This window comes from Bradyrhizobium sp. 141, from assembly GCF_023074055.1.
Lineage (GTDB): Bacteria > Pseudomonadota > Alphaproteobacteria > Rhizobiales > Xanthobacteraceae > Bradyrhizobium.
The window spans coordinates 1-57,671 of the sequence record NZ_JADPKR010000029.1 but is presented as its reverse complement, the minus strand read 5'-3'; the positions used below and the strand labels follow the sequence as shown (position 1 = coordinate 57,671).

46 protein-coding genes and 5 pseudogenes (1 of these 51 running past the window's edge) are annotated in these 57,671 nt (G+C 58.3%); 28 read left to right on the top strand and 23 right to left on the bottom strand.

Features of this window, described 5'->3' with window-relative positions; all coding sequences use genetic code 11:
- Positions 1-29 carry the 5' portion of a hypothetical protein gene (locus IVA81_RS10835; RefSeq protein WP_247316026.1) on the bottom strand. Its footprint begins 283 nt before the window's first position, so the window shows 29 of its 312 coding nt (coding positions 1-29); the start codon lies at positions 27-29; its stop codon lies beyond the left edge, outside the window.
- Positions 30-788: 759 nt separating this feature from the next.
- Here IVA81_RS10835 and IVA81_RS10830 point away from each other — a divergent pair.
- Positions 789-1,040, top strand: a pseudogene (locus IVA81_RS10830) (transposase); the annotation flags it as partial.
- 2 nt (positions 1,041-1,042) lie between these two features.
- On the opposite strand, the pseudogene IVA81_RS10825 reads toward IVA81_RS10830, so the two are convergent.
- A pseudogene (locus IVA81_RS10825) lies at positions 1,043-1,696 on the bottom strand (transposase); the annotation flags it as partial.
- 575 nt (positions 1,697-2,271) lie between these two features.
- Here IVA81_RS10825 and IVA81_RS10820 point away from each other — a divergent pair.
- The 4 genes from IVA81_RS10820 to IVA81_RS10805 all read left to right on the top strand — a co-directional run bounded on the left by IVA81_RS10820 (position 2,272) and on the right by IVA81_RS10805 (position 9,681).
- Positions 2,272-3,549, top strand: coding sequence for an aminotransferase class I/II-fold pyridoxal phosphate-dependent enzyme (locus tag IVA81_RS10820; protein WP_256469326.1), 1,278 nt, complete (start codon positions 2,272-2,274; stop codon positions 3,547-3,549).
- 189 nt (positions 3,550-3,738) lie between these two features.
- Positions 3,739-4,527 (top strand): SDR family NAD(P)-dependent oxidoreductase, encoded by a 789-nt coding sequence (locus IVA81_RS10815; protein ID WP_247316014.1) that lies wholly within the window; start codon positions 3,739-3,741, stop codon positions 4,525-4,527.
- A gap of 539 nt (positions 4,528-5,066) precedes the next feature.
- A complete protein-coding gene (locus tag IVA81_RS10810) occupies positions 5,067-7,517 on the top strand; it encodes a CoA transferase (RefSeq protein ID WP_247316013.1) in 2,451 nt (816 codons plus the stop codon).
- Positions 7,518-8,304: 787 nt separating this feature from the next.
- The gene (locus IVA81_RS10805; protein WP_247316011.1) at positions 8,305-9,681 is read left to right on the top strand and encodes an aspartate aminotransferase family protein; all 1,377 of its coding nucleotides are present in this window, start codon (positions 8,305-8,307) and stop codon (positions 9,679-9,681) included.
- A 60-nt stretch (positions 9,682-9,741) separates the two neighbouring features.
- Here the strand turns inward: IVA81_RS10805 and IVA81_RS10800 are convergent, their stop codons facing one another.
- The 4 genes from IVA81_RS10800 to IVA81_RS10785 all read right to left on the bottom strand — a co-directional run bounded on the left by IVA81_RS10800 (position 9,742) and on the right by IVA81_RS10785 (position 11,980).
- Positions 9,742-10,296, bottom strand: coding sequence for a hypothetical protein (locus IVA81_RS10800; protein WP_247316003.1), 555 nt, complete (start codon positions 10,294-10,296; stop codon positions 9,742-9,744).
- 109 nt (positions 10,297-10,405) lie between these two features.
- The gene (locus IVA81_RS10795) at positions 10,406-10,648 is read right to left on the bottom strand and encodes a hypothetical protein (protein WP_247316001.1); all 243 of its coding nucleotides are present in this window, start codon (positions 10,646-10,648) and stop codon (positions 10,406-10,408) included.
- Positions 10,649-11,531: 883 nt separating this feature from the next.
- Positions 11,532-11,675: a hypothetical protein gene (locus tag IVA81_RS10790; RefSeq protein WP_247315999.1), complete on the bottom strand. Its 144-nt coding sequence runs from the start codon at positions 11,673-11,675 to the stop codon at positions 11,532-11,534.
- 23 nt (positions 11,676-11,698) lie between these two features.
- Positions 11,699-11,980, bottom strand: coding sequence for a helix-turn-helix transcriptional regulator (locus tag IVA81_RS10785; protein WP_247315998.1), 282 nt, complete (start codon positions 11,978-11,980; stop codon positions 11,699-11,701).
- A 462-nt stretch (positions 11,981-12,442) separates the two neighbouring features.
- On the opposite strand from IVA81_RS10785, the gene IVA81_RS10780 reads away from it, so the two are divergent.
- From IVA81_RS10780 to IVA81_RS10770, 3 genes are all read left to right on the top strand, one after another.
- A complete protein-coding gene (locus tag IVA81_RS10780) occupies positions 12,443-12,721 on the top strand; it encodes a DUF2285 domain-containing protein (protein WP_247315996.1) in 279 nt (92 codons plus the stop codon).
- A 173-nt stretch (positions 12,722-12,894) separates the two neighbouring features.
- Positions 12,895-13,089 (top strand): DUF6499 domain-containing protein, encoded by a 195-nt coding sequence (locus tag IVA81_RS10775; RefSeq protein ID WP_247315993.1) that lies wholly within the window; start codon positions 12,895-12,897, stop codon positions 13,087-13,089.
- 46 nt (positions 13,090-13,135) lie between these two features.
- A complete protein-coding gene (locus tag IVA81_RS10770; protein WP_346659385.1) occupies positions 13,136-13,681 on the top strand; it encodes a DUF2285 domain-containing protein in 546 nt (181 codons plus the stop codon).
- 228 nt (positions 13,682-13,909) lie between these two features.
- On the opposite strand, the gene IVA81_RS10765 is transcribed toward IVA81_RS10770, so the two are convergent.
- The 4 genes from IVA81_RS10765 to IVA81_RS10750 all read right to left on the bottom strand — a co-directional run bounded on the left by IVA81_RS10765 (position 13,910) and on the right by IVA81_RS10750 (position 17,263).
- On the bottom strand, positions 13,910-14,818 hold the full coding sequence (locus IVA81_RS10765; protein WP_247315991.1) for a LysR family transcriptional regulator: 909 nt from the start codon (positions 14,816-14,818) through the stop codon (positions 13,910-13,912).
- Positions 14,819-15,178: 360 nt separating this feature from the next.
- Positions 15,179-15,361, bottom strand: coding sequence for a hypothetical protein (locus tag IVA81_RS10760; RefSeq protein ID WP_247315989.1), 183 nt, complete (start codon positions 15,359-15,361; stop codon positions 15,179-15,181).
- Positions 15,362-15,401: 40 nt separating this feature from the next.
- Positions 15,402-16,052: an isocitrate lyase/phosphoenolpyruvate mutase family protein gene (locus IVA81_RS10755; RefSeq protein WP_247315988.1), complete on the bottom strand. Its 651-nt coding sequence runs from the start codon at positions 16,050-16,052 to the stop codon at positions 15,402-15,404.
- 11 nt (positions 16,053-16,063) lie between these two features.
- Positions 16,064-17,263 carry a pyridoxal phosphate-dependent aminotransferase gene (locus tag IVA81_RS10750; protein ID WP_247315986.1) on the bottom strand — a complete coding sequence of 400 codons (1,200 nt, stop codon included), beginning with the start codon at positions 17,261-17,263 and terminating at the stop codon, positions 16,064-16,066.
- A gap of 23 nt (positions 17,264-17,286) precedes the next feature.
- On the opposite strand from IVA81_RS10750, the gene IVA81_RS10745 reads away from it, so the two are divergent.
- The 9 genes and pseudogenes from IVA81_RS10745 to IVA81_RS10705 all read left to right on the top strand — a co-directional run bounded on the left by IVA81_RS10745 (position 17,287) and on the right by IVA81_RS10705 (position 27,709).
- Entirely contained in the window at positions 17,287-17,571 is a 285-nt protein-coding gene (locus tag IVA81_RS10745) for a hypothetical protein (protein WP_247315984.1), read from the top strand.
- 101 nt (positions 17,572-17,672) lie between these two features.
- Positions 17,673-19,253: an ABC transporter substrate-binding protein gene (locus IVA81_RS10740; RefSeq protein ID WP_247315982.1), complete on the top strand. Its 1,581-nt coding sequence runs from the start codon at positions 17,673-17,675 to the stop codon at positions 19,251-19,253.
- Positions 19,254-19,332: 79 nt separating this feature from the next.
- Entirely contained in the window at positions 19,333-19,833 is a 501-nt protein-coding gene (locus IVA81_RS10735; RefSeq protein ID WP_247315980.1) for a hypothetical protein, read from the top strand.
- Between the two features lie 23 nt (positions 19,834-19,856).
- A complete protein-coding gene (locus IVA81_RS10730) occupies positions 19,857-20,843 on the top strand; it encodes an ABC transporter ATP-binding protein (protein WP_247315977.1) in 987 nt (328 codons plus the stop codon).
- Positions 20,840-21,838 (top strand): oligopeptide/dipeptide ABC transporter ATP-binding protein, encoded by a 999-nt coding sequence (locus tag IVA81_RS10725; protein WP_247315975.1) that lies wholly within the window; start codon positions 20,840-20,842, stop codon positions 21,836-21,838. Before IVA81_RS10730 ends, IVA81_RS10725 begins: the two co-directional genes overlap by 4 nt.
- Entirely contained in the window at positions 21,838-22,770 is a 933-nt protein-coding gene (locus tag IVA81_RS10720; RefSeq protein ID WP_247315973.1) for an ABC transporter permease, read from the top strand. The genes IVA81_RS10725 and IVA81_RS10720 overlap by 1 nt, the downstream gene beginning before the upstream one ends.
- 42 nt (positions 22,771-22,812) lie before the next feature.
- Complete coding sequence (locus tag IVA81_RS10715) at positions 22,813-23,649, top strand: ABC transporter permease (protein ID WP_247316053.1); 837 nt, start codon at positions 22,813-22,815, stop codon at positions 23,647-23,649.
- A 1,089-nt stretch (positions 23,650-24,738) separates the two neighbouring features.
- Positions 24,739-26,306 (top strand): annotated as a pseudogene (locus tag IVA81_RS10710) (porin).
- Positions 26,307-26,998: 692 nt separating this feature from the next.
- Positions 26,999-27,709 (top strand): DUF2971 domain-containing protein, encoded by a 711-nt coding sequence (locus IVA81_RS10705; RefSeq protein ID WP_346659386.1) that lies wholly within the window; start codon positions 26,999-27,001, stop codon positions 27,707-27,709.
- Positions 27,710-28,443: 734 nt separating this feature from the next.
- On the opposite strand, the gene IVA81_RS10700 is transcribed toward IVA81_RS10705, so the two are convergent.
- On the bottom strand, positions 28,444-28,650 hold the full coding sequence (locus IVA81_RS10700) for a cold-shock protein (RefSeq protein WP_247315969.1): 207 nt from the start codon (positions 28,648-28,650) through the stop codon (positions 28,444-28,446).
- Here IVA81_RS10700 and IVA81_RS10695 point away from each other — a divergent pair.
- The 5 genes from IVA81_RS10695 (at position 28,650) to IVA81_RS10675 (ending at position 37,468) form a co-directional block, all read left to right on the top strand.
- Positions 28,650-29,141: a hypothetical protein gene (locus IVA81_RS10695; protein ID WP_247315955.1), complete on the top strand. Its 492-nt coding sequence runs from the start codon at positions 28,650-28,652 to the stop codon at positions 29,139-29,141. The two genes, IVA81_RS10700 and IVA81_RS10695, sit on opposite strands and share 1 nt — an antisense overlap.
- Before the next feature lie 1,132 nt (positions 29,142-30,273).
- Positions 30,274-31,686 (top strand): MATE family efflux transporter, encoded by a 1,413-nt coding sequence (locus IVA81_RS10690; RefSeq protein WP_247315952.1) that lies wholly within the window; start codon positions 30,274-30,276, stop codon positions 31,684-31,686.
- A gap of 855 nt (positions 31,687-32,541) precedes the next feature.
- Complete coding sequence (locus tag IVA81_RS10685) at positions 32,542-34,038, top strand: alkaline phosphatase family protein (RefSeq protein WP_247315935.1); 1,497 nt, start codon at positions 32,542-32,544, stop codon at positions 34,036-34,038.
- A 774-nt stretch (positions 34,039-34,812) separates the two neighbouring features.
- Positions 34,813-35,013, top strand: coding sequence for a hypothetical protein (locus IVA81_RS10680; RefSeq protein ID WP_247315931.1), 201 nt, complete (start codon positions 34,813-34,815; stop codon positions 35,011-35,013).
- Entirely contained in the window at positions 35,000-37,468 is a 2,469-nt protein-coding gene (locus IVA81_RS10675; protein ID WP_247315928.1) for an ATP-binding protein, read from the top strand. The genes IVA81_RS10680 and IVA81_RS10675 overlap by 14 nt, the downstream gene beginning before the upstream one ends.
- A 657-nt stretch (positions 37,469-38,125) precedes the next feature.
- Here IVA81_RS10675 and IVA81_RS10670 read toward each other — a convergent pair.
- Together IVA81_RS10670 and IVA81_RS10665 are read right to left on the bottom strand one after the other, a co-directional pair.
- Entirely contained in the window at positions 38,126-39,367 is a 1,242-nt protein-coding gene (locus IVA81_RS10670; protein ID WP_247315911.1) for a cytochrome P450, read from the bottom strand.
- The gene (locus tag IVA81_RS10665; protein ID WP_247315900.1) at positions 39,351-39,818 is read right to left on the bottom strand and encodes a hypothetical protein; all 468 of its coding nucleotides are present in this window, start codon (positions 39,816-39,818) and stop codon (positions 39,351-39,353) included. Before IVA81_RS10665 ends, IVA81_RS10670 begins: the two co-directional genes overlap by 17 nt.
- A 1,086-nt stretch (positions 39,819-40,904) precedes the next feature.
- Here IVA81_RS10665 and IVA81_RS10660 point away from each other — a divergent pair.
- Positions 40,905-41,368, top strand: a pseudogene (locus IVA81_RS10660) (IS110 family transposase); the annotation flags it as partial.
- A gap of 409 nt (positions 41,369-41,777) precedes the next feature.
- Here IVA81_RS10660 and IVA81_RS10655 read toward each other — a convergent pair.
- The 5 genes from IVA81_RS10655 to aepX all read right to left on the bottom strand — a co-directional run bounded on the left by IVA81_RS10655 (position 41,778) and on the right by aepX (position 46,007).
- Positions 41,778-41,981, bottom strand: a complete 204-nt coding sequence (locus IVA81_RS10655) for a hypothetical protein (RefSeq protein ID WP_247315886.1) — start codon at positions 41,979-41,981, stop codon at positions 41,778-41,780.
- 29 nt (positions 41,982-42,010) lie between these two features.
- Positions 42,011-43,120: a histidinol-phosphate transaminase gene (locus IVA81_RS10650; RefSeq protein ID WP_247315883.1), complete on the bottom strand. Its 1,110-nt coding sequence runs from the start codon at positions 43,118-43,120 to the stop codon at positions 42,011-42,013.
- A gap of 233 nt (positions 43,121-43,353) precedes the next feature.
- Positions 43,354-43,959, bottom strand: a complete 606-nt coding sequence (locus IVA81_RS10645; RefSeq protein WP_247315880.1) for a CDP-alcohol phosphatidyltransferase family protein — start codon at positions 43,957-43,959, stop codon at positions 43,354-43,356.
- A gap of 7 nt (positions 43,960-43,966) precedes the next feature.
- Entirely contained in the window at positions 43,967-44,767 is an 801-nt protein-coding gene (locus IVA81_RS10640; RefSeq protein WP_247315877.1) for a phosphocholine cytidylyltransferase family protein, read from the bottom strand.
- A 367-nt stretch (positions 44,768-45,134) separates the two neighbouring features.
- Entirely contained in the window at positions 45,135-46,007 is an 873-nt protein-coding gene (gene aepX, locus IVA81_RS10635) for a phosphoenolpyruvate mutase (protein ID WP_247316051.1), read from the bottom strand.
- A gap of 282 nt (positions 46,008-46,289) precedes the next feature.
- On the opposite strand from aepX, the pseudogene IVA81_RS10630 reads away from it, so the two are divergent.
- The 3 genes and pseudogenes from IVA81_RS10630 to IVA81_RS10620 form a co-directional block, all read left to right on the top strand.
- Positions 46,290-47,191: pseudogene (locus IVA81_RS10630) on the top strand (transposase); the annotation flags it as partial.
- Positions 47,192-47,670: 479 nt separating this feature from the next.
- Entirely contained in the window at positions 47,671-48,042 is a 372-nt protein-coding gene (locus tag IVA81_RS10625) for a PilZ domain-containing protein (RefSeq protein ID WP_247315874.1), read from the top strand.
- A 1,483-nt stretch (positions 48,043-49,525) separates the two neighbouring features.
- On the top strand, positions 49,526-50,248 hold the full coding sequence (locus IVA81_RS10620) for a hypothetical protein (protein ID WP_247315871.1): 723 nt from the start codon (positions 49,526-49,528) through the stop codon (positions 50,246-50,248).
- A gap of 153 nt (positions 50,249-50,401) precedes the next feature.
- Here the strand turns inward: IVA81_RS10620 and IVA81_RS10615 are convergent, their stop codons facing one another.
- From IVA81_RS10615 to IVA81_RS10600, 4 genes are read right to left on the bottom strand one after another with little or no spacing between them, the layout of a single operon-like run.
- Positions 50,402-51,004: a plasmid pRiA4b ORF-3 family protein gene (locus IVA81_RS10615; RefSeq protein WP_247315867.1), complete on the bottom strand. Its 603-nt coding sequence runs from the start codon at positions 51,002-51,004 to the stop codon at positions 50,402-50,404.
- Entirely contained in the window at positions 51,001-52,566 is a 1,566-nt protein-coding gene (locus tag IVA81_RS10610; RefSeq protein ID WP_247315864.1) for an IS66 family transposase, read from the bottom strand. The genes IVA81_RS10615 and IVA81_RS10610 overlap by 4 nt, the downstream gene beginning before the upstream one ends.
- 51 nt (positions 52,567-52,617) lie before the next feature.
- A complete protein-coding gene (tnpB, locus tag IVA81_RS10605; protein ID WP_100235505.1) occupies positions 52,618-52,971 on the bottom strand; it encodes an IS66 family insertion sequence element accessory protein TnpB in 354 nt (117 codons plus the stop codon).
- Positions 52,965-53,366 (bottom strand): transposase, encoded by a 402-nt coding sequence (locus IVA81_RS10600; RefSeq protein ID WP_247316049.1) that lies wholly within the window; start codon positions 53,364-53,366, stop codon positions 52,965-52,967. The genes tnpB and IVA81_RS10600 overlap by 7 nt, the downstream gene beginning before the upstream one ends.
- Positions 53,367-54,279: 913 nt before the next feature.
- Between IVA81_RS10600 and IVA81_RS10595 the strand changes: the two genes are divergently transcribed.
- A complete protein-coding gene (locus tag IVA81_RS10595) occupies positions 54,280-55,023 on the top strand; it encodes a LuxR family transcriptional regulator (RefSeq protein ID WP_247316048.1) in 744 nt (247 codons plus the stop codon).
- 867 nt (positions 55,024-55,890) lie between these two features.
- Positions 55,891-56,043, top strand: a complete 153-nt coding sequence (locus IVA81_RS10590; RefSeq protein WP_247315861.1) for a hypothetical protein — start codon at positions 55,891-55,893, stop codon at positions 56,041-56,043.
- A 75-nt stretch (positions 56,044-56,118) separates the two neighbouring features.
- On the opposite strand, the gene IVA81_RS10585 is transcribed toward IVA81_RS10590, so the two are convergent.
- A complete protein-coding gene (locus IVA81_RS10585; RefSeq protein WP_247315858.1) occupies positions 56,119-57,336 on the bottom strand; it encodes an MFS transporter in 1,218 nt (405 codons plus the stop codon).
- Positions 57,337-57,671 lie beyond the last annotated feature (335 nt).

Sequence of the window (57,671 nt, the reverse complement as noted above, 5' to 3'; positions counted from 1 at the left end):
AGGAGTAGGCGCGCGTTTTCATTCGCCAAGCCGTTATCACCGTCTGGGAGTACGGGTAGCGCCCTCCGTTGACATCCGCGCGACTACGTCGACGAGTTAGCTCCCTGAAACTTGGCTGGCATCTCGGTAGCCGAGAGGCGAGGCAATCGACAATTCACGATGTACAGAGCCTGAGCCCTGCGCGTGCAGCGATCACACCGGAGGTTCCATCATGCGCCTCCAAGGAAAGAGGTTTCGTTTGAGCAGACCTGATCGCGCTACAAGTCTAGGGACGAGATTCGGCGCGAGCGATCATGACCGCCAGCGAGAACAGATAATGATTGGTGTTGCATGCCGAACTCTTTGCAAGGGAAATGTAAGCCGCCCATCAATCGTCAATGTGGTTGCCATGCGTCCATCATCTTGATCAGTCACCAACCTTACTGTTGACCGCGGCTAACGCTGCGCGTCCTTATAGAATTGAAGCTGAAATCACGGCTACGCGGCATTCCCGGCGCGATCCATCGTCTGGTCCACCTCGTCGGCGCTAGTCTAATCGTCGGCATAACCCTGACAAGTGCGTGTCGATTGTCGATTTTGTTCATACTGTTATCGTTGCCTGCCAGCCATGGTCGGCGAGCCGATAGGCGGCATATTGGACATCAGTGCGGCTGTTATGGCGTGCTGTTCAAGTTGGGATGAAGCGGAGGCGGCCATGCCTCAGAGCCGGGTCCGCAAATTTGAACGGGCGCTAAGTGGAGTTTCTGCCTGAGAGCGGGCACGCTGGTGCCTGCGAATCAGGAGCGACGATGAGCAGACGAGCACGCCGGAACCACACACCGGCCTTCAAGGCGAAGGTGGCGCTTGCCGAGGGCGACCGGACGATAGCTCAGCTTGCCGAGCAGTTCGACGTCCACCCCAATCAGATTACGGCGTGAAAGGCGCAGCTGGAGGGTGGCTCTTCCGGAGTTTCTGGTCCTAGCAGCGCTGCGCCGGCCACGCCTGCGGTCGATGTGAAGTCGCTGCATGCCAAGATCGGAGAGCTGACGCTGGAGAACGATTCCTAAGAAACGGCACCAGCTCCTGGTTCCAAGGGCTGCAGAACAAAGCCGAATGTCTTGGCACGTCGGTGCAAATTGTTGATCACTCGCGTACGGTAGCATGTCTCGTAGGACGAGGCGCCGGGATCGACGTAGTCCATTCCGTGACGGACAGCGTTGTAGAACAGGACTGCGATCTTGCGGGCCGTCGCGGTGACTGCCTTGGCCTTGCCGATGCGGGACGACAGTCTTCTATAGAAGGCGCCGAGCGCGGTGTCGGTGCGTCCGACGGTTACGGCAGCAAGGCGCAGAAGAGCCGCGGCCCGACCGCCGGACCGGCGCGTTCGTGACGAGAGCATTGTGCCCCCGGAGATCTTATTGCTCGTCGCCAACTCCAGCCAGGAAGTAAAATGCTTTGCACTTGGCCATGAGGTAAGGTCGTCGCCGCATTCCGCGATCAGCTTCAGCGAGAGGTAAGGACCGACGCCGTCGATGGTGGTGACGTCCTTTCCGAGCAGCCCAAACAACGACGCGCGGACGTCGAACGCCAGAGCGTTCGCTTGATCGGTTCGGTTCCGACGCCGCGAGACCGGCGGCGCTGATCCATGATCATGACCCCTATGGATAATGAGTTCCTTCAACACGGCTTCGATCTTGGCGTCGCAAGCAGATGCCTTCTCGTGGGATGTCGCTTCCTTCGCGAAGAAGGCTGCGGCCTTCCTAAGGTCGCGGCCGGCTTGCGCCACCGACACCACACGCTCCTTGACCAGCTTGACCGCGTCTGTCTTGAACTCGCGACTGAACTTCCATCTCTTCATCGCCCATCTCCGGCTTCATGAAACACCTAATCTCGGTGTCCATCAAACCGGCAGCAGCTCAGGAAATTTAATGCAATTCGCGAATGGAGCGTACCGCCGCGTGCGCGTGCTTAGGGCGGATGAAGAGCGAACCGAACGCGTCGGTGTGCGGAATTGGACCAGGCCCTACCGAAGGAGACTCAATCAAGCCACACAATACCGGCCTTGGCTGGTTCCGTAAGGCCCCACAAAGCTGTTTTGCGATAGTTGTTGTGCTCTAACTAGCCTATCGGACTTGGTAGCTGCCCAAGCAATCTCGCCAATGGTTAAGTCGTTTTTGAAGTAAGGAAGCGGTTGAGCTGCGCTAAAGATTCCAGTGCGAGCTGTCGTCAAAGCGCCTGCCACTCAGCTAAGCCATCGGCTCTGCATGCTTGGCAAGTAGAACGGAGAACCAAATGCCACAGCGGAGCCCAATCTGTGAGGATGGTCGGCCTGCCGGACATTTTCGGAACACCGCTTACATGATCGATAAGAGCCGTCCGTATTTCGATGCAGCCCATGATGCTGGTCTCATGGCCGTCCATGGACGTTCTACGACCGGACGTGCATTTGTTTTGGGGGCGGGTTCACTTGAGGGGCGACCGGAAAAAATTGATTTCGTGCGATGTTCCTACCTTGGCTTGGATAATCATCCCGTGATCGTCGCTGGCGCGATCGACGCGATCGAGGCGCATCGGTCTTTGCACTGGTCATGCGCACGAACGCGGCTCAATTTCGATCTCCTGGCAGAACTTGAAACAATCCTGTCGGAGATGTTCTGCGCACGCGTGATCGCCTTCTCCACTGTCATGCTCGCCAATCTAGGTGCGATGCCCCTTCTTGCTTCAGGCCAATTGACAGGCGGAAGAAAACCGCTTGTCGTGTTCGACCGCCTTGCGCACATATCCCTGGCCTATCACAAGCCGGTGGTTGCTGATGAAACGCGTCTGGAAACGATCGCGCACAACGACATCGACGCTCTCGAACGCTTGTGCCGCGAACATCCAGTGGTCGCTTACGTATGCGATGGTATTTACTCCATGGGAGGGAACGCGCCCATCAAGGAACTGCGCCAACTACAGGAGCGGTACGGGCTCTTTCTCTATATCGACGATGCTCACGGCATATCGATCTTCGGACGCCAAGGCGAAGGATTTGCTCGCTCTCAGTTTCCGCAAGTGCTGGGTGACCGCACGATCATAGTAGCGTCGCTGGCTAAGGGCTTCGGCGCATCGGGCGGCATGGTGATGCTCGGAACGGCTGACCAAGAAGCTCTGTTTCGACGGTACTCAGTTCCCTATGCGTTTTCGGTGCCGCCCAATCTGGCGGCGGTTGGTGCGGCGCTTGGCTCGTGCAAGATTCACCGCTCGGCAGAACTCGTCGATCGGCAGATGCGGCTAGCGCAAGGTATCAAGGTCTTTGATAGTCATATTGCAACCGCTCAGCAGGGAAATTCGTTTCCCATCAGAATGATTGCAATAGGATCGGAAACCAAGGCGATTGCAATCGCCAAAGACCTTCTCGATTCCGGCTTCTACACTTCGGTGACGTTCTTCCCGACGGTCGCGCAAGGAAAGGCAGGGATTCGAGTGTGCATTACGGCCGATCATGAAGAAAACGATATAGAGCGATTGTGCCACTGCATCTTGGAAGCAGTGGCGGAAACGACCGGAAAGCCATACCCTCTGCGGTGATGTGATGAGTCAGCCGAACAATTCATGGGGCTGCCCGGTGCGGTTGGTATCCCCTTATGCCGAGAAGGATAATGAAAGCTTGTCAAGTCGCGATCCATTGTTCGACGCGGAAGGCGTCTCTGGACCGTTTAGGCCGATGTTCTCGACGGGCCGGTACTCGCTCGTTACGCCGTTTGCGACTGTCTGATTATGCCGAAGTCAGGAGAACTCAACGGCCAAAGCGACCGGCGCGTTGCGCTTGTGACCGGAGGAGCGCGCGGGATTGGACTGGAGATCGTGCGCCGGTTCTTGGCCGATGGCTATCGCGTCGCTTTTGTGGCGACTAAAGCAGAACATGTGGCGCGGGCGCTTGATCTTCTCGGCTGCCCGGAAGATCGGCTCTATGCTGAGAGGATTGACGTAACTCGACACAACGATGTGCAGGGATTTGTTGACCATATCCGGCAACGTTGGGGCGAAATAGCGATTTTGGTGAACAATGCTGGTATCTCTCCCAAGCGCGTGAACCAAAATGCACCTTGGCTTTCACAGACGTCCCTCGATGAATGGGCGCGGGTCATCGATGTCAATCTCAGCGGACCCTTCATTCTCATACGGCTCTTGGCACCAGCAATGATCGCGAAAGGCTATGGACGCATCATCAATGTTGGATCACTCGCGGGGCGTGCCATGCCGATGATCGCAGGGCCACACTACGCGGCGTCGAAGGCGGGACTGGTGGGATTAACCCGCGCTGCTGCGCGGGATCTCGCTCCACACGGCATTACGGTCAACTGTATCGCTCCTGGAAGGGTTCTCAGCGATTTGACTGGACCACCCGAGGCCGAGGTCAACCGCTCGGCTCTCAGCAGGATTCCGGTCGGCCGTTTTGGAACTGCTGAAGAGCTGGCGCACGCCGTAAGCTTTCTGGCCTCGCCGATGGCGGGCTTTATCACCGGAGCAACAATCGATATCACAGGCGGCGAGTTCGCCGCGTAAGCCGATGCATATCGCATTCGATGGCCGACAGCGGAATGCCGGCCTCGCTTCGGCTCACAGGCTCGTCGAGTTTCACGCCGCGCAAATGCGGCATACAGTCGAGCGTGAATACGGATGCGACCGGAGCGTATAGGCGAATGGGCGGCGGGGTTCTCCCGTAGTTGGGCTTTCATGCCCCTCCTTTGCCGCGGGGGCGCCGAGCAGCGAATTCGGCGGCGTTGGGGGAGACTTCCGTGCGGCTTGCCTTCAGGGAGGAGACGGAGGAAGTCACTAATCTGTCCGCTAAGTCTATTTCGAGGTGAGAAGTTGCGGGGGTTCTATGCTGACCGCACGTCAGTATCGCCGGTCGCGAAAGATCAACGAGGTCATCGGTTCCAGGAAGATGCCAGCGTTCGATCAATGCCTATGTGCGCTGGATCGCAGTGCCGGCCCCTCCGCCAATCGCCTGGGAAGTCGCGCCGCGGTGCCGCGTCTGCAGGCTCCCGTCGCGAGCAAGTGACATTGTGGAGTATCGGATGGTAGGAAAAATGGAGCCCTCGATGGAAGTGCTTTCGCATCTGCGAGTCGTCGAGATCGGAAGCTCGGCCGCGACCAGCTATTGCGCACGGTTGTTTGCCGACTTCGGCGCCGATGTTCAGAAGGTCGAGCCGCCAGGTGGAGATCCGCTCCGCGGTAGCGGGCCACTCACGCCTTCTGGCCAGAGCGCGTGGTTTGCATTCCTGAACTTCAACAAGTCAAGTGTGGTCATCGACGCGACCGACCCGGACGGGATTCCGCAGCTGACCGCACTGATCGAAGAGTGCAATATTGTGATCGATGGCCGCGACATTGATCCCGCAGATTGCCCTTCCATTGATCTTGCCGCGATTCGGCAGAAACGTCCCAGGTTGATTTACCTCGAAGCAAGCTGGTTTGGCCGCGAGGGACCCTATGCTGACTTCGCCGCAACCGATTCGACGGTCCGCGCGCTCGCCGGCCTCATCAAGCTGGCTGGAGCGGTCCAGGGCCCGCCATTGCACGCACCGGATTTCCAGACTGGTATCATGGCCGGTCTGTGGGGCTTCATCGCCGCGGCTTCTTCGACGATTCTGGAAGAAAAAGCCGGTGGGGGAAGATGGTCGTGGTCTCTCAGCGTTTTTGAATCGAGCCTCGCTCTGAGCGAGTATCAGGTGTTCGAAGCGTATGAGCGCGGCGACGTGATGCGCCGGATTGGCGTCAATCGCTTCTGGCCGAACTTTCCGGTCGGCATTTACGAGACCAAAAATGGTTGGCTCGGCGTCACAACGATCACTCCGGCACAATGGCGCGCGTTCTGCGAAATGCTCGATCTGCCCGAATTGCGTGACGATCCGACTCTCATGCTCGGTGCGGATCGTCTGCAACACATCGAACAGATCGAGCAACAGTTTATCCCGAGGCTGAAAACGCAGACAGCGCACGAGTGGTTTGCGGAAGGACTGAGACGCAAGATCCCGATCGTGCCGGTGCCCGAAATATCCGATCTGCTGCAGGATGCGGAGAAGAGGGAGCGCGGCGCAATCGTGCCTGTCCTGCTTGGCGAAGAAGAGGGCCAGACAGCTGGCTCGATGCAGAGGCTGACATTGACGCCGCCGCGCCGGGGCGGCAAGGTTCCAGCTCCAGGCGAGCAGCAGAGTTTCGCAAATACAGGAAGACGCCTCACCGGCACAGCGTCGGTATCGTCCGGCTGCATCGATGCAGGCGGGCCGCCATTGCAGGGGATTCGCGTCATCGACTTCTCGATGGGGTGGGCCGGTCCGTTGTGCACGCGCACATTGGCTGATCTCGGTGCGGACGTCATCAAGGTTGAAGCCATCCAGTATCCGGACTGGTGGCGCGGCGTTGACCGCCGCCCTGCTTACATCGAGGACCAGATGTATGAAAAGACGGCGCGCTTCTGCATGGCGAACCGTAACAAGCGCGGCATCACACTCGATCTGACGCGGCGGCAGGGCCGCACTCTTGCGAAGCGGCTTGCGGCGGGAGCCGACATTGTCGTCGACAACTATTCGGCCGATGTGCTGCCGAAGTTCGGGCTTGGCTACGACGTGCTCAGAACGCTCAACCCCCGCCTTGTCATGATGTCGATGTCAGCCTTTGGCACGAGCAGCATCCGTCGCACTTGCCGGGCCTATGGTTCGACTCTCGAGCAGGGCTCGGGGTTGCCGAGTGTGATCGGCAAGACCGACGGGCCACCTGTGATGAGCCACGTCGCCTTTGGAGATGCCGTTGGTGGGTTGAACGGCTGCGCTGCAGTTCTGGCTGCACTTATTCACGCCCGCACCACCGGGCAGGGGCAGTTCATTGATCTTGCGCAGATCGAATGCATGATGCCCTTTGCGGCGCCATGGATCATTGTCCATTCGATCGATGGTACGTCGCCGATAAGATTCGGCAATCGACATCCGCAGCTCGTGCCGCATGGCTGTTTCCGGTGTGCGGGTGAGGACAATTGGATCGTGGTAGCCGCCACCGACGAGGACATGTGGCAGAGGCTTGCCAGACTTATTGGCCGGCCAGACTGGGCCACGGACGCTTCGCTGAAATCAGCGGAAGCTCGCCGCGATATCGAGGAGTTGGTCGAGAGAGCGATCCAAGCTTGGACGATCACCCGCGACGCGGACCAGGCGATGTCCGAGTTGCAGGCCGCAAGAATTGCTGCCGGCGTGGCGCGCCTGCCGATTGATCTGCTCAGCGATCGACATCTCAGGTCGCGCGGGTATCTGCAAGAAGTCGAGCGCGCTTTCATTGGCTCGCATCCACAGCCGTCCATGCCGATTCGGGAAGGTGAAGGGCCCTATGCAATCCGGTCAGCGGCACCGACGCTTGGACAACACAACAGAGAGGTTCTATCAGGCCTTCTTGGGCTTTCCGACACAGAGATCGCGGACTTGGCCAGGGAGGGTATCATCGGTTCGGTGATGCTTTCGGAGGGCGAGCTCACAAAAACAAAAACGGTATCGCAATGCTGAAAAATCCGCACTAGATCAGATTAACGAACTCTCAGGCTTGGAAGCCCGCTGGTTAGACTTCATCGTGGCGCTCTTGTTCAGTGTTCCGCAGCAGGATACCCCAGAACTACTCCACTGCATGGAGTTGATCGGAGCGAACAAGGCTCATCATAGGCTGTCCCTTGGCCGATATCGCCCGATCCGCCTGATGTCATCAAACCGTGCACACTTAAGCAACATTGCGAGCCGTGCGCCGAGCTGCGTCCGGAACAACTACACCAAGCGTCAGAGCGCGCGTGCGCGTAGCGCGAGCGCTCAGTCAAAGGTACTATTTTCACCAGAGTAGGTAGTATTTCGGTCCATTGTTAGTACGTACGATCAATTAGCAGCTCGCCGTACAGGTTGTTCGCGAACGGGCTGTATTGCAGCTAATCTGAGGGCGCCAGCAGAGCCCGCCGCAGACGCGGTCGACAAGGGATGACACCCCGCAATTCCGAAGCGGCAATCGCGGCCCACGCGCGAGGCGCGCCTGCTGGCAATCTCCCTACCATCAGCGAGGATACAAGGGATGTATCGGAGCCAAATGTCGAGAGTCGACGGCATACGCCGAATGTGGGCGGTTCGGCACGGGACCAGCTAATCCAGTTTAAGTTACTTTCAGGTCGCCGCGACGCTCAAATTGGCTACATGTTAGACCGTCTGGTAGGTCCGATTACTCGCCGGTCAACAGGAGCCGAAAGTCGTGCCACTGAGACAGGTGTCGGTCGGCCCACTCAGAAAAAACGTCCAAGAAGGCGAGGAGGATATTGTGAGCAAGGAGATTGCAAGTTCCAATATTGCGGCTGGATTTTCGCGCGCTGGACGGCGGTCCAACGAAAGCTTTGCCCGGGGGATAATGGTGTTCCCAGACGGCACCTCACGAGTCACGATTGAGCGAGATCCAACTCCGCTCTACATCGAGCGCGGGATGGGCAGCTATCTGTTCGATGTCGATGGCCGCCGGTTTCTCGACCTTAATTGCAACTTCACGACGTTGATCCATGGACACACCTTCGGCCCCGTTGTGGAAGCACTAACCCATCAACTCCAGCGCGGCAGCTGCTTCGCAAATCCGACCGAGAGCGAGATCGAACTCGCCGAACTACTTTGCGGACGTATTCCGCGGATTGATCGTATCCGCTTCGTCAATACGGGGACTGAGGCCGTGCTGTTTGCTATCAAAGCTGCGCGGGCCTTCACCGGACGTTCGAAGATTGCCAAGCTCGAGGGCGCCTATCATGGTGCCTATGACTGGGTCGAGGTCAGTCAAGCGGCGACGCCGGACAATTGGGGTGACGCATTCGAGCCCAAGTCCACGGCGTTCTATCGCGGGATGCCTGCGAGCGTGCTCGATGAAGTGGTTGTACTCCGCTTCAATGATATCGAAGGTACACGCCGCTTGATCTCATCGAATGCGCACGATCTGGCCGCCGTCATTCTGGATCCGATGCCGAGCCGCGGTGGCCTCGTCGCGCCGAAGCCTGAATTCTTGGCTGCGGTGCAAGAAGCGACCCGCAAGAAGGGAATCCTTGTGATCGCTGATGAGGTCCTCAATCTTAGGCAGAGTTTCCAGGGTGCTTGCGCACGTTACGGCCTTGTTCCGGACGTCATCACGATGGGCAAGATCATCGGCGGCGGTTTGCCGATTGGGGCAATCGGCGGTCGCGAGGATGTAATGAAGGTATTCGATGCCTCAGCGGGTCGGCCACTGCTTCCGCAAGGCGGTACGTTTTCCGCCAATCCTCTATCCATGACAGCGGGGCTGGCCGCAATGCGGCATCTAGATCATGCCGCTTTTGCACATCTGGAGATGCTTGGGGACATTGTCCGGAACGGGATTGGCCGGGCCATCTCGAACCAGAGCGCGCCTCTGTGTGTGACCGGAGCCGCCTCACTCTTCCGCATCCACCCGTGGGCAGAAGCCCCGAATGACTATCGCGAGATCTATCCCACGCCTGGCGGAACAACTGTAATGAAGGAGCTCACACGCTTCTTTGCGGAGAACGGCATCGTTCTACCGTATGGTGCTGCCGCATCGATCTCGACACCGATGACGCGCGTCGACGCTGAGTTCATCGTGGATGTGTTCGCAGGCTTTCTCGAGAGCCATCAAGACATGTTGGGTGCGATAAAGGTACGCAAATGAACGCACTATGCCGGCAGTGCTTTTCGGTATCATACCTTTAAGATGATCTTAGGCCACAGTCTACCATTCGCCGTGATCCCGGCTAGCGAAGCGAATGCTTCGCGACCTGGCAAGGCAAAAAACATCGGCGATGCGGTGTCGCTGGTTGTGCGCGTCTCCACGCGCATACGAACCAGCGAGCGTTTCATGAATACCCGATTTCAGGCGACTGGCGATCTGGTACTCCCGCCATGTGGAGCTGCCCTGTTCGCTGCCGTGCAAGAACGGTGATTGAACAAAAAGCTCCTCTGGTCGGCGGGCGGGCTCCCATTTTGCATGCGTCGGTTCCCCGAACACATCGCCCGGATCGAGCCGCTCGAAGAACAAGCCCACGCGCTTCCTGCATTGCCTTAACCTCGAATCCATACTCGACGCGGGGAAACCTATACGCGACCGCCGGAGCTGAGATCGTAGACCTCTACTATAGAAGTGCACGCTTTTGGCGATAGCATTGACAATCGTGATGCCATTGTTGTCGAACTCATCGAAGGTTATCTGGTCTTCCGCCGCGGCGCAGCAAGCGGCGGGCACGGTCAGATTTGGTTCCCGTCCTTTTGGCGCAAGATCGACGCCCATATTGTCGCTGCTCGTGATCGTCCTATAGCCAACCTGCGCTCACATAAGGGCGTGGCGGACCGTTTTGGCGCAGCTGCAGCAAGCTAACCTATCTCAGTTGGGCCAGTTATCAGGCCCGCGCCTCTTGCGCACGGTGGGGAATAACGAGTTCGATCTCGCCAGCTACCTCGAGGATAGCTTCTGGATGTTGGCCATTCTCGCAGAGTGCGTATTTCAGCGCTTGCGCGCGGCTCGCAAACAGGCCACCAAAGATACCATTCTGTTCGCCGACGACCCAGTTTCCAAAACGATTCTTGCCAACAAAGACGGTCGGCCCAGTGGAGCTTCGGGAAGGATATTGGACGAGCTTCATGACTGTAATCCCAGGACCATTTCATAAAATCGATTGCTGCACAGCACGAGCGGACAGATCGCGCTACGTGTTCTGGTGCTGCGAGACCATCGCCCTTTTCGGCTGAAAACGGGATTTGCACCTCTTTTTAGAGAGCTCTCACGATTGTGATCATCTCACACGATCGTCGCAGATCGAAGTCACCAATCACGGCGTTCTGGTCACGAACCGATCGTCGCCCTCGAAGGCGAAGACTACAGCAAACACGAAGCGAATCCCGCTACCAATTCTAAGGAAGGGCAGATCGCTCTCGCCTTGCTAGAGCGACGAAATGCGCCCTGACGACTTCAGGAAATCGTTGGTACTCTCTCCAACAGATCCAAGGGAATAAGCGGGCTACAATTGGCGACGCTCGCGAATGCATATGGCAGGGGCTTACAAGAAGGCGTAGATTTTGCGGGCTCGTATTTGCCCGCCGAAGAGGATTGATGGCGCTGCAATTCGGGCTGCCAATTGTGGTAATCACTCGCGATATTGGGTGGCTTCTCATCGTTTCTCTACGGAGTGGCCGAGCGAGCCGAGGACATCATGCTCCGCATGCTATGGAAGCCGGACGCTGCGGAAAGCCGAATGGCGCATGCTATCACCAGTCGTACTGAGATCCGTTGTTTGGGCCGCGACGTCTGCCAAGAACGAGATGGTTCCGGTTCCAATTTATCCGCGGGTGCATGGAAAGCGAACGAGATGTCTCCGTTCGCGCAGTTCGTACTCTGCCATACAGCTCAAGCATGCCGATCGTGGATGTGATGCGGGGTCCGGAAAGCACGAGATATTCTGAACCACTTTCCATGAGGGGAAGTTGAGGTGGGAGGAACACCTGAACGGCGCAGCTGGGGTGATCCGATCATAAAACAGTCCGCTTGCGACCGGAGCCCATCGCGGCTTCGCGGCCGGATCTCTGTTTAAAATCTGCGGCAATCTTCTTGTCGGGTCCGGTGAAGTCTGCGGCAATTGCCACATTGATGTTTGCGGCTTGGGCAGCAAGCATAAACCCTCGTTCGGCGAAGAGTGCTATTTCTTTTTGCGATGTGGGCGCGCCGGCTTGCGACCCTTACGCAAGGTCTTTGGAGGTGCCGCACCTTTGGGTGGTTGGATGAAAAATTCAGACACGTGAACGTCAAGCGCTGCCGCGACACGGTCGAGAAGATCAATCGTCGGGTTCTCCGATTGCTGCTCAATACCGCCCATATAGGAGCGATCAATCCGGGCATCGTACGCCAACCGCTCTTGCGGAACACCGCGATCTACGCGGATCCGGCGCACATTCCAGGCGACAAGCGCACGAGCTTTCATGCGCTAAAGCAGCCATTCTGACGGCCATCAAACCACTGGTTATAGCCGTGCTATTGCGGTAAGTTCGTCCAGAATGCAGATGAGCAGAGTCCGCGCGTAAGCTAAATGAAAGAGCTGGTACTGGATCCGGATATCGCCATGTCGCGCGGAATGAGACAGTGCTGACGAGTTATGACGAGCAGCATCCGATGTCGGCCTCTTGATTCGGGCCGACGGCGCCGCACGCTGAACGGCAGTTCTGCTGATCGCGCTCTGAGCGTAACGGACTGCGATCAAATGGATTCTGGCGATCGTCGGCGCGAACGAACGAAGGGACGACGGGAATAACCGCTGCCGGCCATCAATTGAACTCGGCAAGGAATGTCCCTGCAGACCGCGACAATCGGTGCTCTACGAAGAGGCTCTGAATACGGCTACCCTCGTTTAAATCGATGCTTCTCAATCTGGTAGGACTTTCAGGCAGTGCCGCCCGATCCCAAGATCGCAGATTCCGCGCCTAACGCGCCCCAGCTCACGCCGTATGACGAGCAACATGCCGTCACCTATATGCGTCTGCTGGATGCCGAGGCCGATAACGCTGATTGGCGCGAAGTTGCGCGGATTGTGCTTGGTATTGATCCCACCCTGGATCTGGATCGCGCCCGCCGTACTTTTGAAAGTCATCTGGCTCGCGCCAAATGGGCGGCGCGTCACGGCTTTCGGCATCTCCTGCAGCGCGGTTGGCCGAATAGCGAGGAATGAATGCGTTCGAAACGGACGTCACTTCTGCTGATGTCCGATCGCAAAATGTGATCGTCCCATCGCGTAACTGCATTTAACAGCGACTATCTGCGTTTGTGCAACCATAAACCGTCACATTTGTCGGGCTGCAATTCCTTGCATGTGCGTTAAGAACATACGGGGAAAGTGGTGCGATGCCAGGTGCTGACTGGAAATCAGAGGAAGCCTATCCTGACGCCAAGAAAGCAGAAGCTGTGGACATAGCCTGGGAATGGCTGCGCCGCAATTGCGAGTACCAGCGGGACTATATGGCCCTGGCCGCCAGCCAACGATCCAGCGCGACGACGGATCACTTCCGACAGCGATGGGGGCTGTCTTTTCGCAGCTGATCCGCAAAAGACGTTCGACCAACAAGCCATTTTCTGGGCGCCTGAAGTGCTGTCGACCGTGCTGCCCGTGCGCGCAGCTGTCCGCTCGGCGGCGTCCAAACGGTATGACCTGGATTTCAGCAAACTAGCGGATAGCGAGCTTCGTTGCGCGCCGGATGGATGGCATGCCGTCGTGGCGCTCGGAGGAGCGAAGCATCGCCTTTGGCTAGCAGAACTGCCACCGGAGGGCTCATCGGTTGCTGTCGACCTGCCGCTCGATCGCAATTTCGAGGTTCGTGTGCGGGCAGCTCGTCGACTTTGGCTGGCGCTCGAACGGCGGCCCATCGGACCATCCCCTCTGACGCTGCCAATCTTGACCCGTCATCGGCTTATCCTCGCCATGCGTGCAGTCGATGGGTCCTTGGAAGGAAACAGCTATCGCGAAATCGCGCAAGGCCTATTCGGCAAGCATCGTATTCCCGATCGCGGCTGGAAAACAGACCATCTCCGCAGCCGGACCATTCGCCTGGTCCGGGCGGGGCTGCGTCTCATGCGAGGCGGCTATCGCGCATTGCTCCGTCGCAACCGCAAAGACAAGGGCGCGGGGTCCTGAGCTTTTGGTTGATGGTGCGGCCCTGATACCTCACAAGACGATTGTAGTCGGCCGGTTTGAAGGCGGAAAGGTTTCTGGCGGGGCGCGGTTAGCGTTTTGGACTGCGGGTTGGCCGCGGTACTCGCCTAAAAATGAGCCTCGCCGTCCATCGGGAACGGTCTGCACGTGCAAATGGACGCTAGCATTATTCAAAGCATCGATCGAACTTCTGCTAACACCGATACGCGGTTAGGCGGCTTCCGGAGTTGCGGCCTTTTTACAGAGCCGAGCGACCCATCGGCAAAAGGCACGAGCGATCTCGGGATTGTCACTTCGGTCCACCGCATAGGCCCGATACTGCATGCCGCTTGAAGTGCGCGATCCTGGTATCACATGGAGCGCCCCTGTCCGCACGAGATCGCTGACAATAATTTCAGGCGCCACCAGCAGGCATTTTCCGGTCATGACGGCCGGCAAAGCAAGGTAATTATGATCGTATCGCGCCCCCGACTTGATGTCCTTTGCGGAAAGGTTCATGGCTCTAAGCCATGTTGGCAGTATGTCGGGCCGCGATGTGATGTTCAGAATTGGCATCGAACGGACAGTTGAGAGCGTTTTTCCCATGACGTGATTTGGAGAACCTACGCATACGAGCGTCTCATTGTAGATCGCCCAATCGTCGGCCGGTTCAGCGATACAAAGATCGCGAGTGAGCAAGATGTCGAAATTGTCGGAGGATCTCGGCGGAGACAATGAACTGATCACGTCGACGACTACGCCGCCCATCTCGGCAGAGAACGCCTGGAGATTCGGAATCAGAAAGGAGTATGCGAAGGTGGAAAGAGACGTGTGGACCACGATTCGATTAGCGTCCGTTCGGCTCCTACGCCGCATCCTCTTCGCGGTGAAACACACTGTGTCAAGCGGTTCTGCAACGGCGTTCGCGAAGAGCCTTCCGAATTCTGTCAATTCGCTCCGTCGGCCTCGCCGTTGAACAAGATCCGTGCCAAAGTAGTCTTGTAACACAGACAAATAACGGCTGACCGAGCTCTGTGTCGTTCCCAATGTGCTCGCTGCACGCGTCACGCTTCCCTCACGCGCAATGGTCACAAACACCCGGATAGCATTGAGGGGCACTTCATCGTGTTCGGCAGCCATTTTCTGCTCCGGTAGCTCCTGGAATGTCCGCTGATTGTCACGGCGGGGCATTGCCGGAAATAAATGCTCCATCACATTATTCGATGTGTATATCCGGATCGCTGCTTATAAACGATATCTCACGCACAAAATCCGCCTTCTCGGTATGGTTCGTGCGGTCTAGCCCGCAACTACGATTGCTGTCGACGGTTCTTTAAGAGGTGATCTCCAGGCGTCGGCAAGGCGGCTAACCGTTGATCCCAGTCGACATCGAGGGCCGTCTAAACGACAGGCCCGCATCTTAAGAGCGTTTAGAATTGCGCCCTACAGAGCGCGGTGCTGAGTGCCGTCTCAAAATCTCGACAGCAGTATCAGCAGCGTTCAGCGAAGGAAGCGAGCTTCAGCCGCCTTAACCTCGTGCATATTCTGGATTCTGAAGATCTCATCCACCGGCAGAATATCCTTGTAGACGTTCTGGACGCCGCCGTCGGCGATGATCCGGCGGAAGGTCTCCTGCATGGCGGTCGCAGCAGCACGGATGCCGTAATTGCCATAGATCATCATGCAAATATTGCCCAACGTTTTGACCCGCTTGGCGTCGAGGTCAGGGTAGGCGTTTGGGTACGATCACCAGCGGCACCGATCCGGTCCAGGCGCGCGAAAAGCTTTCGATCTCGGAAGGATTTGCCCTTTTCGAATGGATCAGGATCATGTCCGCGCCAGCCTCCGCATAAGCGTGCGCCCGATGCAGGGCCTCCGCTTCGCCGAGGCTGGCAATCAAGGCTTCGGTGCGGGCGATGACGAGGAAATCCGGGTCCGATCTGGCCGTGATGGCGGCCTCGATCTTCCCCTGGAACTCTTCAACGCGCAATAGGTGCTGACGGCCGTCGGCAACAAGGCTCGTTAGTTTTGGAAAAGTCTTGTCCTCGATCACAACGGCGCTGGCGCCGGCCCGCTCATATTCCGTGATAGCGTGAATGACGTTAATGGCATTGCCATAGCCCGTATCAATGTCCGCGACGATCGGCAGCCTCGTGCGTCCGGCGATCGCCCGCAGCATGTCGAGATGCTGTGTCATTGAGATCAGGCTCATGTCCGGCAGCCCATAAAGCGCAGACAGCTCAAAGCCGGACGCCCACAGTCCGTCAAATCCGGCTTCTTCCGCGAGAATTGCCGAAAATGGGCTGTGGGCGGCCATGATGTGGACCAGGCCAGTCTCGGCCATGCGGGCGCGCAGGCTTTTGGCAGGGGACATCAGAATATCTTTCAGGACAGGGTCGCGCAGGCGGCGATGATTCGGTCGCAGGCGCGGTTGAGGTCCTCGAGCGAGGAAGCATAGGAAATCCGGATATAGGGCGAGACCATGAAGCCGCTGCCGGGCACGACAGCTACGGCGAAAGCGTCGAGCAAATACATCGCAAAGTCACTGTCTGTTTCGATCAGCTTGGCGTCCGGCGTGCGCTTGCCGACAACCCCCTTGCAAGAGGGGAAAACATAAAAGGCACCGTCCGGCACACGGCAAGCAAGCCCCTTGGCCTGGTTCAGTTTGGCGACGACAAGGTCGCGGCGCTCCAAAAACGCGCGCACGAACTCTTTGATATGGTCTCGCCTCCCTGACAGCGCCTCGAGCGCGGCATGTTGAGAAATCGAGCTGGTGTGCGATGAGGTCTGGCCCTGGATGAGGTTCATGGCCTTGATTAGCGCCACAGGCCCGGCACCATACCCGACGCGCCAACCGGTCATCGCGTCAGCTTTGGACACGCCATTGACTGTTAAGGTGCGCTCGTAGAGATCCGGCGCGACTACGGCCATTGTTGCGAAGCCGGCGTCGTAGGTGAGCTTTTCATAGATGTCGTCGGATAGCACATGCACATGGGCATGCTCGCGCAACACCGCTGCGAGCGCGAGCAAATCACCTCGGCTGTAGACTGCGCCGGTCGGATTGCATGGCGAATTCAACATCAACCATTTGGTGCGCGGCGTGATCGCCTTCTTCAATGCCTGGGGGCGCAGCTTGAAGCCATCGAGTTCGCTGCAGGCGACGAGCACCGGCTTGCCGCCGGCCAGCGCCACCATGTCGGGATAGGAGACCCAGCATGGCGTTGGGATCACAACCTCGTCGCCCGGATCGAGGCTGGCAAATAGTGCGTTGAACACGACCTGCTTGGCGCCGCAGCCCACCGTGATCTGGTCAATACCATAATCGAGGCCATGATCGCGACGGAGGCTCTCGCCGATCGCTGCCCGCAGTGGCTTGATTCCGGCGATCGCCGTGTATCTCGTCTTCCCGTCGCGGATGGCTCGGATGCCAGCTTCACAGATAGCGGACGGCGTGTCGAAATCCGGCTCACCCTGGCTGAGCGTAATCACATCGGCGCCCTGATCGCACAGCTCGGCGGCGCGAGCCGTCATGACCTTGGTTTGAGAGGGACGGACGAGCTTGAGCCGTTCTGAAACGAGAGACAAGACACAATATCCTTCGAGTTCGAATGAGCGGTTTCGTGGGGATCTATCCGAACGCGAACGACCAAACTAACCTGGTGATCGCGGCATTGGATAAAATCATCGAAGATTACGATAACTGTATCGCTTCTTCGTGCGGCTCTGTTGGGCCGTTCGCAGTGCGTTGCGTCTTCGCTCTCCCTCTTCATCAGCCTGCGCCAGGAGTACCAACCATCGCATGTTCGCAAGCTTACATCGACTTATTCGATGAATGTCATTCTGCCGTAGCAGTTCAGGTTTTTAAGGTCGCACACAATCGCGAATATGCCTGATGACACAAGCGCCCAATTTCGGTGGTCCGCCAATGTCAGTGCCGATCTAAGAATTCGCGGGCGTGGCATTCGTATGAATGGAAGTGGAATCGGAGGCGGTGATGACCCATATCGATCTGACGCGACGGCAAGCCATCGCAGGCGCCGTTGCCGCAAGCATGTTGGCCAGCACAGGCGCCGGTGCTGCGGAGGGTGAGCCTAAGACATTGACGCGTCGCCGCCTCAAGGTCGGCATGTCCGGATTTCCGCGATCCTTCGACCCGGTCATCGCGACCGATACTGCCATTCGCCGGATCATGCCGCAGCTTTTCGATACGCTGATCACCTTCGACCACGCCCACGACATGGCGCTACGGCCCGGCTTGGCCGAGCGTTGGGAGCGGATCAATGCGCAGTCACTGCGGCTGTTCTTGCGCAAGGGAGTGGCTTTCCATGACGGAACGCCTTTGACGGCCGAAGATGTCGCCTTTAGCCTTGGTCCTGACCACCTGCTGGGACCTGGACGCAGCGGAATGTCCGAGGCGCCTCAGTCGCTTGATCGGCTCGAGAAGGTCGAAATCGTCGATCCTTACACTGTCATTGTGCATGCCAAGGGCGGCGACGCGCTCCTCGAGCAGCGCCTGGCTGCTTGGGGATCGGAGATCGTCAGTCAGCGCGCCTTCGTGGCGGCGGGCTCGTGGGAGCGCTGGACCACAGCCCCTGTTGGAAGCGGTCCTTACAAGCTCGTCGACCACAAGCTCGATATTCTCGTCTCGTTGGCCGCCCACGATGCCTATTGGGGCGGTCGGCCGCCGTTCGATGGCATCGACTATCGCATCATTCCCGAGCTTTCCGCCCGCGTGAACGGCCTGCTCGCCAGCGAGCTTGACATCGCCACTGACATTCCGCCGGACCAGTTCGCGAGCGTCCAGAAGCGTGCTGATCTCGAGGTCGTGGGTGGTGCAGTGCAGAATATCCGCTCGCTCGTCTTCGATCAGACCGATGCCATCTTGAAGGATGCGCGTGTTCGCCGTGCGATGAGCCTTGCGCTCGATCGCAAGCTGATCGTGCAAAGCTTGTGGGAGGACCGGCTCCCGATTCCGAACGGATACCAGCTGCCGAGCTACGGCGAAGGCTACATCCACGAATTTCCCTCGCTTGCCTATGATCCCGGCAAGGCCAAGGAGCTGCTGACCGAAGCGGGCTACAAGGGAGAGCAGATCACCTATCGTTTGCTCAGCAATTACTATCCCAATCAGGTCTCGGGCGCGCAGACCATGATCGAGATGTGGCGTGCGGTTGGCCTGAACGTCAAGATCCAGATGATGGAAAACTTTGCGCAAATTCAGCGCCAGCCGGTGCGTGCCATCTTTGATACGTCCAATACGGCGCTCTTTCTGGATCATCTCGGCCATCCCTGGCGTGAATTCGGTCCGAGCGGCACCCTGCCAAAGTCGATCGGAGTCTGGAGGAACGAGGAATACTTCGCGCTCGGCGCCAAGCTCCAGGACATCGTCCAGGCCGAACAGCGCCGGCCGATCATCCGTCGCATGCTCGAGATCATCAACGAGATCGATCCGCCTTGCGTGATTCTGCACGTCTCGGGCCAGTTCTATGGCAAGCGCCGCGATGTGCCATGGCTGCCGGGACTGACGCTCGACCTCAATTTCGGCCCCTTCAACAGAGCTCTGATCCGGACCTGATCGCGAGATGACGCACACCTTGAATCGACCATTGTCCGACAGCGATCCGCCCTTGGAGCTAGCCCTCGGGCAGAGTGTCTTGGCGATGACCTGGTTTGACGACAATCTTGCCGCTGGCGATCATGCGATCCTGTTCAAGGTCTCGCAGCCGATTCGGGAGGACAGCCGCGTTGCCTGGGAGGCGCGGACGCTGCGCCGCATTCATCAAAGCGTGGCTCAGAACTGCGCCGACGATCTGACAGCGCGCCGGCAAGTAGCGAAGGGCCTTGAGATCGGATGCGAGGTCAATGCTGCTGGAGGTGCCCGGCCCATGCTCGAAAGCTGCACGAACATCGACCATTCCGAAGCGCATGGTAGGATCTCACTTCGGGAGCATTCGTGCTCCTTTGCCGACGTTGTCGATGCCAGCGGTTCCAGGCGCGCGCGCTCACCTGTCGCACAATTGTCCCGCTGGGTAAGCACGCGTGCCGCCGATCGCCGAATGTCGGCGGAGTTGCCATTCGAGGATGCCGCTGTCGCATCGTTGCTCTCCTGCCGTGGCAAGGGCTTCGTTCAAACCGAGCTGATGCGGCCCCTATGATGCGGGAAGGGCAGGGACCTCGCATGGAGGCGCTTCTTCAGATCGCAGGTTTGCGTGTGGCGTTCGACGGTGTGCCGACGCTGCGCGGAATCGATCTCACTCTTAAGCGTGGCGAGTCGCTGGGCATGGTCGGCGAAAGCGGTTGCGGCAAATCCGTGACATGGCTTGCCGCGCTCGGACTGTTGACGCGCCGCGCTAACATAACGGGCAGCGTACGCCTTGCCGGAGAGGAGCTGCTCCATGCGCCGGCCTCTCGCCTCGATAAGGTGCGCGGCGGGCAGATCGCCATGATCTTCCAGGACCCGGCGAGTGCGCTTAATCCTGTGCACACGGTGGGCAATCAGATCATCGAGGCCTTGCGGCTTCATCGCGGCATGGACCACCGCACGGCGCTTGCCGAGGCGCGACGTCTGCTCGACCAGGTCGGTATACCCGATGCCGCGCGCCGGCTTGGCGCCTATCCGCACCAATTATCCGGCGGGCAGAGCCAGCGCGTTGTGATCGCCATGGCGCTTGCAGGGCAACCCGACATCTTGATCGCTGATGAACCCACCACCGCCTTGGATGTCACTATTCAAGCGCAGATCCTTGAGCTTCTGCGGCAGATCCAACGCGAGACAGGGATGGCGCTGGTCCTGATCTCGCATGATCTCGGCATCGTCAGTGAGATCTGTGAACGCGTACTGGTCTTTTACGGGGGGCACATCGTCGAAGAATTGCCCACCGACCGTCTCTTCGACCAACCTGCTCATCCATATACGAGAGGTCTTCTTGCGGCTCTTCCAAGTCTGGATGCGCCGCGGCAACGCCTCTTCCCCATTCCGGGGGCCGTGCCAAACGCAGCTGATTTTCCACCAGGCTGTCCTTTCGCTCCTCGTTGCGATCGGCGGATCGGACACTGCAGTGAATGGGCGATTGAGCTCGCCTCGCTGGATGGCGATATCGGACACAGGGCTGCCTGCTTGCATGTCACGAGCGAACCGCACCAGGGCGAAGTCGTGGCTGCATGACCGAAACTGCTCCGCCGATCCTCCAAGCCGATGGGCTTGTCCGTCGATATCGCTTGCCAAAGGGCCTTTTCCAGCGTCCAGCGATGGTCCACGCGGTCAATGCGCTCTCGCTGCAGCTGGCTCAGGGCGAAACGCTCGGACTGGTTGGCGAATCCGGCTGTGGTAAGTCCACGACGGGCCGGCTCCTGATTGGCCTGGACCGACCAGATGCCGGCTCGGTGACCTTCGACGGAGAAGCTTTGCCTGCTATCGGCGATATTCGATGGCGCCGGCTCAGGATGCGAATCCAAATGGTATTTCAGGATCCGCTAGGTGCGCTCGATCCCCGCCTGACGATCGGCGCGCAAATAGCCGAGCCGCTCGAAATTCATCGGCTTGGCAGCAAATCGGAACGAAAGGGGCGGGTCAATGCGCTTCTTGCCGATGTGGGGCTTAGGACCGATCACCTCAGGCGCTTTCCGCACGAGCTTTCAGGCGGCCAGCGCCAGCGTGCTGTCCTGGCCCGAGCGCTTGCGACCGATCCAGATCTCATTGTCTGCGACGAGCCAGTATCGGCGCTCGACGTCTCGATCCAGGCGCAAGTGATCAATCTTCTGCAGGATCTGCAGGAGCGGCGGCGCATGGCGATGATCTTCATCAGCCATGATTTGCGAGTAGTCCGGCTGATCAGCGACCGGATTGCTGTGATGTATCTCGGCGCCATCGTCGAGGAAGGCGCCTCTGAGGCGGTTCTTCTGGATCCTTTGCATCCCTATTCGCGGGCGCTCGTTTCCGCGGTGCCCAGGCCGGGAAGACATCGGTCTCGCACGATCCTGCAAGGAGATCCGCCCGATCCGGCTGCGCGACCGGGCGGCTGCGCATTCCATCCTCGCTGTCCGGTAGCGCTTCCACTTTGCGCGCGGTTCGTCCCAAAGCTCAGATTCGTTCCCGACGGGCGCCGCGTCGCCTGCCATCTGATCGGCGATCATGGTGCCGTATTCGAGAAGGAGGAATGATGGCTCGCTTCATCGTGGTCCGCTTGGCGCGCGCGTTGCTGACCATCGGAATTGTGGTCACATTCGCATTCGTGGTGCTGCGCGCCGCTGGTGATCCCGCCCGTGCGTTACTGTCGCCGGAAACCCCGGCGGAGGCGGTCGAGGCCTTCCGAAAGGCCTGGGGGCTCGATGCGCCACTCTGGGTGCAATACCTCAGATACCTCTTTGCGGTCGGTCATGGTGATCTCGGCCAATCGATGCGTGACGGGCGTTCCGCGATCACCGTCGTGGCCGAGCGCATTCCCGACACGCTGATGCTGACTGCGCCGGCACTGATCCTCAATCTGTTGATCGGCATTCCGGCTGGCATCTACGCGGCTCTCAAACGAGATAGCATCGCGGATCGATTGGTGATGATGGTAGCGGTCGTGGGCTTCACCGTGCCATCTTTCGTGCTTGGCCTCGTGTTCGTACTGGCGTTCGCAGTCGAGCTCCCCTGGCTCCCCTCGGGCGGCGCCGGCACTTGGCAGCATTTGGTGCTGCCTGTCGTCACCCTCGGTCTGGGCGGCGCAGCCGTTTTGGCCCGCTTCAGCCGCAGCGCCATGCTCGAGGTACTTGGGCAGCCCTATATCCGTGCCGCCAGCGCCAAGGGTGTGCCTTGGGCGAGCGTCGTGACCGGCCACGCTTTGCCCAACGCCGCGATAGCGGTGCTGACCATCGTCGGCTTCATGGTTGGCAATCTCATCGCGGGAACGGTGCTCGTCGAAAGTGTGTTTTCGTGGCCAGGCATTGGCAGCCTGCTGGTCGTCTCAGTTGCGAGTCGTGATTTGGCTGTCGTCCAGTGCATCCTGCTCGTTGTGGCCGCCGCCATGATTACCACCAATGTCGCGATCGATCTGCTCTATGGCGTGCTCGATCCACGTATGCGCGCGTTGCGCTCTGGGAGGCGATAATTGTCGAGCATTTCCGCAGATCGAGTTCTGCCGACTTCGAGGATGCGCAGAGTGTGGTGGTGGCGCGACCGCGGGGTCGCAATAGCGGTTGCGTGGCTAGGTCTCATGCTTCTTGTCGCAATCTTCGCTGATCGCCTCGCCCCTTATGACTATGCAGCTCTCGACCTTCATCATCGCCTCGCTGCACCTCTTGGCCTCGGCGGAACCATCGCGCATTCCTTCGGTTCGGACGAACTCGGCCGGGACGTGCTGGCGCGCCTGATCATATCCATCCGCATCAGCTTACTTATTGCTTTCGGAGCGACGTTGATCGGTGCCGTCCTTGGCATTACGCTTGGAGTTTTGGCCGCTCACTTCCGAGGCTGGGTAGAGCAGGTCATCCTCGGTTGTGTTGATTTCCAGGCGAGCATGCCGTTTCTCGTTTTGGCGCTCGCGGTGCTTGCTTTCTTCGGCAACTCTCTGCTCCTCTTCGTGGGGCTCATTGGTCTGCACGGATGGGAACGCTACGCGCGTGTCACCCTCGCGCTTGCCATGAGTTCCAACGAGCAAGCCTATGTGATCGCCGTACGCCACCTTGGCGCAAGGCCATGGCGCGTCTACCTGCGCCACGTCATGCCGAACATCGCGTCGACCTTGATCGTCACCATGACGCTCGCGTTTCCGGACGTCATCTTGCTCGAGAGCGGCCTTAGCTTTCTTGGACTTGGAGTGCAGCCTCCGCTTACGTCGCTTGGCAATATGGTCGGCTACGGTCGTGACTATCTGACCCGTGCTCCCTGGATCCTTGTGCTCCCTTCGCTGGTCATCTCGCTCACCACTTTGTCGATTTCGCTCGTTGGCGATTGGCTACGCGATCGGATCGATAAGACATTATCATGAGCCGTACCGGCAAGGCCAAGCTGTGTGCCGGGCTTCGCGAGCGTGGCGATATCACCAATCGGCTGCATGAGCTAATCATGCGGTGACGTACACGCGCACCATCATCTTGGGCGTGAAGGCGAAACTTCAGAGCAGGCCATAATCTTCTGTCTTGCTGCATGCGGCCTTGATGATGAGCTCGGTATAAATGTCGGCAGCAGACGACGGCGCTGCGCGCGAGCATCACCTTTGGATTCTTGATCTTGAATCTGCGGCTGGCGGGACAATGGCAGAGGTCTCTCTGGTCGGAAAACGAGAGAGGATACGGATCGCGCGCTGTTCGCGGGATCGGGAAGTCGACCTAACCCGGGAAACCAGGCTTGTGGCGCGACATACGATCGGTGCTGGTGGGCGTGAATTGTATCGAGTCTCGCGCGTGCAGTTTGCACTGAGTCTAGGCCATCTTAAGACCTGGCTACTCAATGACCAAAGAGTCGCGTTTGGCGATCTGATCGAGCACTGCCTGTCTCAAGCTCATACAGGCCGGAAGTCGGCTGGCAGAAAGAGCCGAGGTTCACTTTCGGCCTGTTTTGGCGGGCCGATTCCCGGTGACCGCCACCTGCGACGCTCACTATGCCTCACCTGATCGGCAATGGACTCAACTTTAAGGTCGTTCCTTTGGCATTCAGCGCGACCGGCAATAGTAAAGCTCGTGCGGACCCCATAGTACTCACAATAAGTATCGGCCAACGCAGCCTTAGCTCTGACCAAGCCATCTGGGCGCTGCAGACGCGCTAACCTGACAGAGGCGGCTGAGATTTTAGCTGCAGATGCAATGTGCCCACATTCTATCCGCTGAGGTGCTGCTATCACGAACACGCAATAGGAGGAGCCATAAAGCTCCGTCAAGCTCTCAATGGAATTTCTTGGGTCACTCTGGGCGTCGACCCGCGATTGATATTGCGCCTGGTTTTAAAGCCGATCGCGCTTTCTTGGCACTGCATCATCAAATCAGAACGTCTCATCGCACGAGTAGATGTCTGTCACCGAATGTTTGCGTCCCAACGATACAGCCTCGCCCGCACAAGTTCTGACCCAGAGGATAGGGCAATGACATTCTCAAATTTGAGCTCTCCACATCGAACGATCAAACGGCTTGTTGTGACAACAGCGGCAGGCCTATTCGCGTTGGAAGCGGCACAAGCAGCTGATCTTCCCGTTAAGTCGAAAGCGATCGAGTACGTGAAGGTTTGCTCGCCATATGGCGCCGGCTTCTACTACATTCCGGGCACGGACACCTGCATCAAGCTGGGTGGTTACTTGCGCGCTGACTTGGCGTTGAACAGCAACAGCGACTTTGACCCAGCAGCTAATGGTGTGGCGGGAGCTCGAAACCGCCTCAGTAATTACTACACCTGGCGGTCGCGGGAGAGCTTGAGCATCGACACGCGCACTGCGACCGAGTACGGCGCGGTTCGCACCTTCTTCCAAGGCGTGTTCAGCTGGACCTCGGGTGGCTCTACCGGGGCCGGTACAGGCGAGGTCGGAGGCGCAACCACCTATAACGCGGCTGTGGCCGGAGGACAGGGCAGTGGAGCGATCGCACAGGGATCGCTCGGCGTCTACTCCGCGCTTATCCAGTTCGCCGGCTTTACCGTGGGAAAGGCGGTCTCGCAGTTCTCTGCGCCTTGGACTAACTATCCGGCGAACGAATATGACGATCTACCCGGTGGGGTGGCTGGGTCACTGGCGTGAACCAGTTGACCTATACCGCCGACTTCGGCCAAGGCATCACAGGGTCGCTCTCGGCCCAGGATCAAGTCATTTATGGTACAACCAACATCTGGAACGTGAGCGGCGCCACGGCTGCCGGCCTCGCGACGGGGGCCTACGGCGCCGACGACATCGGCGCTTCGCGCTCGCCTGATCTTATCGCGATGGCCCGCATCGACCAGGCCTGGGGCCTCTTTCAGGCGTCACTTGCTGCGCATGACAACCATGCGGCCTATTACGGCGCTGACGAAACCACTGGCCATCCAGGCGACAAGTGGGGCTGGGCTGCTCAGTTGGCCTTATCACTCAAAAACATCCCGACAGGGGCGGGTGACACGATTAACCTGTCCGCCGCGTATACGAATGGTGCGACCCGCTACAACTTCAACGACCTGATGGTGACCACATACGCGATGTACGGCGGTACGGGCATGGCTAGCGGTTACCAGAGCGTCGGCCTGGCCGGTCTGTCTGACTCCGTGTTCGTTGCGGGCGCCGGTCAGGAGTTGACCACGACCTACGGCTTCCGCGGTGGCTACACCCATAACTGGAATCCGCTTTGGAATACGGCCATTTATGGCGGGTGGGCTGCCGTTCGATATGGAAACACTGCCAAGGGCTATATCTGCAATGCTTTCGTTGCGGGACTTGCACTTTCGAGCGGCATGGCTGGCTGTAATCCCGACTTCAATTACGGGGCTGTTGGCGTCGTCACGCGCTGGACCCCGGTCAGGAATCTAACCTTTACGGCCGACCTCGCCTACACCATGCTCGACCAAAAATACGCGAGCGGAAGCACGGTAACATTGCCGCTGCAGTCGGCTGTCGCCAAACCAGCTGCTACCTACGCGTTAAAGGACCAGAGCACACTGACACTGCTGCTCCGAGCGCAGCGCAACTGGTGAGTCTCGGCCAAATCCCAGCGAAAGGAGAAAAGACAAAGGCTCTATGCATTCCACGTTAACCTCCAAGGAGGCCTCCGGCATGCCCGCCGGGGGCTTCCTACATCTATGGCCAACTTTTGGTCAGAGGGGCGCCCTCGGTCCTTTTGCGCAGATAAAAGCTTCAAGTTGAACAGTGAGACACCGAAGGCTCTTGGGAGATCGAATGCGCCAGTATATGCATTGCAGGCTCAGCTGTTGAATGTTGATTGGGAACGGACCAGGGGGCGTACTGGAACCGAACTCAGGACGTAATTGGAGCGGCAATCCACCAGGTCTATCGCCCGAGTGGGGATCGCCCGATCGCTGTCCTCTCTCCGGGAGAAAGGCCGAGATCAGGGACCTCAAGGCACAAATTGAGAGCATCGAGGTGGATCAGCTCATTCCTGTCACTGCGTGCTGGAGCATGGCCCGGCACCGCCCATTCTCTCGAGGCTCAGTCTCGATGAAGATCAGTGTTCGAGACATTCGCGATCTCCTTGTCGAAGCGGGCGCAAGCAGCCCGGCATCGCGTTTGTTTGAAATCCATCGCTCGGCCATGGAGGAAATGAATGATTCTGTACCACTACACATCCGCCGCAGGTCTCCATGGAATCGTGGTCAGCCGCTCGCTATGGACGTAACACTATCGCTTTCTCAACGATACATCGGAGTTTCTGCACGGCTGGAAGATCGTCCTCGACGCAATCGACCGTCGTGGCGCCGAGATCAAAGATATCTCATCGCTTGCCTGGGAGACGGTCGCACTCTTTCGTCAACATAGCAGCGAAATTCATGGCTTCGTCGGATCTCTGACGTCTGAAGGCGATCTGCTCTCGCAATGGCGAGGCTACAATCGTGGACAAGGATTCTCAATCGGCTTCAGTGCAGACTGGCTTTTGCAGAACGCTGCAGCCCAGGATTTTGATATCACGCCGGTCCTCTATGACACAGAGCAACAGCGAGCGGCGGCTGATAGGGCGGTGACGCTGCTCATCGGACGCCTGGTGGAAGGAACGGATGAGCCGGAGGGCGCCCGCGCGCAAGTCAGGACCTGGTGGCCGCATGCGTTGAAGACAGCTCTTGTTCTCAAGAACCAACACTTCCAAGAGGAGCGGGAGTCGCGCCTGATTTGGGTTGGAGTTTCCTGGCCTGGCGACCTGAAGACACGTGTCTCACCAGCCGGACTTGTTCCTTACCGGGCTTGTCTGTTCGACAAAGTCGTCATCAACAATGCTGCTCTTCATCCCAATAATTGCGGCATCGAAGAAATCATCATCGGGCCCGCGTTGGGACGACAGCAAATAATCGCCGCAGAAGCCCTACTGGCCACACGTCGTATGCGCTTGACGATCAAGCGCTCGGAGATCCCTTATATTGCGGACTGAGCGGCTTGCGCTTCCCGGTCCGGGCGGCTTTCAAATGATCTGTAGTCTCCTGTCTCGCGCTCTTGAAGGCGTTCGATCTTTGCGCGATAAGAAGCAAACAAACAACTTGCGACCGATTTCCAGATGGCTTTCCGATTTCGCCGTAGTTTTAAGATTATCCCGGGCGTCCGCTTAAATCTAAGCGGCAGTGGAGCGAGCGTCTCGCTTGGCCCGCGCGGACTGCATTACACCATCGGGCCGCACGGCACGAGAACGACGTCGGCCTGCCAGGCTCGGGGGTTTCGTGGACGTCCTATCAGCCATACGCATCGGTCGGCGCATCGCCGCCCCCTCTGCCGGAAGCGCCCAATTCCCCAACCCGTGAACCAATCGGCACTGTCATCGACAGTGCTTCGATCGATGAACTCGTCGCCAACTCGACCATCGAGATTGCACAGACCTTGGCAGCCGGCCGATCCCGCTGGCGCCGATACAAGCTACTCATCGCGCTATTGTCGGTGCTCTTCGCGTTCGGTGCCCTCAAGCTCGCGGCTTCAGCTTCGGCCGCTCCTCCTGTTGCAGCCTTTGTCCTGACTGCTGGGGTGGTTCGCGCTCCGATGCGCAGCGCTGATCGTGCGTCGGACAGGAAACGGCCTCAGCGGTGCCGGGAGATTTGCTGAGTCGATGACTTCTCGCGCAAGCCAGAAGCTAATTCAGAAACGCCAAAGCTTGGCAGATTCCTCAGGGCAAGTCGATCAGCCGATGCGCAGAGTTTCGGCGCTCATCTTGCCCGAACGACCAGCCATCAGCTCGTAGCTGACCCGAACGCCTTCCGCGAGATTGGTGTAGCCGGCCTTCTCGACCGCGCTGATGTGAACGAAGACGTCAGCTCCCCCGTCTTCTGGCTGGATGAAGCCGTATCCCTTGGTCGCGTTGAACCACTTCACAGTCCCCATTGCCATTGCATTATTTCAAACTGAAGTTCCGCGATCTAATCGAAGAGCTGCCTGACCCACAACCGTTTACGCTGAGGACGGTTCCTGCTGGCGATCGGTCGTGGCGGCGCAGCCGGCAATGGCGGTCGCTCATCGCCAGCTGGCTCATCGGCCTGTGCCTCGGGCTGGCCTTGCGCCACACATCGATCGAGCTTCTCAAGGGCCTCAAGGACCTTCCGTCCCTCCTCAGTGATGGTCCAGTATCCCACCTCCCGGTCGATGAGCTTTTGTCCGAAGATATCGAGGTTCGGCTCGCGGCTTGCGATGCGCTTCATGCGCGCCGGCCACTCGGGCCCGCTGGTGTAAAAGATGGCCAAGTGCTGTTTGACGAGTTCAAGTCTGGCTCGGCCGCCCGGCTGCCCGGCAAGTATCTTCAGTATGGACAGCTGAAAGCTCACATGCGCACGCAAAGGTTCAATGAAAGCCCGACAATACCGGCGCTACCTAAGGCCGGGTAGCGCACATCATCGCTTTTCAAACGGAAACATTGCTGGGTAAGGCTAACAAAGGGGGCAGAGTACCGGATTCCATATGCAGCCTTCGGACTCGCCACTTTCATGTGCCCTCGCAGCTCGGGTCGTGCTGCTTGTCTCGGCCGAGCCGCTCGCCGCCCACAAAACTGCCGAGTCGGGACACGACTCGGTGTTCTTGTTATATTCTCATGGCGTCCATGAGCGGTCGACCCCCAAGCTGGCGCATGCCGTCACCCAAACAGATGAAAAAGGGGCTGCAGCCGCCGAGCGGAATGTGTCCGGTGTGAACGAACTAGATCAGCGTGCGCGAGGCCAAAGAAAGGGGAAGTCACCATCGACGTCTATGGCTTGCTGACTTCTGACCCCACTGCCGAGAGCACTTCATTTTCCAAGGCGCCAAGAGCGGGATCGAGGCCGCGCAGCTCATCAATGTGATTGCATATCGATATCTGTGATCCAGTCGAGCAGGCGCGAGCTTACAGAGCTCGTGACGAATCAATCCCGCTAGGTCTTCCTAACCGATGAAATTGCGACCCACCGTGTAGTCGCATCGCCGCCCTCTCGGGCTGAGCGCGTGCGATGCCGGTTGTCTTGTTTGCGACGTGCTGTCGATCCCGCGACAGGTCGGCTTGGATGAGAGGAAGCATTAGTCAAGCTGTCGCAGTTGGCATGGGCTTTGAACAGTGAGATCCCATCGATTGCTCAGAAGTGCAGGGATGGGTTGCGGGATGATAAGTCTTCAGTTCATGGCATGGATCGGGTCCGAGTTCGGGCCTCCAATCTTTGGCATCAACCCAGTGGCCTGCGCATGAATCGCCTCCGCAATCGACCTCGCTCGATCCCGATGCGCGCGGTCACCATTGCGCGATTGCGGTGATTGGCCAATTCTGGCGCGGCATTTGCAACCTCTCCTTCGCGCTTATCGCATGCGAAAATCGGGGCCGCGCTAGTCGAAGCCCAGCGTCCAAGCCGTGGTCCGTTTTTGCGTCTAAACGTGCGGTCGCACGAGGCTGCCCGCGAGCAGCATCGCGGGCTGACCGCGAATTTACGTCAGAACGTAATACTCCCGTGAAAAAAGCGGTATTTCGTTCGCCCACGCAAACGGCGACATGATTATATGGACAAGATAGCCAAGACAAAGCCGGCATTAATCTCGCGACCAGAAGGGACGAGACGGGCGGCTATCCGTCGCTTCTCTATCGAGCTCGGCGAAACCGCGAAACTCGCGTTGCCAATGGTGCTGACGCAGGTTGGGCAGATCGCGATGATGACGACCGACCTTGCCTTCATCGGGCGCATCAGCGCTGAGGCGCTCGCCGCGGCAGCGCTGGCGGGCCGGATCTATTTCATTAGCGTCACCTTCGGCGTGGGACTACTAAGTGCCATCGCGCCTTTGGCGGCGCGAGCGTTTGGGGAAAATAATCTAGGCGCGGTACGGCGTACGCTGCGCATGGGCTTATGGGCGGCCCTGATCCTATCATTCCCGATCATTGTTGTGGCGCTGCGAGCAGAGAAAATACTGCTTGCGATGGGCCAGGCCCCAGATGTGGCGCAGCTCGCCCAGCAATACCTCTTCGGATTAGCCTTCGGCGGGGCTCCGGCACTGGCGTTTTTTGCTATCCGCAGTTTCATGGGCGGGGTCAATCGGCCACAGCCAGTCTTCTGGATTACGTTATCAGCCATCCCCCTCAATGCCTTGCTGGTCTATATGCTGGCCTATGGCAAGCTTGGGCTGCCCCGGCTCGAGCTGTTCGGGGCAGGTCTTGCGACCACGCTCGTCAACTGCAGCATTTTTTTGGCCGGGTTGTGGTTCGCTGCACTGCGCCGGCCGTTCCGTGACTACCATGTCTTTGCGCATCTCTGGCGTTTCGATTGGCGCGCAATGCGGCAGCTCATCGCAATCGGGACGCCGATCTCCATCGCTTCATTGATCGAGTCGGGACTATTTTTGGCCACGTCGCTCCTTGCGGGCTTGATCAGCACCAGTGCACTGGTCGCTCATCAGATTGTTGTTCAGATTGCCGCGATCATGTTTATGATTTATCTCGGCGTTGGCACGGCCGCGGCCGTACGCGTCGGCCATGCCGCCGGCCGCGACGACCGTGCAGGCGTCAAGCGGGCAAATCTGGCAGCGATGTTGCTTGGTATTGTCATAGCCGCAACGCTAACGCTTACGCTGATCGCCGCACGTTTTGAGATCGTCGAGCTGTTTCTGGGCAGATCGGCCGGCGATTCCGAGGCAACGATTGGCGTTGCTGCAAAGCTCATCGTGGTCGGCGCAACCCTCTTTATCACTGACGCGGCCCAGTGCATTGCGGCAGGCGGCCTGCGCGGACTGAGGGACACGCGGGTGCCGCTTCTGCTTGCTGCCTTTGCTTGGTGGCTGATCGGCTTTTCGCTCAGCTATTGGCTCGGTCTGAAGATGGGTCTGGGCGCCATTGGTATATGGATTGGCTTGTCGATCGGAACGACTATCTATGCGGCGCTCCTTGTCTTGCGGTTCCGCCACTTGACAAGCCGCGCTCACTGAGGGTTAGAAGGGACAGTTACAAGCATCTTATTTTTCGATCATTTCATTTCAAAAAGCGATAACCAAAGTGGTTAGCTCGCTTGAGAGCGAGTAGGAATCCTCAAGGCGTCTTCTGGCGATTTGCAGGAGTTCCAACTTGTCACCCTTGGCAGAATGGCTCTGCGTCCCTCCCTTCGATAGCAAAGCCGACAAATCGTGCGGCCCAGCGGCGCGCACGGGGATCGATGCGATCACGCTTCGTCAGGGCACATCAATTTTCGACAGGTCGACCGGTGTCTCCGAGCTCCACAACTGCGGAATTCCTGTCAAGCACACGAGATGCATCGCAATCGCCGGAATCGAACCGCCGCGCGAAACGAGCCGAAGGCAGCATCAGCCCTCGATTTCAGGCTCAATCGCGACTACGGCGCCGAGAAAGTTCGCTTGGACGCGGCATTTGCCATTCTTGCTTGCGAGCCGATGCTACCCTCGGCTTGTTCGATGTCCTACCTAACGTCCTCGCCGCGGTTGGACTGTCCTTGAGGTCTGTGGGGAATTCCGTGGCTTGGCGCTGCGCCCGGAGGCGTGCGGCAGGCGATCATACACAGACCAAACCGCTGACGTCGCAGCCGCCGTCCAATCCAAGCCGGCCCATTCTAAGGCTGGGGAGATATGCTGGCTCGCACCCCTCTAATCCCGGCTCGGGACCGGTCGACACGCTGGCCGGGCTTTGGCCAGCATGGCTGGGAGCGCCATACCCGCATTGCGCTCGCGCTAGCGATCAGCCTCGGCTCCAAGTCGATGGCGCTGGGCTGCGCCAGCCAAGTCCTGGTCGCTCCCGGTCCGCTACGTTCCAGCTAGACGAAAGCTTTACGCATGTTCGACCGACCGAACCGGAATCGGGTTCTCGTCGTGCTGTTCGATGGACTTCGACCCGATCTCGTCAAACCATCATTGACGCCGAATCTGGTCAGGCTCCAGCGCCGCGGTGCGGTGCTGGCCAGGCAGCGCACTGTCTATCCCAGTGAAACACGAATAGCGCTCACGAGCCTCGTCACTGGCGCGACGCCGGATCGCCACGGCATCATTGGAAATCAATATCTCGACAGGCAGTCGCCGATACCGCGCTCTGTCGACACGAGCGACGCGCGCCTGATCGAGCACCTTGATGCCGCGAGCGAGGGCCATCTACTCGGTGTGCCATCACTTGGTGAGATCCTCGCGGCGAACGGCAGGACCTTCTCAGTCCTCGCTTCCAACTCGGCGGGGGCAACGCGCCTGCTGAACCATAAAGCTCGAAAGTTCAGACAAGTGACGCTCTCCGGCCACTTCCCTTGCATCGCGACCTCCGCCGAGATGCTCAGACAGGTGGAGACCCTGCTGGGGCCGACGCCTACCCCGCCGCCCCTGGGCACCCCAGATCTTGCCTCTCAAGCCTTTCTGACTTCAGCGTTCCTCGACGTAATCTGGCCTCAAATTCGGCCCGACGTCGCAATCCTCTCCTTCGGCGAGCCCGATATTTCCTCGCACGATTGTGGGACTGGCGCGCCAAAGACGCTGGAAGCGATCAGCTTTGTCGATCAGCAGTTGGGCCGCGTGCTCGATTGGTGGGAGGCTGAGGGCGTCTCCCTTGGCGTGCACCTGATCGCCGCCTCCGATCATGGACATGTGACGGTGCATGCGCGGGCCGATCTATTTGAGACGCTCGAGGCTGCCGGGCTGCGCTGCGGCCCGGCACCGGCGGCCGGGATCGATGCCATCGTCATACCTGGCCAAGTCGGAGCAATTTACCTCGCCGAGCCATCGGACGCCGTTATCCGCCGCACAGTAGGATCGATGATCGAGCGGCCCTGGTGTGGTCCGGTGTTTACCGCGGGTGGCGCGGTCGATGGCATTGCACCGGGCAGCTTTGCCCGCCATTTGGTGTTCGCCGACCATGCCCGATCGGCGGACATTCTGTTCTCGTTCCGGTCGGATGACAGTCTCGATCCATTTGGCCTTATGGGCCGCACCTGGAGTGCGGATGGGGCGGTCGGCTTCGGAGTGCACGGCGGGTTGCATGCCAAGGAGATGTCGTCGGTCGGCATTTTGGCGGGACCGCTGATCAAAAACGGCTTCGTCTCGCAAGTTCCCTCAGACATTTGCGATATTGCGCCGACAGTGCTCGGTCTTCTGGGCCTTTCGCGACCGGCAACGATGACCGGTCGTGCGCTCGCAGAGGTCTTTATCGATGATGGACAGGACGTGCCTCGTACGATTGAAAAGATATACGAGACCAGCAGCGGTGCATACCGGCAGCACCTTCGTCGTGTGCAGGTCGGTGAGGCAGTCTATCTTGATTTTGCTGGCGTCGTGGGGCGTCCCAATAACTGACATAACTCAAGCTCGATCTGCGTCCCGCAAGGGCCGGTCTGCTGTCATCGATGGTGGAATTCGTCGAAAAATTCGATGGAGCGCCAAATTTAAGCGCTGGCTCGGGAGTCATTGCATCAATTCAACCCTCATGTTTGTTACCATATACGAACAAATACACCCATCTCCGTCGGGGACCGATTTATGTCGAAAGTTTCACCATTTCATTCAACGAAACCTGGTGCCCGAAACGTCTATCACGACAACGACAAGTGTACCGAGGGCAATAACATCGAACGGCAGTATCTCGCCTCCGGCACCGGAGGGCGGCCGCGCTGCGAACATTGCGGCCGCCTAGCCTAGTTCGCAGCTGCCGTGGCGGGTAAAATGAGCCCCGCCACGGGTCTGGGGCAGGAAAATATGTCAAGCCTGAGAGGGCAGCGTTCTTTGCTTCGTTTGCGTCTGCTTGGCCTCCGCGGTGTGCTCGCTAACGCAGTTCAAGTCAAACTTCGGCCGAGGTCACTGGCAGATTTTTCCGATGGTCGATCGGTCGGCTTGATTGATTTTCAGGCAGCGCTTTCAAGTCGGCTTCATCGTGCCAGTTGGGTGGCTCAGTTCTAATCTCAATCATTTGGCGAAGCGTTCTGGGCGGCTTTGCCGCGCTAGTAACGTAAGCGATTAGCGGTGCATTGTGCACAAGCATTAGGACCACGTCCGGAATCGCTGTTTGTCGAGACGTCTCGCGATTGACGCTGCCGCACAGAAGCAGGTGGCCAGCCCAGGAATAGCAACCATATGGCCGCTGACGATCTTCCCTTTTCATCTACGGTCTCATCCGTTGTCGATGCCTTCTTCAAAAAGCTCGAGGACCAGAAAACCCTTTCGTCGGCGTCTTTGTCGGCGCTGCGAAAGGCACTGGCGGATCATCAATTGGACGCCGAGAGCCTGCGGGCGGCCATTTTCAACACTGCTGAGCCGAGCAATGATCCAGATTGAAGAAATCGAAATTGTCGAGTTCCGTGGAATTCGTCATCTCAAGCGCTCGTTGGGCCGAAGGAGTTTTGGCATTGCGGGGCCGAACGGTACTGGCAAGAGCGGCATCGTGGATGCGATCGAATTTGCCCTCACCGGGAACATCACTCGTCTCGGCGGCGCGGGCACGGCGGAGCTGAGTGTCAAGGCGCACGCTCCACATGTCGACGCGAGCAAAAAGCCCGAAAGCGCGCTCGTTCGCCTGCAGGTCTATGCGCCCGCTCTCAAAAAGAGCTTCATAATCGAGCGGAGCGTGAAGAATCCAGGCGCCGCGGTACTCAAGCCGAGCAGTGCTGAAACCAGGGCGCTTCTGGCGCAGCTTGAAACCCATCCTGAGTTTGCCCTGTCTCGTCGAGAAATCATCAAATACATTCTCGTTCCTGCAGGCAAACGATCACAATACGTCCAAGAGCTGCTGCGCCTTGATCAGCTCGAAAAGCTGCGGGTCTTACTCCAACGCGTTGCCAACGATGCAAAACGCGACCACGGAAGGGCCGAGGCGGAGGATCGGCGGACCAAGTCCGATTTCTTTCGCCATCTTGGCATTGCCACTCCAAACAAAACTGATCTGCTTGCTTCTGTAAATGCTCGTCGAGCTGTGCTGAAGCTCGATCCTGTGGCGGACCTCGCGCCGGAAAATGTCTTGAAGGTAGGCATCAATCCAGATGCCGAGCACGGGGCGTCGCAGCCGTTCTCCAAGCTCAGCGCCAACAATGACCTTGCGAGCTTCCTGAAGAGGCTGGCTGTCTCACAGGAAACAACCATAGCTGGCGCAAAGTCTGAAGCAGTGGCCGCTCTCGCCCAGCTCACGGACGATCCGGCTCTGTTAAGGGTTGTCAAGCAGCGCGCCTTGGTTGAGCGGGGTCTTGAACTGGTCGAAGGAGACGCTTGTCCGCTGTGCGACGGTCCCTGGGAGATGGCCCTGCTGGCAGCGCATCTTCAAGAGAAGATCGCAAAGGCAGATGCAGCCTCGACGGTATTGAAGCAACTGGCCCTGGCGATCGACCCCCTCGCGGCTCACCTGCGGGCTATGGCGCTTGACGCGGGCAAAGTGGCCGAATGGTGCGAAAAGGCCAATCCTCCTATAGATGCCGCGTCACTGCGGTCCCACGCAAAGGCCGTCGACGGTGACCGCGACACACTAGACAAGGTCGTCCGTGACCCGGCAGCGATCGCCGAGGCGCTGCAAGCCCTTGGTCGACTGGGGGCATCGCCCGCGGTCGAGTTGCTTCAGCCCACCGATCGTCTGGCGGCCTATATCGATACGCTCTCCGACCCTTCAAAGGAGGAAGAAGCCAAGGAATTCTTGATCGTCGCCCAGGAGAAATACGATCAATGCCGTGGGACGCAGCAGACCCTCAATATCGCGGCCCAGCAGGCCGAAACAGCTTCTGCGGTGTTTAGCCACTACGGTACGGTCAGCACCGCAATGTTGGAAGGCATCTACGACAAGGTCCAGAAGGACTTCACCGAATACTACAGTTTCATCAACCGCGACGATGAGGCCAAGTTCGAGGGCAAGCTCTCTGCATCATTGGGCAAACTGGCCTTCGATGTCGACTTTTACGGACGAGGCAGATTTCCTCCCGGGGCCTACCACAGCGAGGGCCATCAGGATGGCATGGGGCTTTGCCTCTATCTTGCACTGGTGAAGCACACGCTCGGCGACGGATTTACGCTTGCTGTCCTCGACGATGTGCTGATGTCGGTCGACGCCGGCCATCGTCGTGAGGTTTGCGCGCTCCTGAAGCAGAAATTTCCAAACACGCAGTTTGTCCTGACCACTCACGACGGCGTGTGGCTCAAGTTCATGCAGAGCGAAAAGCTGGTTCAGAGCACTCTTAGCTTTGGCGGCTGGACGGTCGACAGTGGCCCGCAGGTCTGGAACGAAGGTGACGTCTGGACGCAGATCCAGAGACACCTCGCCAATGACAATGTATCGTTGGCGGCAGGGACTTTGCGACGCTATCTGGAGTTCACCTCGACGATCCTTGCGGATAATCTGCGCGCTCGCATCGAATATCATGGAAACGGACAATACGACCTGGGCGATCTCTGGCCCGGGGTGTTGGCCGCATGGAAGGCCCGCCTCAAAGAGGGGCGCGACTCCGCGTCCTCGTGGGGGAAAAATATTCAGGATGCCGAAACGCTCCAGATAGAATCCAAAAAGCGGGTGGCGGCGACAAAGTCCGAAGAGTGGATGATCAACAAGGCGGTTCACTACAACGCCTGGGCGGACCTGCAATCGAAGGAATTCGCTGCGGTCGTGAGTTCGTTTCAACAATTGCTTCAAATGATGCAGTGCCCCAACGCCGATTGCGGCGAATTCCTCTGCGTTTCGCCCATCAAGGGTGACAAGGAAGTGCTCCGCTGCAGTTGCGGCGCCGTCAGTCTCAACCTCGTGCCGAAGAAGAACTGATGCTCCTCGGCCTGACCAGACCGTCGCTGACGCGTGTATGTGAACCTGTGGCCTCGCACCCTCGAGGCCGGACCATGCGGTCAAGTTGGTCCGCCCGTCGCCCCGCGCCCGCTCTGGATCGACCGGTAGCGCCGATGACGGATCGCGATGATCGCGCATTCATTGCGGCCTGACACCGCCATGATGATGATGGGCGCTGCAGCTGCGGTTGCTGCCGACGATGATGGCCGCAGGGGCTCAGGATCAGGCCGCACGCCGGTCGGCGGCCGGCTTCTGCGCGGGCAGAAGGCCACTGAATTGCGAACAGCGCATTCGCCGGAGCGGCTGTCTTCGAAGCGATAAGCCGCCACCGGAGGACCGCTGCGGCCAAAGGTTCGGGCTTGCGGGTCTCTTTGCCGCTTACCTATCACCTTATACGCCCGTGCTCCGGTCTGAATCTGATTGTGACAGAGTTCCCGGACATGGACTTGATGCCTTTGAGAGATGCGTCACGCGAAGCGTAGTGGCGGACCAAGTTGGTCAAGAGGTGCCGGCTCCAGCCGGGATGGCAACCTTCAGCGGCGCGCGCCGGTCCGCGTGCAGTGGCGTAACTGGTCATCAGGGCGCCGACGACGGTCCTGCCGTGTAGCTCACGCGTCATTTCAGGGCGTCACAGCCTTAGACTATGATTCGGACAGGGAGTGCGGAATAACCGTGCACGAAGTTCGATGAAACGCGCTCCGGATCGCCAACGACCTCGACCTCCATGCGTTTATTCAGTATCTCCTCCCAGAGGACTTTAAGCTGCAGCTGCGCGAGATGTCGACCAAGACAACGATGGATGCCGTATCCGAACGAGAGATGTTGGCGCACGTTCTTGCGATCGATCGTAAATTTGTTGGCGTCCTCGATGACCTCATCGTCCCGGTTGCCAGAGATGTACCACATTACGACCTTGTCGCCTCGCCTGATTTGTTTGCCTCCCATGATGATGTCCGCGGTGGCGTTGCGGCGCATATGTGCGATGGGCGTTTGGTATCGAATAATCTCGGACACAGCGCTCGATACCAAGGCGGGGTTATCTCGTAGCTTTCGTAGCTCGGAAGGGTTCTGGTTCATGAACAGCAGGCCACCGGTGATCGAATTGCGCGTGGTGTCGTTGCCCCCCACGATCAGTAGAATGAGATTGCCAAGAAACTCACGTGGCTCCATATGACGAGTCCCGGACGAGTGCGCCATCATCGAAATGAGATCAAATCGTGGCTCGGCATTTATCCGCTCCCGCCAAAGCCGAGTAAAATATGTCAAGCACTCGGACAGGATTGCGCTTCGCTTGCCCCAGCTGTCGATCGCCTGCCCAACCGTCGGCGCTGCAACGGCTACGTCCGACCAGTACGTCAGGAGCCGGCGATCCTCGAACGGAAAGTCGAAAAGCGTGGCCAGCATCTGCGTCGTCAACTCGATCGAGACCATATCGACCCAGTTGAAGGCTTCATTGCGCGGCAGGCCATCAAGGATTGTTCTAGCGCGACTGCGGACTAATCCTTCGAGTTTTTCCAAATTGTCCGGTGCGAGTATCGGACTTACGGTGTTGCGCTGCGCAGCATGTTTGGGAGGACCCACCTTGATGAAACTCGGTGTCCAATGTTCCTCGGGCACGTCGAGGATCGTGACACCTTGCTCTGACGAGAATATTTTATGATTTGTATCGACGGCCACGATATCGCGGTATTTCGTTATCGACCAATATGGTCCGTATGGGCTGTCTTGGCAGTGGTGAACGGGATCTTCCCTTCGCAGCCGCTCGAAGCAAGGCCATAAGCTATCATCTTGAAATCGTCTAGGTTCGCTTACATCTAGATCGCTCAACGGGATGCCGCGCACATCTTCGCCTCCGCGCACGTCAAAGAGCTTTTTCATGACCGTGTCCTTTGGTCGTTTCTCTTTGGAGAACCCATGATCTCGACAGGTCGTAACCGCATGGATTGCGTGCCGAGTGCTTCAGTTGGGAAGAGCTTCTCGCCGAAGCGGAAGAATATTCAAAAAACTCAGCGGCGCCCCCTACCAGTTCCGGCAGGAGCGAGATCGCCGCCACTTTGTCTATTCGAGCGGAACGCCGCCAGATGAGTCGGCCACGTCTCTTTGCGGAAAACTCGCGGCGGCCCGCTTGAATTGTGGCTGCTGCGAAATAGGGCCTGACTTCGGCATCCCCGATCTCAACAACGCGATCGGGCAGGGGACCGACGCGGTGGTCGCGGTAGCGCGTTCGATCAAACAGAAGATCGAGCTGTTTGAACCGCGCTTGGGCAATGTTCCAGCGGCATGTCAAAGACCCAAGCAACAATTCCTTCGGCGCCTTGCGCGCCGTCAAATGGCCGACTGATCCGATCCAAGCACGACCTAGGCCGCGGCGGCTTCACCATTTAACCATTTATTATCCTCGCCGCTGGTGCTGCTAGGAACGTGCTCCCACTTTACTTCCTTGATAAAGGGCATCGTCTAGCTCGCTCCTGTGGCGTCAGGCGTGTGACGGGGCTCTCGATCTGCGCCAGTAGCTCGTCAATGGTCAGGCACGGCGCCTCTGGTGCGGCGCTCTGCGCTTCTTCCGGCAGTACAGGCATCGGAACGTGCGGAAGTGAAAAGACGGCCTCGCCCGCCAGCCCGCCCTACACCCGCGAGGTTCTGCATGCGCTGATCGCGCACTTCGAGCGCATCGCGCCAACGTGGCTGTTGCTGGAACACGTGACTGGGCGCAGGCGTGCTCGCACATCGTGGCGGTCGGCCGCTTGAAATGGATTCCTGGCTTGAAGCATACCGGGAAAGACAACTACGCATGGTTCAGGTTCGATGCCCGACACACGAGCCGCCGGTCTCCCACGGTCGTGACCAGGGCGAGATTCTTCCGGAACGGTGCAGGACATGCGAGCAGTGCGGCAAGGCTTAAACGCTGCAGCGCTCCAGCTCGCGGTTCTGTTCGGGGGCGTGCAGAACGCGCGCATCCCGCGAGCGTTTGGCATTACATCTAGCGTTACAGCATGATGCACCGCCGCGCGCCACGCCCGCCACGCAAGGCACCACCAGATGGCTTGCTACGACGACAAACTGGATGACAGAAACGATTGCGGGGAGACGACGAGGTATCACCATGAGTAATCGTCACCACCGCCGCGCTGATCTGGCTAAAATCAAACGCAATACACCTGGCGCCTTGCTGACGTATCTGGTCGAGCCCGACGACCCGGCGCTCGATGGCATGCCGCTGCTCAAGGCTGCGGCGGGCGACTGGACCGGTCGGTCTCGAAGATGGTCGTCACTGCCTCATCTGCAGTTCGTACTTGTGACCAGCCGTCGGCGATGTTGCTCAGCACGCCTGACGTCGCCAAGCCGACCACGTTGGCACCGCCGGAATATGCCGGGCGTGCTGGGAAGCCTGATCGGCCCGTTGACTGAGCCGTCCATGGGCGAGGTTAGCACGATTGGTCTGGATATTGCGAAGTCAGTGTTCCAGGTGCATCGGATCGATGTTACGGGCGCGGTCTTGATCGCAAGCGGGTAAGTCGGGCAAAGGTGCTGGAGTATTTTTGCCAGCTGCCACGTTGTTTGGTTGGGATCGAAGCATGTCCGTCAGCGCATCATTGGGGCCGCGAACTTCAGGCGCTTGGTCATACGGTCAGACTGATGCCTCCGAGCTATGTGAAGGCTTACCTCAACCGCAGCAAGAATGATGCGAATGATGCGGCTGCAATCTGTGAGGCTGTGACGCGGCCGTCGATGCGTTTTGTCCCGGTCAAGAGACGACGGAGCAGCAGACCGTTTTGATGCTGCACCGCACCCAACAATCGCTGGTGCGCCAGCGTACCAATGTTGAGCAATGCACTGCGCGGGCACCTGGCCGAACTCGGCATCGCGTCGGCCAAGGGGCGCAACGGGACAGCGGAGTTACTAAGGATTATCGATTGTCAGGGGCGAGAGATATACAAGGAACCGAAGCTGTCGCTGGCGGCATGAGGCAGGCCGACAACGAGATGGCAACACCAATAGGCGAGGGCATGACGACTTAATGACGGTCGTTCCGGGAATCGGGAGAACCCGCTTTCAGACGGTCCACGCCCGGTGGGCGAGGTCGAACATCGCGAAGGCGGAAATGATGAGGCTTGCCCCGGGAGGACGACGCTCACAGTTGGACAGCAGACTCAGTGTGCATGGCTTGAGGATGGGCATGTGATCCGATGAGGCAATTTTCGCGCCTTTTTACTCGAGCGTGGCGGACTTCGGTCCGCCTGCGCGGACGCGCTCTTGTGTCACATACCAGATTAGGTAAGCATGAAGATCACCCACCGTGCTTTACATAGCCGATCCGCGCTGGAAGATTGTGGTCGCCGACCGTGCGAAGAGAACCGCGATGTGGTTGCCGCGGCGCCTTGATCTGCTTTGATTCCGCTCGACCGACCAGATAGAAGAAAAGCGTAATGGAGTTTTCTGTGATTGCAGCTCTGGCCGCCCAACTAAAGTGTCCTCCTTCTGGATCAGCCATGAGAAGGCTCAGTACCGGTGTCGGTTGCGCTAATCAGAGATGACTTTCAGTGCTTCCACCAAAAACCTATTGTCGTCTTCAGTGCGGCTTGCGATGCGCAAGAATCGTTTGCCATTCTGAAGCGTCTTGCCGCCATTGTGCCTGATCAATATCCGTCTATCTGTTAAAAGTGTTGAGGCGATCACGTCCCCATCCGGCCAATGGGGCGGGAGTTCGCAGAACACGAAATTTGCGTCGGGCTTCAGAACTCTCATTCCGTCGATGCTGCGCAGGTCTGCGTATAGTTTGTCCCTGTCGCTGCCCACCCTCACCCAACTCTGCTTTGCCGCGTGCGCCAGGTGAGGAAGCTTGCTTAGAAAAAACTCAGCAAACGTATTGACATTCCAACTTGGGAGGGCGGCTCTAATTTCGTCCATCGTCTGTACATTTGCTGATGCCGCATACCCCATCCGTAAACCGCATGTCCCGTAAATCTTTCCCAGGCTTTTGAGAACGATCACATTGGGAAATTCGAGCAAGTGATTTTCCAGGCTCGCACTTCGCCCGAGCTCACTAAACTCGATAAATGACTCATCGATCAGTAGGAGTTGCTGTTGAGCTCGAAGCGCGGAAGCGAGATATAGTAAATCCGCATAGGGAACCATCCGCGAAGTGGGATTATTCGGCGATATCACGACTGCGCCGTCGACACCATTTGTACGCGCAAATGCTGCATAGCGGTGCACATCGAGTTCAAAATCTGGCGGTGACAGGAAAAAGCGTGACAACCGCCCAGGCAAGGCGGTGGTTTCATAGGGATTGAAGGTTGGGACCGGGACAGCAACCCTCATACCCAGTCGGCCAAGGAGGATGGGAACCAGTTCAGCTACGCCATTGCAAATGACAAGATTATTCGCCGGCATCTTCACTGCATCCGCAAGGAGCTGGACCATCTGCGCATTAGGAGAGGGATAGCAAGTAATAAGCCGCGGTAGAGCGTTCTTAAGTTCGTCAAGGAACGCCTGCGGCGGAAAATAAGGATTTACCAGAAGGACGAAGTCCTTGATGTCATATTTCCAATAGCCTCCGGGGAATCGGTTGACCAGGTCAGAGACCTCGTCCGACCTAAGGGATACGGCGATTTGTGCTGCGCTGTTCATGAGTGCGACTAGCTCAACGTTTCAGGACAAACGAAAATCGTAGGATGGTCGCGATCTCTCGACAAGCTCCCGGCGAACAAGCATCGAGCAGTGCCGATCCGTGCGGAAATGTTCTCGGTAACAAGTCTGGTTCACGCCGCGGTTGGCGAGACTACACGTCATCATGTGACCTGCATGGAGGGAAGCCTGCAACAGAAAGAACGCCAGTCGCTGGATCATACTTCCATCCGCAATCAAAAGGAGCGACTGGCTAAAACCACCGATGACGCGACGGCGAAGATGCTTATTGCCGTAAACATTGTTGCGCTGAGTGGTGGCACGCGAACGGGCGCGACATGCGCTATAGCGAGCAGCAAGAAGGCAATGTTCACGACGTCAGGAAATGCTTCAGCAGGAATAAGAGACTTAAAAAGAAATAGAAGCGCCAGGAGCGGCACGTCGTATGACAAGGGGACGCCCAAGAAGCGTCCATCACGCGACCTGCCAAAGTTCGCAAAGTAGCTAAGCCTTATTGCTCCCGTCACCAGTAGCGCGGTTGCGGTCGCAAGCGCGAGTTGTGAAGCTTGGCTGACTTGTACCACAACTACCGCAGGCACAACGGCTCCATAGACGATATCTGCAAACCCATCGAGGCTCGCTCCCATTTTTGCGACATCTGGATCGCGACCTTTCGTGCGACCTGCGACAACCCCGTCGAGGTGGTCCGATAGAACAGCCCAAAGCGCTGCTGCCACAGATAGCTCAAGGCGGTCAGAGAGAGCTAAAAACAGGCTGGCGGAGGAAAAGAGAAGACCTGTGATCGTTATCGCGTTCGCTGGATCCCAAAGGTATTTTAGCATTGAACTCTCACCTCGTTTGCAAATCACGTCTCGCCGCGTAGGCATTCGTTCGGTCCTTGAAAATGCGCTCGGCAATCTCCAAATCGTCAGCGTTATCAATTTCGTACCAGCTGAGGCCATCGCATCGCGCCGCGGCGAGCTGTAGGCCTCGCCTCTCTATCAGATAACCCAAAAGTTCTTCGGTGTAGGTCTGCCGAGCTCCAGCGGCGATGATATCGTCCAGTGTCGGAACAAATGTTGCCTTGAGTGTCGGCGCCGAAAGCCGTAGGAGGTTCATCGTCTTGAAAAGCTTTGGGCCATCCGCAACAAGATTTGCCGCGGTTTGCTTCAATCGAAAACCTGAGATGAAGCCGTTCTGCGACAACAGAACGGCCGACCCTTCCATTGAATCATCGAAGGGAACGACTGCAGCTACGTCAGTCCCCCGGCAGACCATCAAGTGTCGTAGCGCATCCTCTTCGAAAAAGACGTCGCCCTCGAGAAGAAAGCAGTCTCCGGAGAGAAGAGCGTCGCGCGCCAGCCACAAAGAATAGGCGCTTCCGGTGCGGTCGAAGACGGTCGACTCGACATAGTTGATTTTGAGTTCGCCAAAGTGGCTACCGCAGGCATATTGAATGGCGTCTTTGCGGTAACCCACCACGATCGTCACCTCTTCCACGCCGACAGATTCCAGATTGTGCAGAGCGTTGTGAAGAATCGAAGTGCCGTTGACCTCGACCAGCGACTTCGGCCGCAGATCTGTCAGAGGACGCAGGCGAGAGCCGCAGCCAGCGGCGAGAATGACGGCGTTCTTGGGAGCATCGGTCACCGTTTAGTTCCTTTTTCGTCGCGCCTCTAAGGTGAAACACCGACGGACTTCTTCGGCGCCAGCTTAGGCGTGCTGAAGCGAGATCAGGTCTGCCGGAGCCATCTGAAAATGGAGCCCAAGCGTGAAGACAGACAAATGGTCCTCGTCGGTCCTTTCTCCAGAGAGAAGGGAGGCGCTGGATCCGGTGCCTCAAGCTGCCGAGATGGCAAAGTGCGCATTTTGGTTGAGTGAGGCGTGCTACGCCGTCTAAGGACATCTCAGTGCAATGATTTGGGATTTGAGATTGCAGTCGAACTTGGCCAGCTAGGAGGAAGTCCAGGACAGTAGGTCTTCGACAACGAATATGCGCTCCAGTGTCGACGAAACCCTATTTGCGCAGTTCAGCGTCGGGCCGCAAATATCGCGTTTCGGCACGGGCGAGTTCGTCGTACTTGAACAGTTCGAAGACTTCCTCGAGAGTAGCAATGTGCGGCTCAATGCTCGCGGTGCTTTCCTCAGCGATGATGCGACCGCAGACTTGACGCATTGCCGCTATTGCCGCTCGCATAGAGTGGTTGGCCCAGATCACCGTAGAGATGCTGGCTTTGCGGTATACAGAGATCGGTGTTCGATAGTATTTCGTCGGAACGATCACGACCGGCAATCTGTTCTGCCAAGCGCGCGCGAACGAAAGGATTTCGTCCGCGGTGCTCCTTCGCGAATGAATGAGGATCGCATCGGCTCCCGCGTCGGCGTAGGCGTGAGCGCGCGAAAGTGCTTCGTCCATCTCATGCCCAGCGATCAACGCCTCGATCCTTGCCACCAAGATCAAGTCGTCCGCGACTGTATCCTTCACTGCCCGGAGGCGGCCAGAGAATTCGTCGATATCGGCGAGGGGGTGCCGATGCCCAACAAACGAGTTCATCTTCGGAAAGCAGCTGTCCTCGATCGCGACGCCGGCTGCTCCACGCTGACGGAGCCTGCGTGTCACGAGGCGCGCATTGTTGAAATTCCCGAAGCCGCCATCTCCGTCAACGAGCACAGGCAGTTCGCTCGAGTCGACGATCCGCTCGACTACGTCTACGAGTTGGCTCCACGACGCTTCGTTGGCATCGCGGTAGCCCAGGGAGCAGGCAATAGACAGGCCGGACGCCCAGAGGCCTTTGAACCCTGCGCGCTCAGCGATTGCGGCGGAGAGACCATCATGCGCTTCCATGAGGAACGATAGCTCTCTGCGGCAGCAGATTTCGGCGCGCAGCATTTCAGCACGTGAGGAACCGGCGGATTGATCAGGGCCGTTGGCGAGAACAGATGGTAATCGGTCTTGCATGCCAATTCCTTGCGATGACCGGCCTAACGTGTAGACCGGCCGATTTCATCAATCGATAGGTGACATGCTTCCGTTATCTAGATCAATTACGAGGGTTGGTAGTTGACCGGGCCCGCAGCGCGGCGGATGTAACCGGCCTGATGATCTTGAACGGCCTCAACGATTGGTTTGGTCGTCAGAAGTGGCACAGCTTTGCCACCCACCTGCTCGAGCACGCTACCTGCGCAGATCGCCGACATCGCCTACCAGAACAAGGCCGCGATCTATGACCTGCTGTTCAAGGTCTCGGCCGAGAGCATGCTGACGATCGCTGCCGATCCGAAGCATCTCGGTGCCCGCATCGGCATCATCACGGTGCTGCATACCTGGGGCTCGGCCATGACCCATCACCCGCATGTGCACATGATCGTTCCGGGTGGCGGCATCACGCCAGAAGGCAAGCGCTGGGTATCTTGCCGGCCGAGATTCTTTCTGCCGGTGCGCGTGCTCTCACGCCTGTACCGCAGGCTGTTCCTGGAGAAGCTCATCGCGACCCACCAGGCCGGCCGCCCGCACTTCTTCGGCGATCACGCTCCACTGGCCGATGTCCGAGCCTTCGCGGCGTATCTGGCACCACTCCGCAACGCCGAGTGGGTGGTCCTACGCCAAGAGGCCGTTCGGCGGACCCGAAGCGGTGCTTACCTACCTCTCGCGCTAGACCCCATCGCGTCGCCATCTCCAACAGCCGATTGGTCGCACTCGGCGACAAAGGCGTGACCTTCCGATGGAAGGACTATCGTGCTGGGGGACGCGAACGACAGAAGATCATGACCTTGGCCACCGGCGAGTTCATCCGCCGCTTCCTCATCCACGTGCTGCCATCCCGCTTCCACCGCATCCGCCACTACGACCTGTTTGCCAAAAGCGCTTGCGCCGACAACATCGCACGCGCCCGTGAGCTGCTCGCCGTTGCAAAATCTGAAGGCCAGCCTGCCGCAACCACCGTCGATCTCAATAAACCGAGTTGTCCATGCTGCGGCGGTCGCATGATCGTCATCGAAGTCTTCGAGCGCGGTGCAACGCCACGGCATCGGCCGACAGGTCCAACGAACGTCATCAGGATCGACACCTCATGAGCCCGTCACTATCCCGCAAATCTCGTCAGCGCGCTCGCCGGCCTCCGACCGGCCACGGCAGAGCACGCTCAGATATCCAGCCCTCGTCTCAAATCGTCCGACAGTTCATCATGTCCGACGCGATCCACCGCCGATTCACCAGCCGCTTCACCGTCGGCCAACTTGCCGGGGCGGCTCGATCCCGATCTGCCGGCCCCGTGCCCGCGGCCCCACCGTCATGGGGCCGGCATCCGAAACCCTTCACAACAGCTGCCAAAAGTGTTTCTCAATTCATCCGCCAGGGCAGCGTCGATCTGCGCGTGTTCGTGTATCGCGCTAATTTTGTTGAACCGTCTGTTCTTCGCTTTAATAGAGGAATTAGAGTCAACTCTAATTAGACAGCAGAACTGCTTGTCTGGCGGAGTGCGCGAACTATCTTGTTTGACGAGGTTCGGCGGGACCGGCAACTGAAGCAAAGAAGCATGTGCGGAGTTCTCGCCATGATTGAAAGGTCAATGGAACGTCGCGCTCTGCCGCGCGACGTCATCAATCTGCCGGCATTGCTCTCGTTCGATGGAATTATGGGGCTCCATCCGTGTGTGGTGCGCGACATCAACGCCTTTGGCGCTCGCCTTTCCACGCCCTATTACATATTCGCCAGCGAATTTGATCTGTTGTTCAGCAGCCTTCACAAGAGGCTTGCCTGTCGAGTGGTATGGAGGCGGGCAACCATTTCGGGCGTGGTGTTCGTTGTGCTCCGCCGCGCACCAAAGCCAGTGAGTGCAAGCATCGTTCATCTTAATCTGCCGTATGCACTCCCGCCGGTGCGGCCCGTTAGCGAGGCGTGCGGCATCTCTTTTGATATGCATTGACCTAATGGTCTGGCATCGAATGGGTACGCGGCTCGTGACAACCGCGATGACGAGCTGTCGCGGGCGGGATTGGGCTGCAGGCAGGTTTGACGCGCTATCCAACAGATGCACAAGAAATTAGTGCAGATGGCGAGAACACCAGCGTAGCGATGCCACTCACACAGGGTGTCCGCTAAGCATTAACCGCGTCGGTTTGCACCTGAGGCCGTGACTTCCGGTCTAATGAACGGACTTCGCCTGAGTAGCCCGGCATGTCTCAAAGGGGCTAGCAGCCAATGCGCGGGAGTTTTGGCTGCTGCCAATTCGCGCCTGGTTCGTTTGCGGCGCAATTTCATCCAATGGTTGCGTAGATTATTGATCTGATATAGTTTGCCGCTTGATTTCGGGTTTTTGCTTTTTCGACTATCCATTTTCCACTGACTGGATAGCGGTAATGATTTACCAGAACGTCGACAGAATTGTTGTCGGTACCCGCTTTAAGATGAATAAGTTCGGAGCCGCTCGATGCCCAGAGCTGGCTAACCGGAGTGGCATCGTCATTGACGTGAGCCCTCGTACCACGGGCATCACCGTGCTGTTCGATGGCGCCCGAAGACCAACTTGCCTGCACAGAGACTTTATATCACCCATCTCAGATGGGGAGATCGCTGCACCTTCTATCGCTTCAGACGAATGAGGGCGCATGAAGTCTTTAAGGCCACGCGAATGGTCCAAGCAGGAGGCGCAGCGATTGATAGCTCTCGCGCGTCAAAAAACCTGCGCCGGCGACGTAGCCCGTTAGCTTGATCGCCATGTCACCTCAGTAAGAAAGAAGGCACGCGAACTCGGCTTGCTACTCCAGAAGCGGGCCGACGTCTCGCGACTCCGTGGGAAGTGAAATCATTCAATGTGGAGCATCGCGCGCCACCGCCACTTGCGACGATATTCGTTACGTAGAGATCTGGCGTAGGCGCGCTCCAAATGGAATTCGAGAATCTCCTTGGCAGCCCCGCGGGGCGCCATGCCGCGAACGATGTCGTCAGGGCTGAACGCCTGGATTGGGTCAAAAGGGGCGGTCAGAAGGCTTTGGGAGGTCAAGTCCGGTTTACCCGTCATAGCTGACGGTCTCAGCTTGGCTCATGCTCCTTCACATCCGAGCGAAGCTCCTGCGGCCCGCGACCAAATCGGCCAGAATTCCCTCAGTCGGCTCTCTGCTTTGACGCGCGCCGGCAAGCCGCCGCGACCCCCAGTTCGCCTGCCGCGCAATCAAAGGGAGCGGTTTGCAAAGAAAGCGATGGGATACCGCAGCCTACACTACACGCGAACTCCAAAACGTTGACGGTCCCCCATGAGCTTCTGTTGATGATCGCGAGTTTCAAACCGTTTGATGAGTTGCGTCTCGAAATTGCCCACCAAAACAAGGGGGCGACAGCATACTTGGTGTGGAGCAAGTATGCTTTGCGAGCGTCCGTCTGCCAGGCCGCACGCAGAGAAGGACAGTCGGATGATTGCGCCGATTCAACGGAACTGGAATCCAAAAGACGTTTTCGATGAGTTGACGCCGGCGATGTTCACGGCCGGACCATCGACTGTGCGCGCACGTCGGGACAAGTTGTGGCCAGAGTTGTACACTGAATACGACGCGAGGCACTTAAAACAAGAATTGTTCAACCGAAATCTGATCGCGACCAACGAAGCTGAGGCGTTCTTTAGTGCCTGGGCCGCGGATGAAGAGCGTCACGCCGATAGTTTCATCCGGATCATGGAGCTTGTCGCTGGTGAATCCGAAAAAGATCTTCGAGACAGATTGGAAGCTCGATCGCATAGTTTTTCTGCAATCGATGAATACTTGAAGGACGAATTCTCCCTGATCGTTATGATCGCATTTGATGAGATGTGTACTTGCCGCGCCTATGCTGCGGATAGAGAGTTCTATGCCGGACTTGGCAGCAGCTTCCTTCGTTGCCTGAGAGAGGTGGTTGCCGACGAGGCAGTTCACTCGATGAACGCTGTTAATGTTCTTCGTGCCCGTTACTGCGAGCGCATTCCCGAAATCGGCGAGATTCTCGACAGCCTAATCCGCAGCGTGGGCGATGATCCGGACTATACCGGCACCTTCGTACTGGATTACTTCGGCGGGAATTACACGAAGCAGATGTTTGTCAACTGCCGCGCCGCTGTCCTGAGAAACGTCGCTAAGCCGCTAACAGCCGCAGTGAGGGATTGAAGCGTCGGCGCGCAAGTGGACAGACGAGCGTCTGCGCCTCATCTCCTGTCGGTGCCTCAGAATTGCATGTGTTGGTCGGTCAGAGCGGATTCGGCTCACACAGGAGTCAGATGTAAGCGTAGCTCTGTGGCCCTTTTGATTGGCGCTTGACGCCTATTTTGATCGCAGCTTGTGCCGTCTTGGCTCCCAAATTCCGGACAATGCGTTGACGGCGGCCTCGAGCGCCTTCCGGTCAACGACGTCGGGATCGAACTGTTCGGGCCCCCAGAGGCGTATACGTTCGTGTTCTGGATGTGCGGGGTCGCTGATGGCATCGAGGTATTCGGCATAGCCGGGCGCACCGCCGACGTCCTCTGGAGGACAACGACCGGCGGCCTCGAGCAGGAGGGGAAGTCCCTCTATCGTCGTGTTGTCGAACCATTTTTCGAGTTTGATCACATGGTCCCAGCTGTCGCCGAAGTCATAGAGATAATGGATCGTCTTGGCGCCTGTCTCTTGAACGATATCGGAGAGCCGCGCCTTGCGAGCATCGATCGGTTGGGGGCCAAAATCACCGTCGGGATCAGGGATGCCCCAACGCCCTTCGCCAGCCAGGAACTCGAAGAGGTGGCTGTTGGTCCAGCCAAATGCCGCCTGAAGCGTCAGATGCAGCCGATCAAGGCGCAGGGTGACGGGTACAACAAGGCACCGCATCACCTCCGGCTTCACGTCCTTGAGGGTCACCTTGATCCGCACGGCGGTCGTGTTGAGGCTCATGCCGCCAGCCTCGGATCGTGTGCATGCATCGTGTAGGTCGACGACCACGGAAGCAGTTCGTCCAGTCGCGCCGCAGGCCAGCCATTGACGAGCTTCGCGAGGACGTCGGAGAGCCAGTGCTCGGCGCTGACGCTGTTGAGCTTACAGGTCTCGATCAACGAAGCTAGTACTGCCCAACTCTCGGCGCCCTCGTCGCAACCGGCAAAAAGGGAGTTCTTGGCGTTGAGCTTGATCGGCCGCATCGCACGCTCGACCGCATTCGTATCCATCTCGATGCGCCCATCATCAAGGTAGAGCGTCATGCCGTCCCAATGACGCAGTGCATAACGCAAAGCCTTCGCCGTGTCGCTCTTCTGCGCAAGGTGATCAAGCATAGCCTCAAACCACTGCTTCAAAGCTGCAGCCAGAGGCCGGGCATGCGCTTGTCGGCCCGCGCGACGCTCGGCATCAGATCGGCCGCGGAGGGCTTTCTCGACCGCGTAGAGCTGGGCGATGCGCTCGAGGGCCTCGCGTGCAACCGGAGCCGGCGCCGGCGCAGCCTCGCGCTCGATCTTCACAAACTGGCGCCGTAGATGCGACCAGCAGAAGGCGAGCGTGCCGGACAGCGCGTCCGCACGCGTCTCTCGGGTCATGGTCTTGTAAGCCTCATAGCCATCGCAATGGATGATGCCGCGATAGCCTTCGAGCAGCCTCAAGCCATGGACGGCCCCACGGCCCGGCGCATAGGCATAGACCACCCCAGGCGGATCAGGCCCGGCCCAAGGCCGGTCATCGCGCGAGAGCGCCCAGAAGTAGCCGGTTTTGGTTCTGCCGCGCCCCGGATCCAACACCGGCGCCGGGGTCTCATCGACACAGAGCTTCGAGGAGGCGAGCAGAAGCTCTCGCAGACGATGCCACAAGGGCTTCAATTCCTGGGCGGCGTAGCCGACCCAGAAGGCGAGCGTGGAACGATCGATGGCAATTCCGTGAGTCGCCAGCATCTGCGCCTGGCGGTAGAGAGGCAAATGCCAATGATACTTGGCGTCGATCACATGCGCGACGAGCCGCTCGGTCGGCAATCCACCCCTGATCAGTCGCTCGGGAGCAGCGTGCTGGAGAACGACGCCCTGGCAGGCGCGGCAGGCCAGTTTGGGCCGGCGGGTGACGATGACGCGATACTGCGCCGGTACGACGTCCAGCCTCTGGCTCTCATCGCGGCCAATCTCAACGAGATCGCCTTTGCAGGACGGGCAGCAGGTTGCAGCCGGCATCAGCGTTTCGACGATGCGTGGCAAATGCTCCGGCAGCTTGCCACGATTGGCCCTGCGCTCGGCAGCTCTCTTCTCGCGTGTTTTGGGATTGGCGCGGTCCTCGGCTGCTTCGAGAGCCGCGACAGCCTGATCGATATCCTCCAGAACAAGCTGGAGCTGATCAGCGTCAAGTTTTTCCGACGATCGACCGAACTGCGCGTCTTTTGCAAGCTTGAGCAACCGCTCGAGTCTGGCGCAGCGCTCCAGCAGAGCCGCGGCAAAGGCACGCAACTCGGCTGGATCGCTCGGCAGTTCATCAGGCAAATCACTCATTGGCCCGAGTCTGCCATGCTTCGCGCCCCGATGCAGCGAAGATTTTATTTCCTACGCAAGTGCTTTCGGCTGCGGGATTCGAGGCGCATGCATGCGTGTCCAATCCATGCCGGCCAGAAGCGCCGACAACTGCGCGGCGTTCATTCGCATGACGCCGTCAACGACCGGCGGCCACTTGAAGGCGCCGCCCTCAAGCCGCTTCCAGTACAGCACAAGGCCACTACCATCCCAGACGACAATCTTCACCCGATCAGCGCGCTTCGCACGGAAGACCACCGCCACGCCCTTCATCGGATCGTGGCCCAGCGTCTCCTTCGCCAACAGCGCCAGGCCATCCGCGCCCTTCCTGAAGTCTACAGGTCGGGTCGCAACGTAAATCATGAGGCCAGCGGGAGCCGTCAGCATGAACGTGTCCGGCGCAACGCAACAAACACATCACTCAGCACGGCAAGTCCAGGCGTTCCGCGCACCTCAACCCGGGCCCCGAGGAACTCAACCGTAACAGCGGCAGCTTCCGGCGATCCGGAGGGCGCGGCAGCCGCCGATGGCGACGATTCCGACACCAACGGCACGAACGACAGTGCACCCGCCGCAGCTGGCAGCACCAGTTGACCTAAACGCGCCCGGCGCCGCCAGTCATGCACCTGCTGTGGCCGGCAGCCATGCCGGCGTGCGATATCTGTTACAACCGCGCCCGGCTCAAGGCTTTCCGCGACAATCCGGGCCTTCAAATCATCCGGCCACTGCTTACGGCCTGCGCCGGCGTACACTTCGATACGCTGTGTCAATGGTCGTCTTATGTCGTCCGAATGGTCGTCCATTGTGAGCACCCTTGCAGAAGATGACTCTTCTAACGGTGCTCCCAAGATCGCGCACAGACAATCTAAAGGGCCGCAGCGCTACGCTTACAGTCAGATTGCCTGCATGCGCTGTCCTTGAACTTTTCCGTTTGTTTTCAGGTTCTTGGCAAGCGACACGCAATAATGAGCGATTCAGCGGAGCCTTGCACAAGGGGGCACCGATCACACGTCAATAGAAAAAGCCAATCAGGCAATCCTCACGAACAATTAAGCCAAATGGCGCTGTCGGCTTTCCTCCTGATGTCGCGAATTCTTCAACGCACGCGCCCGCGGCATCTATCCCAATTCTCTCAAGTCATTGTCGTTAAACCCGATTTTCGGGAGCGGTGCAACTGGTACGACACTTGCTGTTCTCATCCCCAGGTTCTCTCCCTTCCGGAGATGCGTATGCAACGCGCCCTCTGCACCAAGCAGAATTTCCGACTGCAGGCATATCGGGGTATCCCCCTGACGAACATCGTCATGCACCACGAGGGCCGGTCGCGCTCAACCCTTAAGAATTGTTCGCGTCGGAGGCGTCCAACTAGGGCACTCAGACGCCACGCATTGATCATGCAAGGAGCCAAACTTGCGCGACGAGCCTGTTGGGCTGCTCATCGACCGGGCTCTCGTCGGCGCCGGCGCGGTGAAGATCAGTTGCGGCCTGACGATGCAGATCCGTAGATCGTGCACGACCGTGGCCCACTTCTTTTCATGCTCGCCGGCAAGCCGAACATCTGCGGTGACATCGGACTCGTTGAGCTCGGGATCACGGGGCGGCTCGGCGACGGATTGGAACTTGCCTCCGCTTAAAACAAGCTCAATCGAGCGGCGCAATACCGGCCTTTTGGGCCAGCCCGCTGAGGCGCCCAAAATGGATCTTTTCAGCTTCACCGAATGCGCGACGCGAACGCAATCGCTCAGATCGCTTTTCGAGCTTCTTGTGAGCTGTGCGAGCGACGAAGGCTTCAGCGAAGTCTCTTACGGAGCGCTCAATTTCGCGGAGCCACTTCGCCTACCGGAGTATCCGCCGCCCGCGGTGGCCGTTAAGTGGCCGTCCGAATGGTGTGAACGATATTTTAAGCGAAAGTACCACAAAATCGATCCGGTGGTCCGGCGGACACCGACGCTTTCGCGGCCGTTTCTGTGGGATCAACTCGCCGAGCAATATCAACTACAGCCCGACGAAAGGCGCGTACTTGATGAGGCCAGAGAGGCCGGTCTCAAGCACGGCATGAGTGTACCATTGTTTGGGCCATTGGGTCGATTATCCGTCGTATCGTTTGCATCTCGGTTCGACGATGCCGATCCTCAACATTCCAAAGGCCATCTCAACGCACTAGCCTGGCACTTTCACACCGCTTGTGTGGAGATCACACGTCCGGCGGAAGATAACTGCAATATGAGAGTTGCGCTATCACAGCGGGAACTAGATTGTCTACGGTGGGTGGCAGAGGGCAAATCGTCATGGGAAATCGGGAGGATATTACAAATCAGCGAGAATACGGTGAACTTTCATCTTAAGAACGCGATGCGAAAGCTGGGCGCGACCAGCCGGATCCAAGCCGTCATTGTGGCGATCCGCCTCAATCTTATTTTTGATGTCCATGCTGCGTGAGCATCTTGATGGACGATGATTGTATCGAAGCCAGTTTGCGTCTGAAAACTGCTATGAAGACAAAAATCGATCCTATGGGCAATCGTTCGCCAAGGCATTGAGCAAGCTCGACCTGCCATCTGACGAAGCCACTTGCTCCTAGCGCGCACGTTGTATACGGCAACTACGCGCTTAATTCCGGGCATTCTTTGGAGCGTTAAGTTAGAATCGGTCTGGCTAGGGAGTCCAGCATTTGCAGGTGTTCGTAGGACGTGAGGTTTTCAGTCGCCGATCGTAGCTGTAGGCGCCAATGAAGATCGGTGGTTTGATTCGAGCTGATCGGTTTGCTTCAGTTGATTTTTTGTCGTGAGTTTAAAACTGCTACTGGTTCGAATACATGCTATCTTATCAGGTATGGATCGATCAAAAGACCAGCTTCTAAACCCGGTCGACAAGCTCCTTCTGGAGGGGGGCTGGTGGATTCGACGTGGCTGATGCGCCACGGCTACTCTGCCCAGCTTCGAAGTTTCTAAGTAAAATCAGGCTGGCACGAACAGCCCAAGCGTAGTGTCTTCCGGCGGCCGCGCGGCGCCCTAAGCTGGCAACAGGTATCCCTCCAGACAATCGTCCACTATTCGCCGCTTGTCATGGTGGGCGGACGGCGTTCGAACTGCAAGGCTATGCGCACACCTTCCGCAATCAACGACGCGCGTGCATCTCTATGGTCAAAAAGCGCGCCGCAACGGGTTAAAAAGCTGCCGCTGTCCCTCGACTATGCATGCCTGTACGGTTCCTAACGGGCCATCTGGACGCCCGAACGGATCATGAGCAGTATTGCGGTCGAAATGAATGCGACGATCAAGACAAAACGACTCGGATGTGGATCTAATGCTGGCCATGAGCCAATCACCGATCAAACAGACCGAGTTCTTGTTTCTGCAAGGCAATCTGGAAGGCTATCAGAGCGCCAGCGATCCGAATCCGCGCAGGTTGGATGATCTCGAGGGCAATCCAGGTGCTCAATCGCCGGGCCGCCTCTAGTTTCCTCAAATGTATGATTGCTGTCGACCGCGACGCTCTGACTCAGGAAGACTGGCTAGTGCGTGAGTCCGATCATCAGTCTCTCGCCACGCGCTGCGGTGTCAGATTGGCGGTGCGGATGAATGCCGCAGCGATCAAGGCTGAGAGAGCATAGCCGAGACCCGGCAATATCAGCGTGACCTTGTAGCCAAATCTCGCCGCGATAAACCCGCTCGCCGCGAAGCCTATCAATGCGAACGCCGACATCACCGAAGTCAGGAACGTGACATCTGTCCCCGCCTTGCCTGGCCGGGCGAGCGCGAGAAACCAGTTTGTGAATGTAACATGCTGGACTGCGAGGGCCGCGAACACGATCCCAACGCTCGCGACGGCGCTCACGCGAACGCCGACATAGCGATCGATAATCGCAAGCGCTCCAAAACCGATGGCCAGGACTGCACAGCCCCAGATCACGCCCCGGTTCGGCGCCATTCGGGTCAGGATCGCGCTGGTCACTGGCGCGATGATAGTATACGTCACGACGTTCGAGAGCGCTCCGATCCATCCGATATCTGCCGCGGCAAAGCCGAGATCGACGAGCCGCAACTGCACCATTGCGAACGCCAGCGCGATCCCGATAACGCCGGGCGCTATCAATGCGGCCGTTGTCCACATGCCGTTGTTGAGAAGGATCGGGAAGATAGACAGGCGCTGCGGTGAGCGCCATCGGTTCATGCAATGGAGCGGTTCAGGAATCGCGAACACCCATCCAGCGAAAACGGCTAGCAGCAGCGCTAAGCCCAGCAAAGCCGGACGCCAACCGACAATCTCGATCAGCTGGAGGCAGACCGCGCCACCGATCACGTGGCCGACGACCCGTCCCCAGCCCAGCAGCGCAGCGCCGAGCGGACGCTCGCCGGAACCGAGGGCTTCCGCTATGTAGCCCAATGTTGCGATCCGCTGTGTGGCGGCGACGGTCGCAAGGGCGAGAGAAACAAGAAAAACCGGCACGAAATCGGTCTTTGGGTTCAAAAATGCCATCACTGCCAGCGCAGTGGTGGTGGCGATTTGGGTCAACAGGATCCATGACCGCCTCAGCCCGAGACGATTGAGGCTCCATCGATCCACGACGGGGGCCCAAAGAAAGTTAACGGTGAAGGCAAAGAAGACCGTGCCATACAAGCCGACCAGTTCCAGGCTGGCGCCGTTGCCCCGAAGGATCACCGGAATGGCCGAATAGATCAACGCGATCGCCAGATACTGCTGACTGGCCAACGCAACCATCCCGATGTGTGGCATGTAGCGACTTGCCATCAAGCCTCTTCCTTTTAAAGAGCAGTTTCGCATGTGCTTCGAGAGCACGGTTTGGACAAGCAGTGGATCGTTCCAGCGCAGCAGCGCCTCAAACCGGACTGTGATCCGAGCGTTGGCTGTACGGGGTGAGAGATCCGAGTGGCAGTTGCTACTTCGAATCAGTTCGCACACTGCGCCTGACCTTCATCTTGTCGAGCAAACCGACCTGCCAGAAACAGGGGGCGACGTCGCTATACATCGTAAGCGCGAAGCCGATACCCTTGCTTCAGAATTCGAATGAACGTGCGAAGAAGCCTCCGGCTCTGGACGGAGGTTTGGGATGGGATTGGACAGCA

Excerpts from the sequence above, each read along its gene's own strand:
- IVA81_RS10675 (WP_247315928.1), top strand. The coding sequence starts at position 35,000 with ATGATCCAGATTGAAGAAATCGAAATTGTCGAGTTCCGTGGAATTCGT.
- IVA81_RS10730 (WP_247315977.1), top strand. The coding sequence starts at position 19,857 with ATGGAGGCGCTTCTTCAGATCGCAGGTTTGCGTGTGGCGTTCGACGGT.
- IVA81_RS10715 (WP_247316053.1), top strand. The coding sequence starts at position 22,813 with ATGCGCAGAGTGTGGTGGTGGCGCGACCGCGGGGTCGCAATAGCGGTT.
- IVA81_RS10795 (WP_247316001.1), bottom strand. The coding sequence starts at position 10,648 with ATGAAGCTCGTCCAATATCCTTCCCGAAGCTCCACTGGGCCGACCGTC.
- IVA81_RS10670 (WP_247315911.1), bottom strand. The coding sequence starts at position 39,367 with ATGAAAAAGCTCTTTGACGTGCGCGGAGGCGAAGATGTGCGCGGCATC.
- IVA81_RS10755 (WP_247315988.1), bottom strand. The coding sequence starts at position 16,052 with ATGTCCCCTGCCAAAAGCCTGCGCGCCCGCATGGCCGAGACTGGCCTG.
- IVA81_RS10620 (WP_247315871.1), top strand. The coding sequence starts at position 49,526 with ATGATTGCGCCGATTCAACGGAACTGGAATCCAAAAGACGTTTTCGAT.
- IVA81_RS10815 (WP_247316014.1), top strand. The coding sequence starts at position 3,739 with ATGCCGAAGTCAGGAGAACTCAACGGCCAAAGCGACCGGCGCGTTGCG.
- IVA81_RS10775 (WP_247315993.1), top strand. The coding sequence starts at position 12,895 with ATGCCAGGTGCTGACTGGAAATCAGAGGAAGCCTATCCTGACGCCAAG.
- IVA81_RS10725 (WP_247315975.1), top strand. The coding sequence starts at position 20,840 with ATGACCGAAACTGCTCCGCCGATCCTCCAAGCCGATGGGCTTGTCCGT.
- IVA81_RS10680 (WP_247315931.1), top strand. The coding sequence starts at position 34,813 with ATGGCCGCTGACGATCTTCCCTTTTCATCTACGGTCTCATCCGTTGTC.
- IVA81_RS10800 (WP_247316003.1), bottom strand. The coding sequence starts at position 10,296 with ATGGGCGTCGATCTTGCGCCAAAAGGACGGGAACCAAATCTGACCGTG.
- IVA81_RS10590 (WP_247315861.1), top strand. The coding sequence starts at position 55,891 with ATGCTGGCCATGAGCCAATCACCGATCAAACAGACCGAGTTCTTGTTT.
- IVA81_RS10690 (WP_247315952.1), top strand. The coding sequence starts at position 30,274 with ATGGACAAGATAGCCAAGACAAAGCCGGCATTAATCTCGCGACCAGAA.
- IVA81_RS10810 (WP_247316013.1), top strand. The coding sequence starts at position 5,067 with ATGGAAGTGCTTTCGCATCTGCGAGTCGTCGAGATCGGAAGCTCGGCC.
- IVA81_RS10765 (WP_247315991.1), bottom strand. The coding sequence starts at position 14,818 with ATGGCTGCCGAACACGATGAAGTGCCCCTCAATGCTATCCGGGTGTTT.
- IVA81_RS10785 (WP_247315998.1), bottom strand. The coding sequence starts at position 11,980 with ATGAAAGCTCGTGCGCTTGTCGCCTGGAATGTGCGCCGGATCCGCGTA.
- IVA81_RS10745 (WP_247315984.1), top strand. The coding sequence starts at position 17,287 with ATGAGCGGTTTCGTGGGGATCTATCCGAACGCGAACGACCAAACTAAC.
- IVA81_RS10610 (WP_247315864.1), bottom strand. The coding sequence starts at position 52,566 with ATGAGTGATTTGCCTGATGAACTGCCGAGCGATCCAGCCGAGTTGCGT.
- IVA81_RS10655 (WP_247315886.1), bottom strand. The coding sequence starts at position 41,981 with ATGGCTGATCCAGAAGGAGGACACTTTAGTTGGGCGGCCAGAGCTGCA.
- IVA81_RS10650 (WP_247315883.1), bottom strand. The coding sequence starts at position 43,120 with ATGAACAGCGCAGCACAAATCGCCGTATCCCTTAGGTCGGACGAGGTC.
- IVA81_RS10685 (WP_247315935.1), top strand. The coding sequence starts at position 32,542 with ATGTTCGACCGACCGAACCGGAATCGGGTTCTCGTCGTGCTGTTCGAT.
- IVA81_RS10645 (WP_247315880.1), bottom strand. The coding sequence starts at position 43,959 with ATGCTAAAATACCTTTGGGATCCAGCGAACGCGATAACGATCACAGGT.
- IVA81_RS10700 (WP_247315969.1), bottom strand. The coding sequence starts at position 28,650 with ATGGCAATGGGGACTGTGAAGTGGTTCAACGCGACCAAGGGATACGGC.
- IVA81_RS10740 (WP_247315982.1), top strand. The coding sequence starts at position 17,673 with ATGACCCATATCGATCTGACGCGACGGCAAGCCATCGCAGGCGCCGTT.
- IVA81_RS10790 (WP_247315999.1), bottom strand. The coding sequence starts at position 11,675 with ATGCTTGCTGCCCAAGCCGCAAACATCAATGTGGCAATTGCCGCAGAC.
- tnpB (WP_100235505.1), bottom strand. The coding sequence starts at position 52,971 with ATGCTGACGGCTCCCGCTGGCCTCATGATTTACGTTGCGACCCGACCT.
- IVA81_RS10595 (WP_247316048.1), top strand. The coding sequence starts at position 54,280 with ATGGATCTTTTCAGCTTCACCGAATGCGCGACGCGAACGCAATCGCTC.
- aepX (WP_247316051.1), bottom strand. The coding sequence starts at position 46,007 with ATGCTGCGCGCCGAAATCTGCTGCCGCAGAGAGCTATCGTTCCTCATG.
- IVA81_RS10820 (WP_256469326.1), top strand. The coding sequence starts at position 2,272 with ATGCCACAGCGGAGCCCAATCTGTGAGGATGGTCGGCCTGCCGGACAT.
- IVA81_RS10720 (WP_247315973.1), top strand. The coding sequence starts at position 21,838 with ATGGCTCGCTTCATCGTGGTCCGCTTGGCGCGCGCGTTGCTGACCATC.
- IVA81_RS10615 (WP_247315867.1), bottom strand. The coding sequence starts at position 51,004 with ATGAGCCTCAACACGACCGCCGTGCGGATCAAGGTGACCCTCAAGGAC.
- IVA81_RS10760 (WP_247315989.1), bottom strand. The coding sequence starts at position 15,361 with ATGATGATCTATGGCAATTACGGCATCCGTGCTGCTGCGACCGCCATG.
- IVA81_RS10625 (WP_247315874.1), top strand. The coding sequence starts at position 47,671 with ATGATTGAAAGGTCAATGGAACGTCGCGCTCTGCCGCGCGACGTCATC.
- IVA81_RS10585 (WP_247315858.1), bottom strand. The coding sequence starts at position 57,336 with ATGGCAAGTCGCTACATGCCACACATCGGGATGGTTGCGTTGGCCAGT.